The 57,671-nt window shown below is 41.4% G+C and carries 48 protein-coding genes and 3 pseudogenes (1 of these 51 running past the window's edge); 20 read left to right on the forward strand and 31 right to left on the reverse strand.

Features of this window, described 5'->3' with window-relative positions:
* Positions 1-97: 97 nt before the first annotated feature.
* A complete protein-coding gene (locus ACM0OR_RS11995) occupies positions 98-952 on the reverse strand; it encodes a M48 family metallopeptidase (protein ID WP_414576378.1) in 855 nt (284 codons plus the stop codon).
* Positions 953-1,198: 246 nt separating this feature from the next.
* On the opposite strand from ACM0OR_RS11995, the gene ACM0OR_RS12000 reads away from it, so the two are divergent.
* Positions 1,199-1,729, forward strand: a complete 531-nt coding sequence (locus ACM0OR_RS12000) for a DUF4330 domain-containing protein (RefSeq protein WP_323266486.1) — start codon at positions 1,199-1,201, stop codon at positions 1,727-1,729.
* A 158-nt stretch (positions 1,730-1,887) separates the two neighbouring features.
* On the opposite strand, the gene ACM0OR_RS12005 is transcribed toward ACM0OR_RS12000, so the two are convergent.
* Positions 1,888-2,214 carry a hypothetical protein gene (locus ACM0OR_RS12005; RefSeq protein WP_190703334.1) on the reverse strand — a complete coding sequence of 109 codons (327 nt, stop codon included), beginning with the start codon at positions 2,212-2,214 and terminating at the stop codon, positions 1,888-1,890.
* 31 nt (positions 2,215-2,245) lie between these two features.
* Entirely contained in the window at positions 2,246-3,964 is a 1,719-nt protein-coding gene (locus ACM0OR_RS12010) for an NFACT family protein (protein WP_414576379.1), read from the reverse strand.
* 237 nt (positions 3,965-4,201) lie between these two features.
* Here ACM0OR_RS12010 and ACM0OR_RS12015 point away from each other — a divergent pair.
* Positions 4,202-4,618: pseudogene (locus ACM0OR_RS12015) on the forward strand (XisH family protein).
* Positions 4,606-4,941 carry a XisI protein gene (locus ACM0OR_RS12020; RefSeq protein WP_414576380.1) on the forward strand — a complete coding sequence of 112 codons (336 nt, stop codon included), beginning with the start codon at positions 4,606-4,608 and terminating at the stop codon, positions 4,939-4,941. Before ACM0OR_RS12015 ends, ACM0OR_RS12020 begins: the two are co-directional and overlap by 13 nt.
* 99 nt (positions 4,942-5,040) lie before the next feature.
* On the opposite strand, the pseudogene ACM0OR_RS12025 reads toward ACM0OR_RS12020, so the two are convergent.
* A pseudogene (locus tag ACM0OR_RS12025) lies at positions 5,041-5,313 on the reverse strand (DUF4351 domain-containing protein); the annotation flags it as partial.
* A 95-nt stretch (positions 5,314-5,408) separates the two neighbouring features.
* Here ACM0OR_RS12025 and ACM0OR_RS12030 point away from each other — a divergent pair.
* Positions 5,409-6,230 (forward strand): transposase, encoded by an 822-nt coding sequence (locus ACM0OR_RS12030; RefSeq protein ID WP_414576381.1) that lies wholly within the window; start codon positions 5,409-5,411, stop codon positions 6,228-6,230.
* 67 nt (positions 6,231-6,297) lie between these two features.
* Here the strand turns inward: ACM0OR_RS12030 and ACM0OR_RS12035 are convergent, their stop codons facing one another.
* Both ACM0OR_RS12035 and ACM0OR_RS12040 read right to left on the reverse strand, forming a co-directional pair.
* On the reverse strand, positions 6,298-7,767 hold the full coding sequence (locus tag ACM0OR_RS12035; RefSeq protein ID WP_414576382.1) for a GUN4 domain-containing protein: 1,470 nt from the start codon (positions 7,765-7,767) through the stop codon (positions 6,298-6,300).
* Between the two features lie 293 nt (positions 7,768-8,060).
* Positions 8,061-9,584, reverse strand: coding sequence for a phytoene desaturase family protein (locus tag ACM0OR_RS12040; protein WP_414576383.1), 1,524 nt, complete (start codon positions 9,582-9,584; stop codon positions 8,061-8,063).
* A gap of 138 nt (positions 9,585-9,722) precedes the next feature.
* Here ACM0OR_RS12040 and ACM0OR_RS12045 point away from each other — a divergent pair, with 138 nt between their 5' ends.
* From ACM0OR_RS12045 to ACM0OR_RS12055, 3 genes are read left to right on the forward strand one after another with little or no spacing between them, the layout of a single operon-like run.
* Positions 9,723-10,505, forward strand: coding sequence for an ABC transporter ATP-binding protein (locus ACM0OR_RS12045; RefSeq protein WP_190703427.1), 783 nt, complete (start codon positions 9,723-9,725; stop codon positions 10,503-10,505).
* 16 nt (positions 10,506-10,521) lie between these two features.
* The gene (locus ACM0OR_RS12050) at positions 10,522-11,925 is read left to right on the forward strand and encodes an MlaD family protein (RefSeq protein ID WP_414576384.1); all 1,404 of its coding nucleotides are present in this window, start codon (positions 10,522-10,524) and stop codon (positions 11,923-11,925) included.
* The gene (locus ACM0OR_RS12055; protein WP_414576385.1) at positions 11,900-12,043 is read left to right on the forward strand and encodes a hypothetical protein; all 144 of its coding nucleotides are present in this window, start codon (positions 11,900-11,902) and stop codon (positions 12,041-12,043) included. The genes ACM0OR_RS12050 and ACM0OR_RS12055 overlap by 26 nt, the downstream gene beginning before the upstream one ends.
* Positions 12,044-12,117: 74 nt before the next feature.
* Here ACM0OR_RS12055 and ACM0OR_RS12060 read toward each other — a convergent pair whose 3' ends face one another.
* Positions 12,118-12,414 (reverse strand): DUF3288 family protein, encoded by a 297-nt coding sequence (locus tag ACM0OR_RS12060; RefSeq protein ID WP_190703421.1) that lies wholly within the window; start codon positions 12,412-12,414, stop codon positions 12,118-12,120.
* A gap of 233 nt (positions 12,415-12,647) precedes the next feature.
* Here ACM0OR_RS12060 and ACM0OR_RS12065 point away from each other — a divergent pair, with 233 nt between their 5' ends.
* The gene (locus ACM0OR_RS12065) at positions 12,648-15,095 is read left to right on the forward strand and encodes an ATP-dependent Clp protease ATP-binding subunit (RefSeq protein ID WP_414576386.1); all 2,448 of its coding nucleotides are present in this window, start codon (positions 12,648-12,650) and stop codon (positions 15,093-15,095) included.
* A gap of 60 nt (positions 15,096-15,155) precedes the next feature.
* On the opposite strand, the gene ACM0OR_RS12070 is transcribed toward ACM0OR_RS12065, so the two are convergent.
* Positions 15,156-15,686: a hypothetical protein gene (locus tag ACM0OR_RS12070; protein ID WP_323269176.1), complete on the reverse strand. Its 531-nt coding sequence runs from the start codon at positions 15,684-15,686 to the stop codon at positions 15,156-15,158.
* Between the two features lie 92 nt (positions 15,687-15,778).
* On the opposite strand from ACM0OR_RS12070, the gene ACM0OR_RS12075 reads away from it, so the two are divergent.
* Together ACM0OR_RS12075 and ACM0OR_RS12080 are read left to right on the forward strand one after the other, a co-directional pair.
* Positions 15,779-16,126 carry a hypothetical protein gene (locus ACM0OR_RS12075; RefSeq protein ID WP_414576387.1) on the forward strand — a complete coding sequence of 116 codons (348 nt, stop codon included), beginning with the start codon at positions 15,779-15,781 and terminating at the stop codon, positions 16,124-16,126.
* Between the two features lie 242 nt (positions 16,127-16,368).
* The gene (locus ACM0OR_RS12080) at positions 16,369-20,310 is read left to right on the forward strand and encodes a HEAT repeat domain-containing protein (protein ID WP_414576388.1); all 3,942 of its coding nucleotides are present in this window, start codon (positions 16,369-16,371) and stop codon (positions 20,308-20,310) included.
* 97 nt (positions 20,311-20,407) lie between these two features.
* Here ACM0OR_RS12080 and ACM0OR_RS12085 read toward each other — a convergent pair whose 3' ends face one another.
* Entirely contained in the window at positions 20,408-21,592 is a 1,185-nt protein-coding gene (locus ACM0OR_RS12085; protein WP_414576389.1) for an aminotransferase class V-fold PLP-dependent enzyme, read from the reverse strand.
* Between the two features lie 230 nt (positions 21,593-21,822).
* Here ACM0OR_RS12085 and ACM0OR_RS12090 point away from each other — a divergent pair, with 230 nt between their 5' ends.
* Together ACM0OR_RS12090 and ACM0OR_RS12095 are read left to right on the forward strand one after the other, a co-directional pair.
* Positions 21,823-23,310 carry a TM0106 family RecB-like putative nuclease gene (locus ACM0OR_RS12090; protein WP_414576390.1) on the forward strand — a complete coding sequence of 496 codons (1,488 nt, stop codon included), beginning with the start codon at positions 21,823-21,825 and terminating at the stop codon, positions 23,308-23,310.
* Between the two features lie 993 nt (positions 23,311-24,303).
* A complete protein-coding gene (locus tag ACM0OR_RS12095; RefSeq protein ID WP_414576391.1) occupies positions 24,304-25,662 on the forward strand; it encodes a hypothetical protein in 1,359 nt (452 codons plus the stop codon).
* Between the two features lie 47 nt (positions 25,663-25,709).
* On the opposite strand, the gene ACM0OR_RS12100 is transcribed toward ACM0OR_RS12095, so the two are convergent.
* Positions 25,710-25,994 (reverse strand): hypothetical protein, encoded by a 285-nt coding sequence (locus ACM0OR_RS12100; protein WP_323266506.1) that lies wholly within the window; start codon positions 25,992-25,994, stop codon positions 25,710-25,712.
* Between the two features lie 597 nt (positions 25,995-26,591).
* Entirely contained in the window at positions 26,592-27,173 is a 582-nt protein-coding gene (locus tag ACM0OR_RS12105) for a DUF1802 family protein (RefSeq protein WP_414576392.1), read from the reverse strand.
* 85 nt (positions 27,174-27,258) lie between these two features.
* On the opposite strand from ACM0OR_RS12105, the gene ACM0OR_RS12110 reads away from it, so the two are divergent.
* Positions 27,259-28,218, forward strand: coding sequence for an aldo/keto reductase (locus tag ACM0OR_RS12110; RefSeq protein ID WP_414576393.1), 960 nt, complete (start codon positions 27,259-27,261; stop codon positions 28,216-28,218).
* 833 nt (positions 28,219-29,051) lie between these two features.
* Positions 29,052-29,771 (forward strand): hypothetical protein, encoded by a 720-nt coding sequence (locus ACM0OR_RS12115; RefSeq protein WP_414576394.1) that lies wholly within the window; start codon positions 29,052-29,054, stop codon positions 29,769-29,771.
* Positions 29,772-30,127: 356 nt separating this feature from the next.
* Here the strand turns inward: ACM0OR_RS12115 and ACM0OR_RS12120 are convergent, their stop codons facing one another.
* From ACM0OR_RS12120 to ACM0OR_RS12130, 3 genes are all read right to left on the reverse strand, one after another.
* Positions 30,128-30,364 (reverse strand): DUF4327 family protein, encoded by a 237-nt coding sequence (locus ACM0OR_RS12120; RefSeq protein WP_011319422.1) that lies wholly within the window; start codon positions 30,362-30,364, stop codon positions 30,128-30,130.
* A gap of 954 nt (positions 30,365-31,318) precedes the next feature.
* Complete coding sequence (rbfA, locus tag ACM0OR_RS12125; RefSeq protein WP_190703386.1) at positions 31,319-31,717, reverse strand: 30S ribosome-binding factor RbfA; 399 nt, start codon at positions 31,715-31,717, stop codon at positions 31,319-31,321.
* 206 nt (positions 31,718-31,923) lie between these two features.
* The gene (locus ACM0OR_RS12130) at positions 31,924-32,130 is read right to left on the reverse strand and encodes a DUF751 family protein (protein ID WP_190703384.1); all 207 of its coding nucleotides are present in this window, start codon (positions 32,128-32,130) and stop codon (positions 31,924-31,926) included.
* Positions 32,131-32,421: 291 nt separating this feature from the next.
* Here ACM0OR_RS12130 and ACM0OR_RS12135 point away from each other — a divergent pair, with 291 nt between their 5' ends.
* Positions 32,422-33,255 carry a DNA adenine methylase gene (locus ACM0OR_RS12135; RefSeq protein WP_414576395.1) on the forward strand — a complete coding sequence of 278 codons (834 nt, stop codon included), beginning with the start codon at positions 32,422-32,424 and terminating at the stop codon, positions 33,253-33,255.
* On the opposite strand, the gene ACM0OR_RS12140 is transcribed toward ACM0OR_RS12135, so the two are convergent.
* The 3 genes from ACM0OR_RS12140 to ACM0OR_RS12150 form a co-directional block, all read right to left on the reverse strand.
* Positions 33,252-33,722, reverse strand: a complete 471-nt coding sequence (locus ACM0OR_RS12140) for a PD-(D/E)XK nuclease superfamily protein (RefSeq protein WP_414576422.1) — start codon at positions 33,720-33,722, stop codon at positions 33,252-33,254. The two genes, ACM0OR_RS12135 and ACM0OR_RS12140, sit on opposite strands and share 4 nt — an antisense overlap.
* A 366-nt stretch (positions 33,723-34,088) precedes the next feature.
* Positions 34,089-35,303 carry a HetZ-related protein gene (locus ACM0OR_RS12145; RefSeq protein ID WP_323266501.1) on the reverse strand — a complete coding sequence of 405 codons (1,215 nt, stop codon included), beginning with the start codon at positions 35,301-35,303 and terminating at the stop codon, positions 34,089-34,091.
* 356 nt (positions 35,304-35,659) lie between these two features.
* On the reverse strand, positions 35,660-36,319 hold the full coding sequence (locus tag ACM0OR_RS12150; RefSeq protein WP_323266500.1) for an L-threonylcarbamoyladenylate synthase: 660 nt from the start codon (positions 36,317-36,319) through the stop codon (positions 35,660-35,662).
* A gap of 362 nt (positions 36,320-36,681) precedes the next feature.
* Here ACM0OR_RS12150 and larC point away from each other — a divergent pair, with 362 nt between their 5' ends.
* Positions 36,682-37,989, forward strand: a complete 1,308-nt coding sequence (larC, locus tag ACM0OR_RS12155) for a nickel pincer cofactor biosynthesis protein LarC (protein ID WP_414576396.1) — start codon at positions 36,682-36,684, stop codon at positions 37,987-37,989.
* A 113-nt stretch (positions 37,990-38,102) separates the two neighbouring features.
* Here the strand turns inward: larC and ACM0OR_RS12160 are convergent, their stop codons facing one another.
* The 4 genes from ACM0OR_RS12160 to ACM0OR_RS12175 all read right to left on the reverse strand — a co-directional run bounded on the left by ACM0OR_RS12160 (position 38,103) and on the right by ACM0OR_RS12175 (position 41,635).
* Positions 38,103-38,696 (reverse strand): hypothetical protein, encoded by a 594-nt coding sequence (locus ACM0OR_RS12160; RefSeq protein ID WP_414576397.1) that lies wholly within the window; start codon positions 38,694-38,696, stop codon positions 38,103-38,105.
* 80 nt (positions 38,697-38,776) lie between these two features.
* Positions 38,777-39,343 (reverse strand): DUF6658 family protein, encoded by a 567-nt coding sequence (locus tag ACM0OR_RS12165; protein ID WP_414576398.1) that lies wholly within the window; start codon positions 39,341-39,343, stop codon positions 38,777-38,779.
* 416 nt (positions 39,344-39,759) lie between these two features.
* Complete coding sequence (locus ACM0OR_RS12170; RefSeq protein WP_414576399.1) at positions 39,760-40,386, reverse strand: hypothetical protein; 627 nt, start codon at positions 40,384-40,386, stop codon at positions 39,760-39,762.
* A complete protein-coding gene (locus tag ACM0OR_RS12175) occupies positions 40,361-41,635 on the reverse strand; it encodes a sulfite exporter TauE/SafE family protein (RefSeq protein ID WP_414576400.1) in 1,275 nt (424 codons plus the stop codon). Before ACM0OR_RS12175 ends, ACM0OR_RS12170 begins: the two co-directional genes overlap by 26 nt.
* Before the next feature lie 286 nt (positions 41,636-41,921).
* Here ACM0OR_RS12175 and ACM0OR_RS12180 point away from each other — a divergent pair, with 286 nt between their 5' ends.
* Together ACM0OR_RS12180 and ACM0OR_RS12185 are read left to right on the forward strand one after the other, a co-directional pair.
* Entirely contained in the window at positions 41,922-42,902 is a 981-nt protein-coding gene (locus ACM0OR_RS12180; RefSeq protein ID WP_414576401.1) for a WD40 repeat domain-containing protein, read from the forward strand.
* A 199-nt stretch (positions 42,903-43,101) separates the two neighbouring features.
* On the forward strand, positions 43,102-43,971 hold the full coding sequence (locus ACM0OR_RS12185; protein WP_414576402.1) for a DUF5895 domain-containing protein: 870 nt from the start codon (positions 43,102-43,104) through the stop codon (positions 43,969-43,971).
* Between the two features lie 91 nt (positions 43,972-44,062).
* On the opposite strand, the gene ACM0OR_RS12190 is transcribed toward ACM0OR_RS12185, so the two are convergent.
* Together ACM0OR_RS12190 and ACM0OR_RS12195 are read right to left on the reverse strand one after the other, a co-directional pair.
* Positions 44,063-45,313: a murein transglycosylase A gene (locus ACM0OR_RS12190; protein WP_323266493.1), complete on the reverse strand. Its 1,251-nt coding sequence runs from the start codon at positions 45,311-45,313 to the stop codon at positions 44,063-44,065.
* Positions 45,313-45,567 carry a hypothetical protein gene (locus tag ACM0OR_RS12195; protein ID WP_190703351.1) on the reverse strand — a complete coding sequence of 85 codons (255 nt, stop codon included), beginning with the start codon at positions 45,565-45,567 and terminating at the stop codon, positions 45,313-45,315. Before ACM0OR_RS12195 ends, ACM0OR_RS12190 begins: the two co-directional genes overlap by 1 nt.
* 258 nt (positions 45,568-45,825) lie before the next feature.
* On the opposite strand from ACM0OR_RS12195, the gene ACM0OR_RS12200 reads away from it, so the two are divergent.
* Complete coding sequence (locus ACM0OR_RS12200; RefSeq protein ID WP_414576403.1) at positions 45,826-47,217, forward strand: protein kinase domain-containing protein; 1,392 nt, start codon at positions 45,826-45,828, stop codon at positions 47,215-47,217.
* A 15-nt stretch (positions 47,218-47,232) separates the two neighbouring features.
* On the opposite strand, the gene ACM0OR_RS12205 is transcribed toward ACM0OR_RS12200, so the two are convergent.
* Positions 47,233-48,129: a c-type heme family protein gene (locus tag ACM0OR_RS12205; protein WP_414576404.1), complete on the reverse strand. Its 897-nt coding sequence runs from the start codon at positions 48,127-48,129 to the stop codon at positions 47,233-47,235.
* Between the two features lie 287 nt (positions 48,130-48,416).
* Here ACM0OR_RS12205 and ACM0OR_RS12210 point away from each other — a divergent pair, with 287 nt between their 5' ends.
* The gene (locus tag ACM0OR_RS12210) at positions 48,417-49,283 is read left to right on the forward strand and encodes a phosphate/phosphite/phosphonate ABC transporter substrate-binding protein (protein ID WP_414576405.1); all 867 of its coding nucleotides are present in this window, start codon (positions 48,417-48,419) and stop codon (positions 49,281-49,283) included.
* Here ACM0OR_RS12210 and ACM0OR_RS12215 read toward each other — a convergent pair.
* The 7 genes and pseudogenes from ACM0OR_RS12215 to ACM0OR_RS12245 form a co-directional block, all read right to left on the reverse strand.
* The gene (locus tag ACM0OR_RS12215; RefSeq protein ID WP_414576406.1) at positions 49,267-50,037 is read right to left on the reverse strand and encodes a hypothetical protein; all 771 of its coding nucleotides are present in this window, start codon (positions 50,035-50,037) and stop codon (positions 49,267-49,269) included. The two genes, ACM0OR_RS12210 and ACM0OR_RS12215, sit on opposite strands and share 17 nt — an antisense overlap.
* A gap of 758 nt (positions 50,038-50,795) precedes the next feature.
* Positions 50,796-51,223: pseudogene (locus tag ACM0OR_RS12220) on the reverse strand (hypothetical protein).
* Positions 51,224-51,369: 146 nt separating this feature from the next.
* Positions 51,370-51,786: a hypothetical protein gene (locus tag ACM0OR_RS12225; protein WP_414576407.1), complete on the reverse strand. Its 417-nt coding sequence runs from the start codon at positions 51,784-51,786 to the stop codon at positions 51,370-51,372.
* A 98-nt stretch (positions 51,787-51,884) separates the two neighbouring features.
* Positions 51,885-52,760 carry a sulfate ABC transporter permease subunit CysW gene (gene cysW, locus ACM0OR_RS12230; RefSeq protein WP_414576408.1) on the reverse strand — a complete coding sequence of 292 codons (876 nt, stop codon included), beginning with the start codon at positions 52,758-52,760 and terminating at the stop codon, positions 51,885-51,887.
* Positions 52,750-53,601 (reverse strand): sulfate ABC transporter permease subunit CysT, encoded by an 852-nt coding sequence (cysT, locus tag ACM0OR_RS12235; RefSeq protein WP_414576409.1) that lies wholly within the window; start codon positions 53,599-53,601, stop codon positions 52,750-52,752. Before cysT ends, cysW begins: the two co-directional genes overlap by 11 nt.
* A gap of 23 nt (positions 53,602-53,624) precedes the next feature.
* The gene (locus ACM0OR_RS12240) at positions 53,625-54,695 is read right to left on the reverse strand and encodes a sulfate ABC transporter substrate-binding protein (RefSeq protein WP_414576410.1); all 1,071 of its coding nucleotides are present in this window, start codon (positions 54,693-54,695) and stop codon (positions 53,625-53,627) included.
* A gap of 552 nt (positions 54,696-55,247) precedes the next feature.
* Positions 55,248-57,671: the 3' portion of an amino acid adenylation domain-containing protein gene (locus tag ACM0OR_RS12245; protein ID WP_414576411.1), read on the reverse strand. It continues 1,776 nt past the right edge of the window; only the last 2,424 of its 4,200 coding nucleotides appear in the window; its start codon lies beyond the right edge, outside the window; its stop codon occupies positions 55,248-55,250.

Below are 57,671 nucleotides of genomic sequence, written 5' to 3' on the forward strand. Positions count from 1 at the left end.
ACCTGTCACCTGTCACCTGTCACCTATCACCTATCACCTATCACCTATCACCTATCACCTGTCACCTATCACCTGTCACCTGTCACCTTTCTAACAGCTACAAAACTGAACGGATATTAGCTCGATAAGCAGCAGTGTCTAATCCGTCACGTCCATTACTAGGTTGACGATTGATGGCATTTTGCAAAGTATTAATGCGATCGCTAGTTGCTGGGTGAGTGCTTAAAACTGTTGGTACAGAACCGCTATTTTTCAGCAATTTTCTCATAAAGCTCACCATACCTGATTGAGCATAGCCAGCCCGTGTTAAGGCTCTTAAGCCACGCCTGTCAGCATCAAATTCATCTTGACGACTGCGGGGACGGTTGAGTGCTAGTTCTACACCAATTCCCACGGCGTTATTGCGATCTAACCCCGCAGCTGTAGCCACACCACTAGCTAGTGCTTTTTGCTGCATTTGTTTGACTAAATGTTTACCACCAATATGACCCCATTCATGGGCCATAACACTAGCTAGTTCCGCTTCATTGTCTGCGGCTTTCAACAAACCTGTGTTGACATAAATAAAACCCCCCGCAGTTGCAAAGGCATTGATAGAATTATCTTCAACGACCTGGAATGTTGCGGGAAGATTAGGGCGATCGCTATTTGCTACTATGCGCCTACCAATTTGTTCTACGTAGCGATTAATTTCAGAATTACGATTCAGTTTAATTCCGCTACGTAATTCCTGATTCATTTGTGCGCCTAGTTCTACTTCCTGGCGATCGGATATATTTGAGAGCTGAAGCACTTGCGCTCCCCGGAATAACAGTGGCAATAAATCTATAGCCCTTCCAGGTAAAGGTGTACTTAGACACAGACTCACAGCGACCACCACCGAAATTAACGGATAAAACCAGCGTCGCCGCCGTATATGATAATTTGCTACCAAGCCTTTCCTGTTAGTCATAATTCAGTTAGAAGATATTTTCGGGACACATCTAGTAGGACGTACAGACGCCTTTCTAAGTTGCATTCTTGACTCAGGGAATAGGGGCAAATCAAGTCCAAAATCAAAAGTCAAAATTAAATAACTCTTGAGGACTGGGGAGAAGGGACAATGTATTCTTAATTCCCAATCCCTAATCCCCAATCCCCTTGTAATCAAACTTGTTGCTAAAATCAATTACTTGAATCTGTTCTGGAAAAATTTCTTATGGCTATTTTAGATTCCAAAGGTCGCTTGTTCGGCAAAATCAATATACTTGACTTAGTTGCTGGTTTAGTTATTCTGTTAGTGATATTCGGGATTTTCGTATTTCCGGGTACTAGTGGTTCTGTAGCTCAAATTGGGGCTAAAAAAACGCCTATAGAGGTAGATTTAGTAGTGCGTGGCTTGAATGTGCGCGATCCTCAGCAGTTATCTGAGCAAGGTTTTAAAACAGGCGGCAAAACTAAAGTCATTATTCGCAATCAGCCTTACGGTGAGATTGGGATTAAATCTGTGCAAGTGCTGCCTAGAACTTTAACAGTTGGGCAACCAGATGGTTCGGTCAAAGAATTACCAGACCCCAGAACCAATAATTTTAGTACAGATATGCTCTTGACTTTACAAGATCAAGCAGAAGTTACCAAAGATGGCCCCGTTTTAGGTAACAGCAAGGTGAAAATTGGTATGCCTTTTGAGTTAGAAGGCTTTAATTACAACTTTAATGCCTCTGTGATCGATGTCAGATTACAGAAGTGATTGACTAGGGACTGAGAACTGGTTACAGAGTTGAAATTTGTTGAGTGTGGCTGCTACGATCGCTGATAACTCAATCCGGTTCAGATAAGTCTAAAACCCTGACGTAGAGACGCGATCAATCGCGTCTGACCAGACTAATTTGACGGTTGAGGGATAAATCAAGTAATCGAAATTCCAGCAACTTTGTCTTCATTAACAGCCATCCGTATGACAAACTCATCTCCCGCATCAGCAAAACTTAGTTTCCACAAATAGGTTTGATATTCCCGTTGTTTGAGTTGCCCAAAGTAAGTAATTGTATAACCCTCAGACATCCGTGGAGAAAGTTGGGAACTAACCGAGTCAAACATTTCCTTGGTAATACCCGCTTTGTAGTCTGCATTACCAACTCTTAGAAAAAGCTCATAATTTCCCGTAGCGATCGCATCTAAAATAATCTGCAAACAATCAATTACATTTTGCGGAGGATTGGTTTGAGTTACCATGACAATCTCCAATCAGTGGATGATACCGATATTATTCCACCATCTGGGGTTTCCCCCAAATAATGCGTTCTTGTTTGTAAATAGCAATTCCTGGTTTAGCACCTTTGGGTTTATATACGTGTTTTGGTTCAGTGTAAACGACTGGTACTTGGTCACTCTGACGGGCGCGGCTGTAATAAGCTGCGAGGTTGGCGACAAATTGTAAGTCTGTGGTTTCTGCTACAGTACCGGGTTCTAAACGCAATAAGACATGGCTACCAGGAATTTCTTGAGCATGAAACCACAAGTCATAATCTCCAGCTACCCGAAAGGTTAATTGGTCATTTTGGCGATTATTACGACCAATTAAAACTTGAAAGCCGTTAGGTGTAGAGTAGTTACGAAAGTTGGTGCTAGGAGTTTCATTACTACTGCGACGGTAATCTAATTCTTCTAAATATTTTTGTCCAATTAATTCGTCGCGGATTTCTTCTAAGGCTTGTAAATCTTCTGTTGTTTGGTAGGTATCTATCTGAGTAATTGCTGCTTCTACTTGTTCTAAATAATCAATTTCTGCTTGTACCTCTTTGAGTAATGGTTCTACAGCTATGCGGGCGCGTTTGAGTTTTTGGTGCTGTTTATAGAGGTTTTGGGCGTTCTGCACCGCGTTTTTATCTGGCTGGAGGGCGATCGCCACAGGTTCACCAGTTTCAAAGTCATTCAGGGTAATATTTTTCATTCCCGGTTGCCATTCGTACAAGTGCGCCATCAATAAATCGGCTTTTTGGCGATAGTCATCGGCGTTGTCTGATTGTCGCAGGCGATCGCTAAATGTCTGGGCTTTATTCCTTAATTTGGTCAGAATGTTCATCAATTTCTGACTTAGTTGATGGCGTAACTGAGCAAATAGCTGTTGATTGAGTTGTCCTGTGTAATATTCACTAATTAATGTCTGAATATCTTTAGCTGGTGCAATTCCACCCCAACCCATGACTGTGTAGCCGTTGGCAGTCCAAGCTGGCTGAAAGTTGTCATTTTCTAAAGTTTGCAGCCATACTTGCCAGTTGTGCCATAATCTTTGCCAATCGTCTGGTGTTAGGTCATCAGTGCTAGTTTCCGGTGTTATATTCGTCGCCAGCAACATAGACTCAACCAATGCTGCACTCAAACCGCGATAACTTTTGAGTAATTGCTTTTTAATCGCGCCTGGGACTAAGCTAATCCTTTCTTGCCAACGGACTGGAGATTCACTCAAACTAGGTGCTGGGCCAGTCAGTTGTGGTGGTGTTTCATAAGGTTGTCCCGTTTGGATGGGACGGACACTAGACTGCTGCTGACTGACTTGATGGGCGGCGGTGATAATGAGATTATTGGCTTCGGTAAGGATGGCATTGCTATATTTGCCCATAATCTCTGCATAGAGATGATATAGTGCCTCTTCTCCCGGACGACGGGCAAATTGTAAATCAATCACCCGTTCCCAAGGTGCGATCGCCTCAATTCCTACCAAGGCTAATCCACCCAACTGATGTATCAATTGTTGGCTAAAAGTAAAGGTATCCGGTGTGCGTGGTGGCGGGTTGCCAATGCAAATGTGTGTAGCTTGAGGATGCCAACAAACTTCTAGCCATCCTTTAGTTTTCAGGGTACGTAAAGCTATGGCAATAGTATAGCGATCGCGCTGATACACTTGCTCTAAACGTGATGGTAGCCAGTGCGTGCGGAGTTCGCTACAAGCGGCTTTCAGGGTCGTAAAGTCAACTGGTTGCACAACAATTAATCGTCCGCCTAGGGACTGCTAAGGTCGATGCTCAGTATATGCTATATCTTTTTCAGGGACACCCATCCCACAAGAATATTAAAAGGTTGAGTTGTGCTGATTTGGTATTAATGACAAAGTTCGTAGTTAGGACTAAAGTCCTGATTCTCTCTGATTCTGAGCTAGCGATCGCTTACGAAGATAGATAATATGTAGATAGAAAGCTCCGATAGAGCGAACAAATATCTTATGTCAGCAAAAGACAAATTTCATGAGACTGTCAAATTAGGATTACAAAAAGATGGCTGGATTATTACAGATGATCCTTTACGTATAGAGTGGGGTTTAGTTGAATTATATATTGATTTAGGTGCAGAAAAAATTATTGCAGCTGAAAAAGAAGGGTAAAAAATTGCTGTAGAGGTTAAGAGTTTTCTTAGTCAATCAACTATTTCAGAATTTCATACTGCACTGGGACAGTTTATTAACTATCGATTTGCACTTTCTCAAGAACAACCAGAACGCATTTTATATTTAGCCGTTCCTTCTGATACCTATGAAACTTTTTTTAAGCTGCCATTTCCTCAGATGATAACTCAACACTATCAATTACTCCTGCTAATTTATGACATTGAGAATGAGGTAATTGTCAGATGGATAAATTAGAAAAGTATAGAGAGTATATTAAACAGATATTAACAAATTATAGTCAGTATGAAAAATCTGATAGTCCAGTAGAAGCGCAAACTATATTTGATACTGAACACGACCATTATCAGTTAGTATATGTGGGTTGGGAAAACAAGCGGCGTGTATATGGTTGTGTACTACATTTAGATATTAAGAATGGGAAGATTTGGCTTCAGCATAATGGAACAGAAGCTAATATTGCTGATGAATTAGTAGCTTTAGGTGTTGCCAAACAAGATATCGTGTTAGGATTTCACTCACCTTATAAGAGACAGTTTACAGATTTTGCTGTGGGATAGCGACGCTCTACAGCCGAGCGTAGGTCATCGTACACAAAAACACTTATTTATTTTAGACTGGTACGAACCAAAGCTTAGTTACAGAAATATTCAAGTAATTTACAGGTTTTGAGTTTCCTGTTGTTGCTGTAACCAAGTAGCTAAATCTGCAACCTCACTAAAATCTAATAATTGTTCTGCCAAAGCTTCTAATTGCTCAGTAGATAATCCTTTAACCTGCTCAATTAAAGACAAGTCAATTTCTCCAAATCTACGATTTAACAAGCGCAGAATTACCTTTTGTTCTCCTTCCTGGATAGCTCGCGCTCTGTCTTGTTGATACAGTGGTGCTAATCTCATCACTAACTCCCGATCTTGATTGATTCTAATGTTTTTATAGGACTCATATTTGGTTTTTGAAAATATACGTACTGGCGTGGCAAGCCTAAAATAGTGCATTAATATTACTCTTGTTTCTAATCTTAATTATGTCTCGCCAACCACGAAATTATCAACCAGGATTTTGCTATCACGTTACCACCCGTTGTAATAATCGAGAGTTCCGCCTGACTCGTTTAGAATGTCGGGAAGTATTGCTTTACGCTATCAAAAAAGCTCAGGATAAATATCACTTTAAGCTTTATGCGTTGTGCATTATGAGCAATCATGTTCATTATTTGTTAGAACCTGCACAGCCAGAAGATGTACCCAAAATTATGCACTTGTTAAACTGGTACACTGCTATGTGCTTTAATAGAATGCTCAACCGCACCGGACATTTTTGGGAAAAGCGATATCACAGTAGCGGTTTTGAGAACACAGACAACAAAAGAGCATTAAACACTCTACGATATATCCACGCCAACCCCAAAGCCGCAGGAATGCAGTCAGGTTTTTTCTACGATTTCAGTAATTATGGCATTCATGACAGATTGGGTGATGATGGTATCACTCAATGGCATCCAGCATTTTTGAAGTTGGGTAAAACTCTGGATGAATGTGCAGCTAAGTATAGAGGATTTTGTAAAAAATATCGCCCTCAATCTAAACCAGAAAAGCGCAACCACTGGGGAAGCAAATTATTAGCAGGGTTGAAGAAAAAAGGGAAGGGGAAGAAAACTTCACCAGGACAAATGAGGCTACCTTGGGATGACTGGGAAGTAACTAATGCAGAAGTGGAGCAAGTTGCATCAAAGTTTATCTTGGCTAATTGTTATAACCCACAGGTTGTTGGCAGCATATTACAAGAAAAAGAAAAAGGAAGGGAAAAGGGGCAGAGAGAGGGAAAGTGCCAGGTAACGGAAACCTAGAACCCGCAAGACTTCGTAGGAAATGACCTATTTATAAATCGTTACAATTTTGTGTAATCCTTATATGTTACAGTTTACAAGTCTGGACGCGAGAGAAGAGATACCAGCCAGCTTTTTCATATGCTTCCAGCCAATTATCCCTCACACAAGACACACAACACACCACACCTGGGAGATGTCCTACTGGGGCATTTAAGTCGTGTTTTATACTCCCCTCCTTCACCCATCCCCCAAAAAACCAGCCTGCGGATACCTGCCATCCCACACGGGTGTAGAAAGCATTCCACTTTTCTCCTACTTCCAGCCAGATTTTTTTCTGCACACTAAATCCAAAGCGTCCATTGCTGTATTTTACCCACAGTTGGTCAATAGTGCGTAAGTCAGTGCAGGGGAATTTTTTAATTGAATCGATATCAAGCCAGCCTTCTTTTTCTTTATCAGCAACTTTTAGCATCACTTGCAGAGTTTCTTGATCTGCTTCTTTCCACTTTCCAGCTTTGAGTAAATCACGCAACTGCCTATAGTCTACACCTTTATCAGAACTCAGATCGTCAGTTTCCTGTAATCGCCTTTTTGCTTCTTCTTGTTCTCGTTTTAGTCGTAGTTTTTCGGTTTCTTGTTGTTGTTGCCGTTTTAATCTCTCAGCTTCTTGTTGTTGGCGTTGCAAACTCTCAGCTTCCTGTTGTTTCCTTATTCTCTCTGCTTCTTGTAGTGGAGCTAAAATTGTTTTTTCAACTCGTGTTACATCTTCATCTCTGAGTTTTAAAGACTGCTGAAATTGTTTTAGCCCATTGCGAACATACTCACTGATTGGGTATTCTGCCTTAACTGCTCTAGAAAACTCCTGCTCGTAAAGACTTAAATTATTTGCGTAAGCCTCTTGTTGTTCTGCTTCCTTTTGCTGTCGTAGTCTTTCGGCTTCTTGTTCTCGTTGCAGTCTGTCAGCTTCTTCTTGTTCTCGTTGTAGCCTTTGTGACCTCACAGCTTCCTGTTGTCGCCGCAGTTTCTCAGCTTCTTCTTGTTCTCGTTGTAGCCTTTGTGCTTCCTGCTGTTGTTGGCGTTCTTCTCGTTCCCGGTTGAGTTTTTCAACAGCAGCCCAAATTCCCTCGACTACATTTGTAAACGCCTCATCTCGATTATGCCAATCTCTCGACTCGACAGGTGTAGCATTTTTAGGCAAAGCTTGGATTTGAGCCAGATTTAATGGTGGGTATTTCCAATAAACACTCCGCAGAATAATGGGAATCACACAAGCTTTTTTAGCCTTATGACGTTCTATGGCTGTGTTAACTTCCACCTCCCAGCAGTATTTAGAAGCGAGAAAGTCAGCACTGATAAGCAAGAGAATAATATCGGCTGTCTTTAGATTGTTCTTAATTTCATCATCCCAAACCTCTCCGGGTAGTATTTTACGATCGCTCCAAGTAGAAATCAGACCACTATGTATAAAGGGGCTTAAGTGTTTATCTAGTTCTTCACGTAGAGATTCGTCTTTGTGGGAGTAGGAACAGAATACCTTGAGCGATAACTCTGTCATTTTTGCTTTTAGAGGTAGGATAAATTATACGTTTAAGCAAATTATAGTATTTTTGCCTGATTTCCCTGAGAAGTATCTATCCCGCCTCGGAATCAATTCTGACGCTCATATGTTATTTTGGCGTGAGTTCGACGGTTAAAGAAAACCCCTCCCCAAACTTCTCCCCTACAAGGAGAGATGCTTCAAAACCTTAACTTTTCGCGGATAATTCGGGATATATTAGCCCCTCTCCGCGTCGGAGAGGGGTTGGGGTGAGGTTCGTTGAATTTACATTATTTTAGCGATCGCACTTGCTATTTCAGCATTTGCCCCACATTCACCAAACTATTCGCACATAAAATCCCAGAAGCAGCCACAGCCGGCACACCAATTCCTGGTAGAGTGCTATCACCCACACGATACAAACCCTGTATTGGTGTGTGTGTACTAGGAAACATACCCTTACCTGCTGCGATCGCTGGGCCATAAGTTCCCTGATATCTTCGTAAATAATGAGCGTGAGTTAACGGCGTACCGATGAGTTCTAATACTACGCGCTCTCGAACATCAGGGATAATACGCTCTAAGGCACGGTATAAAGATTGCGCTTTCTCTTGTTTTTTCACCTCATACCCATCATTGTGTTCCCATCCGGCGTAAGGTTCGAGAGTGTAAGCATGAACTCCATGATGTCCCTCTGGGGCTAAATTTTTATCCCACACACTAGGAATAGAAATCATGCAAGTATTACCCGGTGTACTGATATCTTGGATGGAATCATGGACTACTACATGATGTCCTGTCAAATTATCTAACCCATCGGCACGGATACCTAAATGCAAGTGCATGAAACTCTCAACTGCTGGAGTCTCTAAAGCAGTTTGACGATAAGCCGCAGGCAAATCTTCAGGACGTAATAATTGATTGTAAGTATCCCAAAGGGTAGCATTAGAAATGACAATTGATGCTGACAACACTTCACCATTTCGCAACCGCACACCTGCGACTTTGCCAGACTCTACCAGAATTTGCTCAACGTGACATCCCAAACGCAACTCACCACCCCAACGTTCCAACCCCCGCACCAAAGCATTAACAATTGCTGCACTCCCCCCCACAGGGTACTCAACCCCAGCACGGGAACGTTCACCCAACATAAATGCTACTTCGGGGGCAATTGTGCCGTGTGCTTTTAACCCAGAAAGTAAGAAACACTCCAAATCAATCAGTCGCCGTACCCAAGGGTCTTTAACTGTAGCATTCATGACATCGCCTACAGACGATTGCACCAGAGACAAGTAAGGTAGCATTTTCACCAAAGACGGCAAATAACGTTGCAATAAGACCAAAATCACCTGCCAATCTGACCTCAGTGCTATGGTGGGAATACCTTTCATTGCCTCGTATAGTCCCAACAAGCGTTGTTCAAATTGTTCGAGTTCTTTTGCACCTTGGGGTGTAATTTTGTGTATTTCCTGACGATATTGTGCAGCATTGCTATACACTGCAAAACTGACTTCAGGGAAATGATAGTGTCCTAAAGGATCATAGGGTATAACTTGGATGGATTCACCTAAAGTATCAAGCACCTGTTTAATAGGATTTAAACTTTGATTACCAGTTAAACCGCAATAAAAGGAGGGGCCAGAATCAAATTCAAACCCACGTCGTCTAAAACTATGGGCTGCACCGCCAGCAATTGTATGACTTTCACAGACAATTACTCGCTTACCATAACGCGCCAACAAACCCGCAGCGCATAAACCACCGATACCGCTACCGATGATGATGATATCAATAGGGGACAGGGGAGAGGTGACAGGTGACAGGGGAGTCATGAGTGGGTAGTGGGAGGAAGAATTGTTTCAAAATACAACACAAATAGCTTTAATGAAACCTCTGCGCCCCTCCGCGTGAACCTCCGCGACCCTCCGCGTTAAAAAATGAACTCAAATATGCTCAATGACCAATTACTAATGACTCAACCACTAATTGAACTAAAAGGCATTTCTAAATCCTTTGGGAACAATCGGGTTTTAGATAATGTAGACTTGACGATTTATCGGGGAGAAGCTTTAGGGATTATTGGCCCTTCGGGAACTGGTAAATCAACAATTTTACGCGTCATGGCTGGTTTGATTACTCCTGATGAAGGGGAAGTTTATGTGCAAGGAGTAAAAAGAGATGGGTTGATTGAGGATGCTAAAGACCCGGTTGGTATTGGTATGGTATTTCAGCAGGCGGCATTATTTGACTCGTTGACTGTGGAAGAGAATGTGGGTTTTTTACTTTATCAAAATTCTGACTTGCCGCGATCGCGTATTCGAGATTTAGTTAAAGAAAAACTAGAAATGGTAGGTTTACCGGGAATTAGTCACCTCTACCCCTCGGAACTGTCTGGTGGGATGCGAAAACGGGTAAGTTTTGCCCGTGCAATTATGTCTAACCCCGACAACCCGGAAGAAGGTGCAGAAGTTTTACTGTACGATGAACCGACAGCCGGACTTGACCCCATTGCTTCTACAGTGATAGAAGATTTAATTCGTGACTTGCAAATTACCCAAGGTGTTTGTAGTACCTATGCGATCGTTACCCACCAAGATAGTACAATCCGACGCACTGCTGATAGACTAGTGTTCCTGTATCAAGGTAAAGTGCAGTGGCAAGGTCAAGTTAGTGAGCTAAACGGCACAGACCATCCATTAATTACACAATTTATGAGTGGTAGTGTACGGGGGCCAATTCAGGTTGTTGGTTAGTTGGATAAAGGATAATATGCGCGATTTTATCACCACTCGTTTTGCATCTCGACGAACATTCAGGGAAGGTTCAGTAGGTTTATTACTCTTGCTGGGATTAGGAGCATTTTTAGTTATTATTTTATGGCTGAATAGAGTTACCGCATCTCGTAGTTCTTACAAAGCTGTTGTCGAATTTGCCAATGCTGGTGGTATGCAAAAAGGCGCATCTGTACGCTATCGAGGCGTGAAAGTTGGTAATATTTCTCGCATTGAACCCAAGCCAAATGCTGTAGAGGTAGAAATTGAAATCTCCCAACCAGACCTAATTATTCCTCGTAATGTATTAGTTGAAGCTAATCAAAGTGGCTTAATTAGTGAAAGTATTATCGACATCACCCCCAAAGCATCATTACCCACGGGCGAAAAAATCGCTAGACCTCTAGACAAAAATTGTGACAACAGCCTGATTGTTTGTAATGGTTCTCGGCTGACTGGGAAAATTGGTATTAGTTTAGATGAATTAATCCGTAGTAGCACGGAGCTAGCAACTATTTATAATAATCCCGAATTTTATCAACGGGTGAATAAACTTTTAGAAACATCAGCAGAAGCCGCCACAGGAGTAGCCGCACTCAGTCGAGATGCGAGGAGTTTGAGCAAAAGCTTTCAAGGACAGATAGGTACATTTGCTTCTACTGCCAATTCTGTACAACGAGCCACAAATGAACTTACTGCTTCCACAAAGAAAACTGTAGATCAATTAGGTATCACCGCCGGTCAATTTGGCACAACTGCAACTCAAGCCAATAAATTACTCAATGACTTAGATAGCCTTGTCAACACAAATCGTTCTACATTAGTTGGAACTTTAAACAATCTTTCTGAAACTAGTAACCAACTACGCGCAACAGTCACTAGTCTCTCTCCCGCCATTAGTCGGTTATCCGATGGAGAGGTACTAAAAAATTTAGAAACTCTTTCAGCCAATGCGGCGCAAGCTTCAGCTAATTTAAAGGATGCAACTCAAGCTTTAAATGATCCTAAAAATGCTGTGCTATTGCAACAAACCCTAGATTCTGCCAGGGTGACTTTTGAAAATACCCAAAAAATTACCTCTGATTTAGACGAATTGACTGGCGACCCTGCTTTTCGGAATAATTTACGGCAGTTAGTCAATGGTCTGAGTACCCTAGTTTCCTCCACAGACCAAATCCAAGAGCAAGTCAAAGTGGCTACAACTCTAGAGTCAATGAAAGCAGTAGCCAGTAAATCAGAGTTGGCACTTACGATCCCCAAAAAACAGGAAAAACCAATTACTCCTAATTCCTCATCTGTGCCAGTTGAAAGTACAGTTAACCCCCCTACACCCGATAAATCATCTCAACAGAAACTATTGCAGCAACTGAGAGAGTATGGAAGGGGGACAGGTGACAGGTGACAGAGGAGCAGGGGAAGCAGGGGGAGCAGGGGAAGCAGGGGGAGCAGGGGGAGCAGGGGAAGCAGGGGGAGCAGGGGGAGCAGGGGAAGCAGAGGGGCAGAAGTTATTCACTGCGTGACGCTAGCGCGTAGCTTGCTTCTCCAGAGGAGTACAATTTTGAATTTTGAATTTTGAATTCCCCGCAGGGGTTGACTAATTCCAATCTTGCTCTTCTCTTTTGCCGCGACTTTTATAAATGCCGCCCATATCATGCAACTGACGGGTTTTCTCGAATAATTCGGCTTCTGTTAAACCCCACTGTTGTAAAACTTTATCTAGGTCGCTTTGTATGTCTCTCGCGCCTGGGAAGCCTTGATAGCGAATTTTGAGTCTGGCTAATTCTGCTAAATTGTAGTCTGTGGCTGTTTGAGTGAGTAGAATATTAATAAGAGAGCGATCGCGGTTGTAAAGTGGGTGTTGTTGGTCTTTACTTCCGTGCTGTTCTGTCATACTTTATACTTTGGTTAGATTGTTAATTCATTCCGAGTCTAAAGCTAAAATCTACCAAGAGCAACGATAATTAAAGATGACGGCTACCACACCTGAGTCCATACGGCTCTCACCACTGCCACCGGATCATAGATAAAGATACATTATCTTTAAGAAAATACAAAAAAGTTTAGATAAGGGTGAATTTTTTTAGATCACCCAAAGTCCAAGCAGCAAGGGAGCAATAACCCGCTATGTTTGAACACTTCACTTCCGAAGCCATCAAAGTAATCATGCTCGCTCAGGAGGAAGCTCGTCGCCTGGGACACAACTTCGTAGGAACTGAACAAATTCTCCTGGGTTTGATGGGAGAAGGAACTGGGGTTGCTGCCAAAGTGCTGACTGAGTTGGGTGTAACTCTCAAAGACGCACGTCGCGAAGTCGAAAAAATTATTGGTAGGGGTTCTGGGTTCGTACCACCAGAAATTCCCTTTACTCCTAAAGTCAAAAGTCTATTTGAGCAATCATTTAGAGAAGCTCACGGTCTCGGACATAATTACATCAACACAGAACACTTACTTTTGGGATTAACCGAAGCGGGTGAAGGTGTAGCCGCCAAAGTATTGCAAAATTTGGGTGTTGACCTGAGAAATGTCCGCTCTGCTGTGATTCGGCGTTTAGGTGAAGATCCTACCGTGGTTGTCGGCGGTGCTAGTAACAGACGCAACCAAACCCTCACCACAGAAGAATTTGGCAGAAACCTCACCAAATTAGCCCAAGAAGGCAAGCTTGACCCTGTAGTTGGTCGCGAGAAAGAAATTGAGCGGGCGATTCAAATTCTTGGTCGTCGCACGAAGAACAACCCCGTGTTAATTGGTGAACCAGGGGTGGGTAAAACAGCGATCGCAGAAGGATTGGCACAGCGTATTATTAACCAAGATGTCCCCGAAGTTTTGGAAGGTAAGCAAGTTATCAGCCTGGATATGGGTTTATTAGTGGCTGGAACGCGCTTTCGGGGAGACTTTGAAGAACGCATCAAGAAAGTAATTGATGAAGTCCGCACGGCGGGAAATGTCATCTTAGTAATTGATGAAATTCATACCTTAGTCGGTGCTGGCGGGACAGAAGGCGGCTTAGATGCGGCTAACATTCTCAAACCAGCCTTGGCGCGGGGTGAACTCCAGTGTATTGGCGCAACCACCTTAGATGAATATCGCCAACACATCGAACGGGATGCAGCCTTAGAGCGGCGTTTCCAACCGATTTTAGTTGGTGAACCCTCCATCGAAGAAACCATTGAAATTCTCTATGGTTTGCGCTCAGTCTACGAGCAGCATCATAGAGTTCAGATTTCCGATGCAGCAGTCGTAGCCGCCGCCGAGTTATCAGACCGCTATATTAGCGATCGCTTTTTGCCAGATAAAGCCATAGACTTAATTGATGAAGCTGGCTCTCGTGTGCGTTTACGGAACTCGAAGATTTCCAATGATAAAGAACTGAAGCGCAAACTCCTTGAAGTTTCTAAATCTAAAAACGTAGCCGTTAGACTGCAAAACTTTAATCAAGCCGGAGAACTGCGCGACCAGGAAATTGCCTTGGAAGCAGAACTACAAGCCGCTTCCACGGAAAAAAATGCTAATCCCATCGTTGTAGACGAAGAAGACATCGCGCAAATCGTGGCTTCTTGGACTGGCGTACCAGTTAACAAGCTGACAGAATCTGAGTCAGAGTTACTGCTGCACCTAGAAGACACCCTCCATAAGCGGCTCATCGGTCAAGAGCAAGCGGTAACGGCTGTTTCTCGCGCCATCCGTCGCGCTAGAGTTGGCTTAAAGAACCCCAACCGCCCCATTGCTAGCTTTATCTTCTCCGGCCCCACCGGTGTTGGTAAGACCGAATTAGCCAAGTCCTTAGCGGCTTACTTCTTCGGTGCTGAAGATGCCATGATTCGGCTAGATATGTCCGAATACATGGAAGGTCATACCGTCTCCAAACTTATCGGCTCGCCTCCTGGTTACGTCGGTTATGACGAAGGGGGACAACTCACCGAAGCTGTGCGCCGCAGACCTTACACCGTGTTGCTGTTCGACGAAATCGAAAAAGCACACCCCGATGTATTCAATATGCTGCTGCAAATTTTGGATGACGGACACCTCACCGATGCCAAAGGTCGCAAGGTAGACTTCAAGAACACCTTAATTATCTTGACTTCTAACATTGGTTCTAAGGTAATCGAAAAAGGTGGTGGTGGTTTAGGCTTTGAATTTGATAACCAACCAGACGCTAGTTACCAGCGCATTCGTAACTTAGTTAACGAAGAACTGAAAAATTACTTCCGTCCTGAATTCCTCAACCGTTTGGATGATATTATCGTCTTCACTCAACTGGCTAAGGATGAAGTCAAGCAAATTGCTGATATCATGCTGCGTGATGTGGCTAGCCGCCTGACTGAAAAAGGCATCATCTTAGAAGTGACCGAACAGTTTAAAGACCTAGTAGTCACCCAAGGTTATGACCCCAGCTACGGTGCTAGACCATTACGTCGGGCAATTATGCGCCTCCTAGAAGACTCTCTAGCGGAAGCAATTCTCTCTGGTGAAGTCGCTGACGGTTGCACAGTTATTGTTGATGTCAATGATGATGGTCAAGTACAAGTACGCCCATCAGAAAAGCGAGAGTTATTGTTAGCAAACGCTAGCTAACTAAATATTCAGTGAAACTGAACTATTAATTTACCCTTGGTATTTATACCGGGGTATTTTTTATTTCCAAATTATAGGGGCTAAAACAGCCATCAGTAACAGAAAAGCAATTTCTAAAACGTAGCTAACAAACACAGTGCGATTAAGCAAACCATCCCACAGATAACCCTGACGTTTAGGCTGGGGAATGCGTTTCAAAGAATGACTCCAACTGTTGTAGATACCGGGAGAGTTGAAACCATATTTTTGAGTCAGGATAAATTCAATTTCAGCTACACGGGGATAGAAACCGCGCTGAAAGTGTTTCCATTGACTTTCCAATATCCAGAAGAATAGGGGAATAGTACAACCAATAATAGCGATAAGCCTGAAGGCATCGCTAACGCTCACCATGTTGGTATTCGGTTTTTGCTGTAACATCAATGCTAAAACACCCCCAGTCCCAGTAATCCCCAATGCTTTGATTACCCAAATCTGCTTGTTATAGTCTTCGATGGTGTTTTGCAGAAAAAAGTATTCTTCTTTGAGCAAGTCTAATTCAAAATTACTGAGAGGTTGGGGTTGGGGTTCAGTTTGTAATGGGTTAGACATTGGTGTTGGTAGAGTTCACTGAGATGAAATTAATATAATTCGTAATTTGTAATTCGTAATTCGTAATTTGTAATTCGTAATTAAGGCTTAGGTTGGGAAGTCACCGGAGTTCTGATACTCGTTCACGAGGTAAAAATACTCGGCGACGGAGTTCTGATACTCGTTCACGAGGCAAAAATACTCGGCGACGGAGTTCTAATACTCATTCACGAGGCAAAAATACTCGGCGACGGAGTTCTAATACTCATTCACGAGGTAAAAATACTCGGCGACGGAGTTCTGATACTCGTTCACGAGGTAAAAATACTCGGCGACGGAGTTCTGATACTCATCCACGAGGTAAAAATACTCGCCGACGGAGTTCTGATACTCATCCACGAGGTAAAAATACTCGACGACGGAGTTCTGATACTCATCCACGAGAATCTAGAACCCGATAAAGTAGTTATAATTTGACTCAGTAAATTAAACCATATCCCTCACATATTATTACTAGTGGTCTATCAAGTTAGTTTTGACGGTTCGTAGTAAGGACTTTAGTCCTGATTTTTCTAAGGACTAAAGTCCTTACTACAAACTTGCTTATCCCTCAACTCAAATTTGATGGACTACTAGAGGTGAAGTCAAAAATATTTCACCCTTGCCCTTTGCCCAAAATCAGCATCCCACAATTCCGCACACCATGATCAACTGGAATGACTACCTACAATCACTCTGCAATGATTATGCCCAATGGTGGAATGCTTACACATTGACGGATGTAGTGGGACAGCAGCGAGTTGAGCAGAAGCAATCACCGCTACTGTTAGATTTTATGGTGCAGACGGTGCAATCTGGCAAGGAAGAAAGGAACGCAGAGCAGGAGAAAGTTGAGCGTTTAGACGTGCTGGCAGGGTTGCGGAAGTATGCTCAAGAACACGTTTTGCTAGTAGGGCGGCCTGGTTCGGGGAAATCGACAGCGTTGGCGCGGTTGTTGCTGGAGGAAGCGGAGAAACCCCTCCCCCAACCCCTCCCCGACGCGGAGAGGGGAGCTAATTCTCCCCCTTCCCTGCCTTCGGCACGCTGCGCGAATGTAGGAGAGGGGGTTGGGGGGTTAGGTCAAATCCCCATCCTAGTAGAGTTGCGCTATTACCAAACCTCAGTCCTGGACTTGATTCGGGGTTTCTTGATGCGCCATCGCCTACTGTTGGAGACTGCAACTATAGAACAACTGCTGTTTGACGGGGAATTTTTGCTGCTGGTGGATGGTATTAACGAATTGCCCTCAGAGAAAGCGCGGCAAGATTTATCTAAATTCCGGCAAGACTACCAAAAAACCACGCCGATGATATTTACCACGCGGGATTTAGGCGTGGGGGGTGATTTAGGTATTACTAAAAAGCTGGAAATGCAACCCCTGACAACAGAACAGATGCAGGGATTTGTCCGCGCCTATTTGCCAGAACAGGGTGAGCAGATGTTACAGCACTTAGGCGACAGGTTGCGGGAGTTTGGAGAAACACCGTTGCTGCTGTGGATGCTGTGTTCATTGTTTCAAGCCACAGGAGACATCCCGCCGAACTTGGGTTTGGTGTTTCGCCAGTTTACCCAAAGCTATGAACGTAAATTTCGCCAAGGTATTCCAGTTGCAGATGACTCCTGGCGTAACTGGTTCGCGTTATTAAAACATCTGGCATTCTCCATGACTAAAGGGGATAAGCTGACAGAATTAAATGTTGCCATACCCAGGTTAGAAGCAGAGGAAGTTTTAACCCAGTTTTTGCGAGATGAGCAATTTGATAAACCACGCGACAGAGCTTTAAACTGGCTGCAAGATTTACTCAACCATCACCTAATTCAACTTGGGGCAAATAATCAAATTGAATTTCGCCACCAACTAATTCAGGAATATTACACCGCCGAATGTTTGCTCAAGCAGTTACCAAGCCTCAGTGATGACTGTCTCCAGCGAGAGTATTTAAATTATTTGAAATGGACTGAACCCCTGAAATTGATGCTGGAATTGGTAGATGATGGGGCGCAGGCGGTGCGAGTGGTGAACTTAGCTTTAGAGGTAGATTGGCAGTTAGGTGCAAAATTAGCAGGTGCTGTAAAGCCAGAGTTGCAGCCGCAGACGGTTGATTTGGTTGCTAGGTTAGAAGTCTCTAAACAACTTATTAATTATCTTCTCAGTAATACACGTTCTATTAGTGCAGTTTCATACCTCCTTAAAACTCTATATGATCAAGATCCTGATGTTTGTAAGAGTGCGGCTGAAAGCTTAGGAGAGATTGCTAGTGACACAGCTATTCCCAAACTAATAGAAGCTCTAGAAAATGAAGTTTCTGATGTTCGAGCAAGCATTATTACAAGTTTAGGTAGAATCAGAAGTAATGTTGTAGTTTCTGAATTATTAAAAATATTAATTAATAAAAATGAAAATTACAATGTTCGGTTGAGTGCTGGTCTTGCTCTAGGGCAAGTTGGCAGTGTAGATATTATGCCTGATTTACTTCAAGCTCTATTCTATGAGAATGAATTAGAGGGCTATATTAGTATTGCAGTTGCCATAGGCAAAATAGGTGGTGAGCTTGCACTTGTTACTCTAATTCAAACTCTAGAAGATGGAGATACGGATAGTCGGGTGAAAGCTGTCTATACATTAGGAGAAATAGGTAACAAAATTGCAATTCCTAGCCTAATTCAGACTTTAGAGAACGAACAAAATTTTGTATTTATCCGTTCAGATGCAGCGAAGGCATTAGGACAAATTAAGAGTTATAATGCAATTCCTGCTCTTATAAAGGCTTTGGATGATAGCAATGCTACTATACGTTCTAGTGCTGCTGCTGCGCTGGGTAAAATTGCTAGTAGTACCTCAATCTATGCTCTAATTCAAACTATTAAAGACTCAAATTATAATGTTCGTAGGGAAGCAGCTTATGCTTTAGGAGAAATAGGAGATAAATCCGTAATTCCAATTTTAATTGAAGTTCTAGGAAATGAAGTTTCAGCGATTATTTATAATAAAAGTGAATTAAATAATAAAGAGCAGTTAACAGAATTAGAGTCTCAGTTAGAGGCTATTAGTAAATCTCAACATAAGTTAAAACAAGAAATGCTCAATAACGAGGGTAGAATAGTTCAGTTATCAGTTATCAGGGCACTTGGAAAACTTGGTAGTGAAACTGCTATTCCAGCTTTAATAAAACTTTTAGAAGAAAATAAATTCAATAACTTTATCATACATTCTCTTGGGCAGATCGGTAGCAAAAAGGTACTCCCTATTTTACTGCGTAATCTCAAGCATGAAGATGCAAATATACGTGCTTCTGCTGCTTTTGCAATAGGACAAATCGGTGGAGAAGATTCACAATTAGAACTACTTGAAGCATTACATGATGAAAATATAGATGTAATTAAAAATGCGGTTTATGCTTTAGGAAAAATTGAAAATTGCGAACTCCTAATTTCACTAGTTAGGCTTTTGTCAAAGATAACTATAGGTGATGTTATTAATAAAACTCTGTCAGAAATATATAGACTACAAAAGCGATGTAAATATTATAATTACTCTTTAGCTCATTCTGATTCAAAAGAAATATTTATTACTAGTAATAATGAGCTAACAGTATATATAAGACTCATGCACATCCTCCACCTCTCAGACCTGCACTTTGGCACACTAGACCAAGCCAAACTTTGGTCTAACCAACTAGCAACTGACTTGCGAAATGAACTCGAAATTCCTCAACTTGATGCCCTCATTCTCTCCGGCGACATCGCCAACAAATCAACCAGCGACGAATACGCAGCAGCCAAACAATTCCTTGACGAACTCCGCCAAGATTTCGCCCTCAAGCCTGAGCAAATTATCATCGTTCCCGGCAATCATGACCTCAACTGGCAAATAGCACAAGATGCTCACACTGCATATCGTCGTGAAAGGTATCAGGGTAAACTTGATCAAGAAATTTACATAGATGATGGCGGTAATTATATTGAAGTTGCAGACAAAGAAAAATACAAACAACGCTTTGAACACTTCAGCAACTTCTACCAAACTATCAAAAACCAACCCTATCCCCTAGACTATGACCAGCAATACACCCTAGACCATTTCCCCAACCAAAACCTGCTGATTCTAGGGTTAAACTCCGCTTGGCAATTGGATCATCATTACAAATCCCGTGCCAGCATTAAAATTAATGCGCTCACCAAAGCCCTAACAGAAATTCGCCGCAATCAAGATTATCAAAACTGCATCAAAATTGCAGTCTGGCATCATCCCCTAGATAGCGCATCGGAAGACCGCATCAAAGACGAAAGCTTCATGGAACAGTTAGCTGTTGCAGGTTTCCGCTTCTTCCTACACGGACACGTCCACCAAGCCCAAAAAAGCTTTTATGAATACGACGCAGAACGGGGACTGTTTCGCATCTGTGCGGGAACATTCGGCGCACCCACCCACGAACTCACCACCGCCGAACCTTGGCAATACCACTTACTGAAGTTAGAAAATAACACCCTCACCGTCCGCAGCCGTAAACGCAAGACAGAAAACGGCGCATGGGAAGCAGATAATTGTTGGCGACAAGGTAAGGGTAAAGGTTCTCTGGATTCTTACACAATCACTTGGCAGTAGATGAGTTTATTACACATTGTCATTGTGGCTCATCTATATTAATTGCGATTAATTGCGATCGCCTATCACTGCTTCTAAGATTTAAACTCAGCACTCGTCAACCAATGCGGCAAAATTGGGCTACCGCTTCAACCAATTGGTCGATTTCCGATTCCAGGGTCAAATAGTGGACGGTGGCGCGGGTACAACTTGGGTCGGCAATTGTCCGGGTTAAAATCTTTTGAGTATCAAGAAATTGCACCAACTTGAGAGAATGGTGGTTAGTGAGTTGGAAAGAAACAATACCGCATTCCGGGGGTGCAGTACAAAGACATTTCACATCGGGTAATGCAGCTAAACGTTGCCAGAGATATTCACTATTGCGGCAAATTTGGGCGTAACGTTCCTGGGGTGTTCCCCATTGTTGATGAATTGCGATCGCCTCTCGTAAACCAAAATACAATGGATAAGCTGGGGTAGATACTTCATATCGCCTTGCATCCGGTTTCCAGTCCACTGGCTGGGAATGGCTATCAACAATGATTCCATACAAGCCAATAAAGGTAGGATGCAGACTGTTTAGCACTTCTGGACGCACATACAAACCCCCCACACCTTCAGGGCCGCATAACCATTTGTGACCTGTGAAAGCATAGAAATCTACCCCCAACTCTGTTAAGTTCAAAGGTAAAGCACCCACAGATTGGGCTGCATCTATTAATAAAAAAGAATTATTGTTTCTGCATACCTCCACGATTTTCTCTACAGGTAGCACTTGTCCAGTGTTCCAAAAAACGTGACTTAATACCACTAAGCGAGTCTGGGGACGCAAATTTTGGGCAATAATTGCTACCGGGTCGCCCTCATTCAACGTGGCTTTTAGGGGACAAATACTCACTTCTACCCCAAACCGGCGGCTAAGTTCTTGGGTAGTAGCAATTACTCCTGGATGTTCGCAGTCTGAGAGTAAAATATGGTCGCCAGCTTGCCAGGATATCCCCCACATGGCGATATTACAACCCACAGTTACATTATCCGTAAAAGCGATTGTATCAGTTGTGACGTTTAACTCAGATGCGATCGCTTCTCTGACGGTTTGCATTTGTGCTGTTAACCAATTACCAGCCTCATTCCCAAAGGGGCCAATATCCTGGATGTGCGCTATAGTTTGGTTAATCGTGTCCATTGTGGCTTTAGGCATCGTCCCTTGCCCACCATAGTTAAAATAAAGCTTATTAGCTAAAGCCGGAAATTGTTCCCGATGGTGATGCAATCTGGCTTGTGCTGTGGAAATAGTAGTCATAAACAACTTAAAATTCAAAATAGCTTGTTTTCTTAGTTTCCCATTCTCAATGCTTAATGAGTAGGAAATGGAGGTGATAGGTGACAGGTGATAGGTGACAGGTGACAGGTTACAGGTTACAGGGTAGACAGGGTAATTAATTCTGAGTAGCCTACGGTAAGTAAGCTATAAGCCCTCACTGATTGTCTTTAATTTTGAATTTTAATTCCGCAAACGGTTGACTATACTGAATGTTAATTAATGCTGATCACCTTCTGCAATACCAACGCTGTAAGCGTCGCCCTGTTTTAGATATTCACGGTGACAGAAGCCGACGAGATGCGCCTAATGAATTGTTACTCAAACTACAACAGGACAAAAACGCTCATCGCTTGAGTATTTTGGCTCAATTCCCCTATCAAAAACCAGATTACCCCAGAGGAAACTGGGAAGCAGCACAAGCAGCCACTATAGAATTGATGCAGCAGGGGGTTGATTACATTTATCAAGGGGTGCTGTTAGCTAATTACAGTCAGTTAGTAGACGCAGAAACGGAATACGTTAACCATACCCTCCTCAGTCGTCCTGATTTACTTGTCAAACAGCCAGGAAAATCGCTGCTTGGTGACTGGGTTTATGAAGCTGTGAATATTGAACTGGGTAAGCGTCCCAAACAAGAATACCAAGTTGTTTCCGCGTTTCATACCCAAGTTTTAGCCACAGTCCAAGGCGTGACACCGCGAACAGCTTGGTTAATGCTACGTAGTAAACAGGCACAATACACTGTAGATTTATCGAAATGGACACCGCAAATGCAGGGAATTTTGCAGGAGTTCATGGAGGCTTTGGAGGCGGAAACTAGTCCAGAAATATTTATTTCCCGTCAGAAGTGTAATCTTTGTTCATGGCATAGTCAATGTTATGCGATCGCTCATTCTCAGCAACACCTCTCACTCTTACCGGGAGTAACACCCCTCCGTTACGCCCAATTGCAAACCCTCTCTATTAACACCCTAGAATCTCTCGCTGATACTAGTCCCACTATTTTAGAAAATCTCACGGGTTTTGATTCTCAAGTCGCAGTCAAATTAGTTATCCAAGCCCAATCTGTCTTAGAAAACCGACCATTAATTTTACCATTCCCCCATCCCTATCAGGATATCACCGCCAAATCTCCCATCGAATTGTATTTTGATATTGAAGCGCAGCCAGATTTAAATTTAGATTATCTTTTAGGGGTGTTGGTAGTTAATACGCAAACCAACACTGAAGAGTTTTATGGTTTTTTAGCAGAGAATCCAGAACAAGAAGAATTAATTTGGCAACAATTTCTAGACTTAGTCTGGCAATATCCCCAAGCCCCAATTTATCATTTTTGCGTCTACGAACTAGATACAGTCAAACGCCTAGGCAGGTTGTACCATACTCCTCACAGATTAGTCCAGCCAGTCTTGAATCGGTTTGTCGATATTTATGAACACCTCACCGAAACTGTAGCTTTACCCATAGAAAGTTATGCTTTAAAAGCGATCGCTAAATGGTTAGGATTTGCATGGCGTGATCAAGAAGCTAGTGGTGCTAAATGTATTTACTGGTATGATCAATGGTTAGAAACAGGCGATCGCACTTTACTAGAAATCATCAGCCGCTACAACGAAGACGACTGTCGCGCTACCCGTCGTGTTAAAGACTGGCTAGTTGATTTCCTAGAACACAACTATCATCTGAGACGTGCTTAATTAATGTCTAGTTCGCAATTTATCAAACTGCTTTTTTTGCGCTATGTTCAAGCTATCGCAAACCAAAATGCAAATAAAGATTTTGGCATTTTGGCAACTTCTCGAAAATTCTATCTGATATTTTGGTACTCATTGCAAGGATGAGTGTAGTTACAACATCAATTACGGCATCAATCGCTGTTCTTGCTGTTAACTTTATCTATAATTCCTTACAACCTATTAAATTTACTATTTATCCGAGTCCAAGGTGTATTTGCCACTTTCAAGCTATTTAGACGGGTCGCACCCGTCTTTTTTTGTGTATTAGTTACATTAATATTCATTAATTTTTTGTGGAAAAATAACATGAAACAAAAAGTTGAGGAAATAAATTATCTTAGGTGTATTAGTTAATACTTAAATAATGTAATATCAGTTTTTGCAGTATTTGCATACATCCCATAGGAAGATGCGAAAGGATGAAAATAATAGGTAAATTAATCCGGGATGTTGTTATGCACTGGATTTAAAGAGAGGTTTGGTGATGAGCCAAACCTTTTTTTTTAATAACGGATGAAAAACTACCTTAGATTAGTACCGCAAATCAAAAGAATTGTATTTCAAGCTTTTGCGTCATTTGAAACGGTATATTCATTTCCGCCGATAGTACGTTTTTCTTCCCCAGTCCCCAGTTCCCAATCCCCAATTCCCAGCCTTTCAATTTTGAATTTTTAATTATTCAATCCAAAATCCACAATCTAAAATCTAAAATCTAAAATTCTTAGTCCCCAATCCCCATTTCCCAGTCCCCATTGTAAAATTTAACTAACCTTACTGCTAGGCAATAAGTCAAAGCGCGAGTATAAAAGAGAAACAATAAACAAAACTCGCACTGTAGATTGACAGAGAACGAACATGGCACATCGCTATCCTTCTGGGGACAATCAGCCCACTGTTGATGTAATTGAGGGTGTTTCCTCCAAACCTCAATCCTGCAAAAGAAAGAGGATAAAGTTGTCTTCAATTATAGCGATCGCAATTTTACTTACTGGTGCTGGGTTAGTTATCTCTTTTACTTGGATTGGTGTTCTCTTGATTTTCGATCCCCAACAGGTGGGTTGGCTCAATAGTGTTTTACCAGAGTGGGCGCAAATTCCCATGAGTCAGAGCGAATACCCCCAAACCGTCCAACAAATTCGGGATAGTTTGAGTCACAAACACAAAATTGTCGGCGACACGATAGCTTTAGATAATGAAGATAACTCTTTTCTCCTCCCAGTGTTGCGCCAGCGTCCCAACTGTCAGTCTGATTGTCAAGAAGTTGTCGAACTCAGGGTATATCACTTAGAAAACCTACAATACCAAGCACAGCCCGAAAAATTTTATCGTTTAACTAACCAACTAGCGATCGCAGGACTGGAAGAATCTGTGGCTCTTGCGCCCCTAATTGATCCCACATCAGAAAATCCAGAAGTTAGTGATAGCTTACCTTTGACTGAGGTGCAACGCTTTGAAGGGAAAACACCAGGAAGGGGAGTCTGGTTTTATTTGCGGGGTCAGCGTCAACAAGGAACTCATGCGATCGCCTACGGTGAGATTGTCTACTACAATCCAGAACGGGCTAACCTACAACAAATGGTGTCTTGGACAAGTCCCAATGGTCAACTACCCAAATGGGAGCAGGTAACGGGTGATAGTGCCAAAGAACTGGTAATTGATCAAACTGTCGGTTTAGAACCACAGTTACAGGTTTACCAAGTCAAAGCTGTCAAGTTATACCTCAAACCTCTGCAACTAGAAGCAATTACTCTCACACCATCAGCTATTAAGGATGATTCTTACCAAAATGCTCTCTTCATTGCACGGAGTGGCTTGTGGACACCTGCGTTTCAATGGTTGCAATCCATCAAGAAACAACGCCGAGGCGTTTTACCAGCCACAGCGCAAGCACAAATGGATCTAATTCGGTTACACTCCCAGCTAACTAAAACCCAAGCTGATAAAACTTGGGCAAGTCCCAGTCAACAAGTGCTAGCAGATTTAGTTGATGGTCGCTGGGAAAAGGCTTTACAGGTGTTTGAGAACTCACCACAGAATGCTCAAGAAATTGTCACCCTCTTAAAAGCTGACAAAGACAAAGGTCGATTATGGAAACGAGTATTAGCAGCACTGAAAGTCAACCCCAATAAAGCAGAAATTCAAACTTGGGGTGCGTTGATCTTAGCAGTCCAACAAGGGGAAGAACAGGCGAATTCATGGTTACAGCAGCAACCAACCATCAAAACAGCAACTCTGACTAATATTCAAAATCTGGTCAAAAAACTCAATACCAGAGTCACAACAACTCAAACCACTTCTAGGAATGAGGAGTAGGGAAGGGTTGACGGTTAGGATTGAGAGTCAATTTAAAATCGCTGGCTCTAAAGTCCAAAATTGTTTGACTGTTGATTATTTGCTGTTGACTCTGCATAATCGCTGCTGCCAAATTCATTAGCTCGTGCGCTGGATACTAGTGTCCAACCAGCTTTAAGTAATTTTTGATAAGTTGCCCAACCCTTAGAGCCGCCTGGAACTTGATAATCCGGTACTGAAAATTGTGGGAAAGTTGTGTAGGGTCGCCAGGGTTGATGAGGCGCAGCTTGCAGATATAAGATTTTTTCCCCGTCATCGCTAGTTTTAGATATCCAACACATTTGTCGATACATAGCAAACTCCTTTGCTTTTTGCTTACTTCGCATATTGGCAGGTTTTTGTCAATACTTCTTCACCCTTGTGAGATAGTTTTGAATCTTCCCAAGGTAGTCAACTTATCTACAATCTAAAATCGTACAATCACTTAAATAAATGTCCGGCATTTAGATTGCTTCTCGAAAGCTATATAGATAGACAGGTTGTGCAAATGTCTGTGCTTCAATCTAAGGCACGAATAAGATTTTTTTAATGTTATCTGCTGGTACTAAAAGTGTATGTATCAAGAATTACTATTTTGGAAATTATTGAATTTTTATTACGAAAAGTAGATGATTCAAGATGCTGACAAGCAGACCTGACTTTTCACGTTATATGGAAAAGCTAACGCGAAACCTAACCCCCTAACCCCCTTCCCTACTAGGGAAGGGGGAATATGTAGAGACGTTGCATGCAACGTCTCTACAGTTTTAGGGGAGAGGTACTAAGCGCGAGTTCGCTCTTAGCGTTCTCGTAGAGTAGCCGCTCCGCATCTTTGGAGAAACTCAGCATCGGCTAAACGCCGCGCTACCGCTAACAACACTCATTACTCATTACTCATTACTCAGCACTCATTACTCACCACTCACCATCCCATGAATTTCAGCTACTAATTCTTGGTAATACGAATCAGACAAAACTGGGGTTGAACCTTGTAGTTGCAGAGGTGATTCTATATCAATCCATGATTTGCAACCACCATACACCCCACGATAGGGAATTTCTTGGGCTTGGGGTAGTTGATAAGTCCTTAGTAGGAGAACAAATATTGGCTGTTTGGGTTTCCACTTCAGGCGATCGCTGATAAAATTTTCATTCCAGATATGAAAGGGTAATAAGCTCTTGACAATTGACTCGTCACTAACTGGCAAAATGTCGGTAATCTCTGCCCAACTACCAATCCGTACTATTTCTGGATGCCATCCTGGTGTGACTGGATGGACAAGATTGGCATATTCAGCTTTAAGTAAGCAAGATTGCTGATGTTCATAGGTGGGGTAGAGCAAAACCTGCTGATGCGCCACTTGAAAACGGCCTTGCTGTTCATGAATACCGCCTTTACGCAGTAACATAATTGTTTTGCCAGTTTCTAAAGCATTAACTGCAACTGTCCATTCTTTGAGCGTATGCGCTGTTTGATTTAATTCCATCAGCATGAGCATCTACTGTAACTCTGATTTAATTTTGAGCGAAGACCGCTAAAGTATAAAACTATCCAGGGATATGAATTAAGGAAAGGTTATGGAGCAGCGACGACTGGGGACATCTGATGTATACATCACACCCATCCTGATGGGAACTTGGCAAGCTGGTAAAAAAATGTGGGTGGGAATTGAAGATGCAGACTCAATTAAAACTATCCGATCTGCCTTTGAAGCTGGGATCACCACTATAGACACGGCCGAGGTTTATGGTGAAGGACATTCTGAGCAGATTGTTGCTGAGGCTTTATCTGATGTGCGTGATCAAGTAGAGTATGCGACGAAAGTTTTTGCTAACCATCTCCAGTATGACCAAGTAATTGAGGCTTGCGATCGCTCCCTCAAAAATCTCAAAACTGATTATATCGACCTTTACCAGATTCATTGGCCGTCTGGCTCTTTCAATAGTCAGATTGTACCCATTGAGAAAACCATGAACGCCCTTAATGATCTCAAAGCACAAGGTAAAATTCGCGCCATTGGTGTTTCCAACTTTTCCCGTAGCCAATTAGCAGAAGCGGCGCAGTATGGGCGTATTGATAGCTTACAACCTCCCTACTCTTTATTTTGGCGGCAGGTAGAACAGGATGCTATGCCTTATTGTGTGGAACATAATATTTCTATCTTGGCTTATTCACCCTTAGCCCAAGGATTGTTGACAGGGAAATTTGCCCCTGGACAGCAGTTTGATCCAGCAGATAACCGCGCTAAAAATAAGCTATTTCAGGGCGAAAACTTTGAACGCGCTCAACAAGCTTTAGAGAAATTGCGTCCGATAGCTGAACGCCATAATTGTACTTTGGCTCAGTTGGCTCTAGCTTGGTTAATTGCCCAACCTCAAACGAATGCGATCGCAGGTGCGCGTTATCCTGAACAAGCCAAAGACAACGCCCTAGCTGCTGATGTTAAACTTTCTGCTGATGAAATTGCCCAAATTGATGCGATCGGCCACATTGTCACCGATCATCTTGATGATAGTTCCGTCATGTGGAATTGGTAAGCATCTCATGAATTCAGAACCCCGGTTTCTTGGAGAAATCTGGGTTCTCACAATTAAAGATAAGTAGAACGACTTGAAACAAACAAACTATGTTAAGTAATGTAAAAAACTAGGATTAAGTTCGTAGTAAGGACTTTAGTCCTTTTTATTCGCGGAGCGTCCCGCAGGGAACGGAGAGAACGCAGAGAGAACTAAAGTTTTTACTACAAACCTTTATTATTTACCCTGTTCTACTTAGTTGAGGATCAAAGTTTTATATTGTTATTGCAAAAATATACGAAATATCAACTTTAGTAAACCAAGCGTTGATCATCACCAACCTCGGTGCTAACTTAAATATCAAGACACCAAATAAGGTAAACCAAACCAAGCGGGCAAATGGCTCGGTGTCTCCCGTCATCAGCCCCAGCAGATTTCGGCATATTTATGTCATGTGGTAAAAAGCCCAAAAAGGCCAAGCCAAATCCCAAAGCGGAAAAACAAAGATTGCTGAATTTGCTAGTTGTAGAGTCCACCCTAGTCAGAAACTTTCTCAATTACTTGTTGGTTAAATTTAAAGATTTGAAATCACCTACAACATGAAAAAACCTGGTCAATCTCTACCAGGTTTTTTCATGTTGTAGGTGATTTGAATCACAAAGAATGTTAAGATATGATCAATAATGCAAGGAGTGTCATCTCAACAATTAAGGAAATGACATTTTGATTTAGGGTTCTTCAAATACCTTAAATATTCTTAAAAAGCCCATTTGTTTGGGCTATTTTTTTACTTGCTGATTTTCTAGGGGACAATAAAATGGGACATCCCCAAATAAATCCTCCTAGAGAAGTGCATGAAAAATAATTATAGTTTTTTGAGAGACATGGCATTAACCCTGTTTTTAGCTAGTTTCTGCTTGTCTTGCAGTGCTAGTCTTGATAGAAGAACAGAGCAAGCCAAAGCGATCGCACAAGAACAGAAAGAGACAGAAATTAGCTATGGTAACTTCACTATTAAAGAACAGTCAGATTATTTGATGATTCCTGTGAATGCCACAAAGAGGTATGACAAAGGAAGTATTTTAGATAGCGACAGTTACAGTAAACGAAATAACACAACTTTTTTACATAACTTAATATTTTATCGTAAACAAGATGGTGAAACTCATCTTCTCCTCGATAAACAAGCAATTATAAATTCGTTTGATTTAATAGAAACAAAAGCAGCAACAAAGCCACCTACAAGAGTTTGGCTTTATCAAATTATTGACCAAGATACTAACAAAGATAAACAACTCAATCAACAAGATGCTGTAATTGGCTATATTTCAGATTTATCGGGAAAAAATCTACAGCAAGTCACACCAAACAATACCAAAATCATCAACTGGGTTGTTCTCCCCAGTCAAAATGCAGTTTTTATCAAAATTATCAAAGATTCTAATAATGACAATAAATTTACAGCCGCAGATAAGACTAATTTTGTTCGGGTTAATCTTGAGCAACCCAGTATAGGTAAAGAAATTATTAGCGACCAAATAGAACAGAAAATAAAATCTTACATTACTAAATGAATCAGGACTTAGGGAAGTTTTAGAGTTTTCTAGTTGAGGCTGTAAATAGTCAATATTTAACTGTAGAAAAAATACAGGAGCAGTTTTACACGTAAAGCTGCTCCTGTATTAATTTACACAAAAATTCTTAATGTATGAAACTGGATTTACACAAAAGCTTGTTTCTATGGGTGACTGACCTGAAAAATTTTACGCATCAGAGTCAAAGACTTTAGAGATATTGGAAATACTCAGATTTTGGATCAGGAAAGAGTTATCAAAAGCAGAGATTGCCCCTTAGTTTGGACAATCAATCATTTGTAGCCAAATCCAGTCACATCCTAATCCAAAATCTAAATTCATATAATAATCCTGGATTAGTCATTGTCCCATTGTTCACGACCAATCAGATCGCCGATGCGATCGCGTAATAAGAAATCACACTTCTCTAACTCGCACTCTACACAAACCCATTCTCTGGCGGGAATGTATTGACAGAGAGTATATATAGGCTGCTGTCGGCTAACCATTCCTTTTTCTACTAGTCGGCGTGCTTCGTCCTGAATTACATCTAGAGAGTAGTAATTTATAGAGGGCACCGTATTCACACTCATGGTTTTTACTCACAAATTTACACGTAAATAGTGTTCCCACTAATAATGGGGAACAAACATGACAAGGATTTAGACTTGCGCTGAAGATTTTGTAGTTTACTATACGGAACTGATTCCATTTTGACGCTAGACACTCCTAAATTATGTAAATAAATGTTAAGAATGTCAACTTTCCCTGACATTATCCCCATGACGCCGCATTTGGAAAAGAACTGGCTGATAAATTCAACCAGTGAGAAAGCTGATTAGAACATTAGAACCATATTTTAGAGATACCCAGATTGCGCCATAACTACAAAATTAGAAGTTTCTAGGTCAAGTTAGTGTATAAACTATTGCCAATATTATTGATATAACGGCTACCGTACACTAGGAAAGCTGATTAAGAGCCATAAGTTAATAATTTCTTAAAGCAAACAGTAATTTCTAGATTAAGGTCAGTGTTCTTTACTAACTGATTGGTGGAGATCAACATCTGTCGCCGGGTGAAATGAGATGTTTCTAGAGTAGCAGTAGCTATTAAAAGTCATATCCGACTTGCGGCGTAGCTAGGATGCCGCAAATGTTGTAGTTATCACTTAAGTCATCATTTAATAACATATAGTTACGTAAGTACATAGCAACAGAATTATGAATTTTTATTTAGTTAGTGGTTTTTGCTGTCAGTAAAGTTATCAGAACATAAAATATAGTAATTTTGTTACCAAATTGTAACATTTTTGCCTATAAAAGCTTTAGGGGCTATCACCCCTAATATTGGGTATTGGGCATATAAATTCCAAATTGAGTCACCTCTGCTCCCCTGTCACCTGTCCCCTGTCCCCTGTCACCTGTCCCCTGTCCCCTGTCACCTGTCCCCATATAAAAACAGACGTGCTTTAACCACGTCTGTAAATCGTTTGGCGGATTCTTCGGAGATCCATTGTTCTCTGGTGACAAAGTCGTAGAGACTACTTATTCTAAAAGTTGCTCATCACTTTCATCGCTCGTGTCTTGCGATCGCTCATACTCCAGTTTATTTAATAGTGATAGCACCTTATTTCCCCGTTCAATAGAACGGTCTTCGATAAACATCACTTCCGGCGTGCGACGCAGCCTTACCCGCGCCCCCAGTTCACTCCGTACAAAACCAGTGGCTGACTTCAAACCCGCCATTGTTTCTTCCTTGGCTTCATCTGTACCATATATGCTGACGTAAATTTTGGCGTGTTGGAGATCACCAGAAACATCAACATCAGTTACACTAACCATTCCTGTGCCTACACGGTCATCTTTAATGCCATTGAGCAGCATTTGGCTAACTTCCCGTTTAATCAATTCAGCAACACGGGAAACGCGGCGATTTGTAGCCATATAAATCATGCCTCTCCACAGAGGTTGGACAACAACAAGTATAAGTAATATAGGACAACAGTAACTGCCCTGGGGATAAAAAGTGCTGAGTTAAAAGTGCTGCGTTCCTTTAGCGTAGCAGGGTGTAAGCCCGTGCTGAGTGAGAATCACCGCTCATGACTCAGGACTGAGTTTCGTCAATCCATAATCCATAATATAGTTTTAGTCTAGATCGTACTCAGTCCCAGCATTGCCCGTAATGTGAAAGTGAGGAATGCCAGTCCACCTATAAATAAACCCAAAATAGCTACTAAGGTTACTGGACGTTTTAATAGTGGGAACAACGGCTCAAGGGTGTTTAGCAGAAGACCTAATACGATAGTAATCAAGTAGCGGGGGTAGCGAAAAACGTTATCCCAAAATCCGTCAAACATTTTAATTGAAACTGCCTTGTTATAGACTCGAAGTTTGTTTTGATGTACTTTATTCTTACTTATTGTAATCTATATGTGCTAGAAAACTACTCAGTTAATATAAAATATCCTTCATTAGTAATATCGTGAGAGTTCAGAACACAGCACTCAGATTTCAGGCTGGCTCAGGTTTTGGTATCACGAGTATATTCCTTAGTCAAATTATTTCCTGACTCTCTTTCTGCTCTGACTCCTGTATATTTTCTGAACTCTGATGCTATATTTATTAGCTTATAGCTGAGTTGCAGTGCAATGGTTAGTGAAATTTCTAAGGAAACTTGCCCGCGTCCTTTTTTAAAGTGGGCTGGGGGCAAAGGTAGATTAATACAACAATATATTCCCTATTTACCCAAGAATTATCAAAATTATTACGAGCCATTCTTAGGTGGAGGTGCGCTATTTTTTTATCTGCGACCACAGAGGGCTATTCTAACTGATATTAATGCAGAATTAATTACTGTTTATCGCTGTGTTCGTGATCATGTTGAAGAATTAATTCTGCTTTTAAAAGAGCATAAACTTAGACATGGCAAAGATTACTATTATAGTATTAGGGCTAACTCTAGCGGCAATGATTTAGAGAAAGCGGCTAGATTCATTTATCTAAATAAAACTTGTTATAACGGACTATATCGCGTTAATTCCCAAGGTAAGTTTAATGTGCCTTTAGGGAAATACACAAATCCAAATATTTGTCCAGAAGATTTGCTGCGAGCAGCTTCAGCCACACTTACCACATCTAAAATTAAACAAGCAGATTTTACAGATATCCTCAATTATGCCACTGGCAGTGAAGATTTTGTATTTTGCGACCCCCCTTACCATCCTGTCAGTAGCACTAGTTATTTTACGAGTTATCACCAAAGTTCATTTAGTGAAAAAGAGCAAGAAAAATTAAGAAATATCTGTGCAGAGCTAGCAAGTCGTGGTGTGAAAGTAGTCATCTGCAATTCCGATGCTGATTTTATTAGAAACTTGTATAAAGAAATTGAATTTAAAATTTATATAATAGAAGCTGCACGCTCTATTAATTCTAATATCCAAAAAAGAGGGATGGTTAAAGAATTATTAATTACATCATATTAGAAATTTTTATTAGACCATGCTATAAATCGATCTAGAGTATGTACTGCTAGTAAATTATGATTATAGTCAACTTGTTTTTTTAACCATTTAATCGCCCCTTCTCGCATACCTTCACCGCCAATTACTATTATGGTTGGTGCTGGATAATAGTCTTGAATATTCAGGTTTAAATAAGGAAATTTTTCATCGACAGATCCGCCACTCTCTTGCCATTTACATTCAATAATTAATCCAGAAGGGATGGCGGGCAATCCCATAACATAGAAATCAACTTTGAGAGATGATTGATAAATACCATTACCAATATAAACCTGCTTGGCATAACGTTTGTTTAATAAACTCGCATTGAGCAAATATTCTTTTGTGACATGATTGCCAATTTGAAAATATCCATGACCAGTTAATATTGCATCTACATTACTTTCTAAAATCTTCCCCGCCTGATTTGCCCGTGCGCCTGGAGTCATCATTATCCCCAATCCCTTTGCACAAATCCCACGTATTCCAGGATTTCACGGAAGTGGGCGCAAATGAGTAATTACTTAATATGAATTTTTAATTGAGATTATATAAGGGTAAATCTAGAGATTTTTGTAGTATTAATGTACTAAAAATATAGCAATCCTCAATTATTTGTGAGATTCAAAAACCCCGGTTTCTCAGCACCGGGGTTCTAAAGTATTACCCAATAATAGAATTGAATATTCTTGCAGTTGTTATTTTAACTTCCTTAATAATTTTGCTAAGAACAGAAAATAAATAGGAGGGATGTCGCGTAGGTAATAAGAAACACTGATTTAACTTAGCAGAAAGTATCCTTCTGATTAAATTTTTTAGCTTGTTTGCATTTCAGTATGACCGTTGCGGATAGCCCACGCCATATCTAGTAATTGTGTCCAACGCTTTTGTAGTTGCTTAGGGGTGCATTTCAGGGTTTTAGCGATCGCCTGATCACTATGTTTAGCAATTTTTAGTTGTAAGAGTTCCTGTTGTTGGGGAGATATGGTAATCATTAAAGTTTCCCACTGTTGACCAGATAATCCCAATTTTTGCTCCAAACCCGCGCCTAACCATTGATGTACTAATTGCCAATGATGTTGCTTGGCAAACTTCTGCACATGATATTTAAAGCGTTGTTGCAGATAATCACGCTGACGGCTAGTAAGACCGAGAATTTGGTCAATTTCGGGTGCCGGTAGGTCTTGCAGCTTCAACGTCAGGTAATCTACACAGTCAGATTGTCCTTGAGAATCTAAATATTGAACTAATTCTGAGATAATGCGATCGCGTTCTGATTCTTCTGAGGGATCAAAATTAGCTTGAGCGACCATTTGCGCTCTAATTTGTTGTACCGCCGAGTTCCGTTGGTAAGATTCGGCTTCCTCACCTTTGGCAGATTCTACTGCCATTTCAATGTCTACAGCTGTCTCTTGGGGCTGACGACGAGCGAAACCTTGAGCGCGTAAAATAACTAACTGTTGATTGTTTCCACCGGGTAAATTAATCCGTCGCTTGGCATACTGTTCAGTAAACGCCATATACTCAGCTAATTGCAACTGAGTGCGCGGAGTGTAATCTTCTGGTAGTTCGTTTTCCCGCCGAAAAGCTTTAATGGCTTCAATATAAAATGCTTGGAGAAAATCTTCAATCAGACTGTAGCGACCATCAAAACCCAACTCCGAACCTGCAATAGTTACATGACGGTAAACCATCGCACCCAAATTACTGTGTAATTCCACCCGTCCCCGTCTAGAACCTAGTTGATAATAATGTAGGCACTTTTGCAGGCGATGACGAGATAAAGTAATTTGCCAAGACTGAACTTGACCAGAGGTTTGAATTCGGGAACTCTTATCACAAATTCGTTTAACTTCCTTAGCAATGCGTTCAGCTATAGCTTCTACACACCTTGGTGTTGCTTTGACTTGAGCTTGCATTTCCTGACATAGCAGTTGCATCAAAGCACTTGTAGCGGAGAACTCCTCAGTAACAACTTCGTTGACAAAAGCAGATGTGGAGGTTGGTAGATTTGCAAGATTTAGTTTCATGACTTTTCCTGGGTGTGGTGTTGCACCTTAAAGGCAATGCACAAACAGTACCTGAAGTCAGGTTTGAGTGGAAAACCCATCAATACCTATTGCAAGCACTGCTAATATACATGACTGTAAGCGATCAAAAAAAGTTACAGAGAAGGTAGTGTGTCGCTTTTTTCACAAGCAACCGAATCGAGGTTAACACAAGCATATTTGCTTTGCCCTCAAAATAGCTAAAAAGCTTAATATGTCTCCATCACTGCCATCCTGTTCTATCCGCTCCCAATCCTTGTACCTATGACGATAGGGAAACTGGAGTATTTTTCTGACATAATTCCGAAATTGGCGAGGAAGCCTGTGAAGTTCAATTGTCAAACCCATGCAGCTACTGCTTCCCAACCTAATCCCCGCCTCGTAATCATGGGTTCATCTCCCGTTAAATCTACGATGGTAGATACTTCATATGTTGGTTCTTGATCGGTATCTACAATCACATCTACTAATTTATCCAAACGATCAAATAGCTCCACGCGTGACAATCTTAATTCTGAATCTAGTGTAAATTTGCCATCATCTATCTCATCAGGTGGTAAATGTGCCGAAGTCGAAATAATCGGGTTTCCTAGAGCTTCTAATAATGCTAAACATACGCTATGATCGGGTACACGAATACCTGTGGTCTTACGTTTAGGACTTTGTACCAGTTTTGGTACTAGTTTGGTTGCAGGTAGCAAAAATGTATAAGTTCCTGGTATTAGTCGTTTCATAATCCGATAGGCTGTGTCACTGACAAAGGAGTAAGTAGTTACATTTGACAGTGAAGGACATAAAAACGTCAGTGGTTTATCATTTGCTAGCTGCTTAATTTTTCGGACTTTTTCCACCGCAGATTTGACATTTAAATCACAACCGATCGCATAAACTGTATCAGTTGGATATAGCATAACTGCGCCACTAGAAAGCGCAGACCTTATTTCCTCTATTCTCCGAGTTTGTGGATTCTCCGGATGGACAGCGATAATTTTTGCCATAAAATGTTGGGTTGCGGTTAAGTATTAGGTATGGGGCATTGGGCTTTGGGCATAGATAATAAAATGGATGCCCTATATAGTGATGTCCCTAGTAGGAAGGGATCAATTCTTCGAGAGAGGTTCTGTAAACTTAAGCGTTGCACATATTTACATACACAAGCAATTGCTTCATATATTAGGTGATAGGGGACAGGGGACTAGTACCGCCGTGAAGTCATAGACGCTAAAGCGGCTAACCCGGAGGGTAAGTCAAAAGCCAAAAGTCAAAATGAAGACAAGGGAGTTAAATCAGTAAACTGTGAACAGTTATCAAGTGACTGGTAACTGGTAACTGATAACTGATAACTGATAACTATTGGCTTATGAACAAAATTGCTTATCTTCAATGTCCGGCTGGGATTTCCGGTGATATGTGCTTGGGAGCTTTGGTGAGTCTGGGAGTCCCCCTAGAGTATTTAACGGAAAAACTCAATAACTTGGGTATTTATCAGGAATATAAGTTAAGGGCGGAACTGGTACAAAAAAATGGTCAGCAGGCGACAAAAGTCCATGTGGATTTAGTTGAGCATCATCATGACCACCATCACCATTACCATGAACACCATCATGGTCGTCATCTGCCAGAAATCGAGCAAATGATTCTCCACGCTGGGTTGCCATCACGGTCCCAGGCTTGGAGTTTGGCTGTATTTCGACAATTAGCGATCGCGGAAGGGGCGGTACATGGGATTGCTCCTGAGAAAGTGCATTTTCATGAAGTGGGTGCTGTGGATGCAATTGTAGACATTGTTGGCACTTGTTTGGGATTGGATTGGTTAGATATTGCTAGCGATGCAGCCGGATTCCCTTTACTCTATTGTTCAGCATTTCCTACGGGTGGGGGTACTGTGCGGGCAGCGCATGGGCAAATGGCAGTACCAGTACCAGCAGTTTTGAAGTTATGGGAAATGCGGAGTTGTCCTGTTTATAGTAATGGGATTGATCGGGAACTAGTGACACCAACAGGAGCTGCGATCGCTACTACCTTAGTTAAAGAGTTTGGCGCACCGCCACCAATCACCATCAAACAGATCGGATTAGGATCTGGTACAATCAATCTCCCTATTCCCAATATACTACGCCTGTGGCTGGGTGAAAGTGCCAGTTTACAGCCAAATTTCATAGATTCTGGGGAAACCAGCCCAACGTTAGAAACCATTTCGGTACTAGAAACTCAAATTGATGACTTAAACCCCCAGGCTATAGGTTATGTATTTGAGGCTTTGTTTGAGGCTGGTGCAGTGGATGTCTTTACCCAACCTATAGGCATGAAAAAATCTCGTCCAGGGATTTTACTAACTGTTATTTGTCATCCAGAAAAACTACTTGCTTGTGAAGCAGTTATATTCCGCGAAACCACCACTTTAGGCATCCGTCGCACTACCCAACAACGCGCCATATTACAACGGGAAATCCAACAAGTAGAAACGAAATATGGCACAGTAAGAATTAAAGTTGCATGGCAAGGACAATCAACAGATCAACGTATTGCCAATATCCAGCCAGAATATGAAGATTGTGCGGAATTAGCTCGTAAATACAATCTTCCCTGGCGAGAAGTTCACCAACTAGTTCTACATAATTGGAAAGACGGTTCATTCTTGAGAAAAGGTGAAAATCAAGAGAGTTGATGATCACAGAACCCCGGTTTTTTGAAAAAACCGGGGTTCTAAATTTTTGAACTTTGGACAATTTTTCATGCCCAATGCCCTATTACCAATCTCCAAAACTAGATAAATCTAGCTTATCTAATTGTTCTATTCACTGCATCAGCTGTATCTTCAGCTTGTCGCTGAATGCTTTTCCCTGTATCTGTTGCTCCACGCTGAACATTTTTTACTAAGTCTTCAGTAGCATTTTGGGTGTTTTCTCTGATATTTTCCAATCCACGCTGAGTTCCTTTAGCAACGCCTTCACGCACTTCTTCAGCAGAACTACCCACATCTTCACCTAGGTTCTTTACTCTTTCACCTAAAGATGTGCCTTGGCGATAATTGCGGACATATTGTTCTGTGCTATCAACGCCTTTTTGTTCGACATTTCTTTTAGCCATGTCTCGCAAAGCTTTAGCTTTGGCTTCTGCTGCTTTCTCCTCGGCTCTGGCTCTGGGATCTATATCACTAAAGTTGTTCATCCCACCTTGAGGTGGATTGAGAGGATAACTTTTTGTGGGGTCGTATCTCTCTACATTAGGAGCTTGACCGGCGGGCTGTGATGGTTGTGCTGCTATTCCTGGACGGTTACAAGCCTGTGCTGTTAAGAGAAAAACTCCTGCTAAGAAGGCTGTGAAGACTTTTAAGGGACGAAGATTTTTTAGCCAATGAATGACTCTTTTCATAGGGGTACTCCTGGAATTTTGTAAGTCGATATAAACGTTCACCAAAATGAAATTTTGATGATGGGAAAAGGCAAATAATGTTATCTACCAACTGCGGAATTTTTTTGTAACTCAGGTCTTGCACTGGCTTCATCTGCTTTTTCTTTGAAAAAACCAGAAGCTTCTTTCACATTTTCTTGGACAGTTCCAATCCGTTTTTGAATGCGAGTTCCTACATCTGGCTCACGCTGAATTAAACCACCTGGTTTTGGCTGTTGGTAGTCTTTTTCAGTAATGATTGGCAATTCCCCTTCTTTTAAAACTCTTCCAGTTGGTGTTTCTGCACCAGGATAGAGTAATTCGGATTCTCTATTAGTAGCAATCAATATCTGTGCGTTGCTTTGTAGGCTAGCTTGGTCATTTTCTTTACGGGTCTTTGTGTTAGTGATTTTCGGATCTGTAGACATTCTATATTTGGTATATTTGTCTCCACCATTTTTATAAGGATTATTAGCACCGCCAGCTTGTACAGCAGGATTTTGAGGATTCGCACCTTGGGGATTGGCTTGACTACAAGCAGTGCTAAAGATTAACAATAGTCCAGCCAAAAATACAGAAAAAACTTGGCGCAGTCGCAGTTTTTTCCCTAAAGATATTAGACTGTTCACCAATTCCTCCTTTTAACTAATAACAAGCTTACTCACTTATTTACTACATCTAAATAAGCAGTGATTTGTGTGCTATTTTCGTGGTTTTAGTTCAATTACTAAATTTGACCAACAGTTACTCATGTTAGTTGCTAAAAACTAACTTTTCCTCTAGCGTAAGTCACATTTATTTCCCAACCAATGTGCTAGATTTATCTAACTCCAGAGAGACAAGATTAAATTTAAAGAAGGCAGAAGTACGAGGGCAGAGGGCAGAAGGTTTTATTTAATCTGTGAAGATTGAAAGCTACAAAATATCAACTCTTCAAGGAAGTCAAGAATATTTTTTTCACGAATTATGAAGTATGAATTTTTTTCGCTAGTGGGAGGTTCAGCACTCAGCACGCTGCTCAACGCCGCATTGTTGCTAACAGCACTCACCATTTACCACTTCCTTTGTTCTTTTGCAAAAACATAAATAATACACCGCCAACTGCTAAAGCTGGGATAGCGATCGCCCATACTGGAAATGATGATAATTTATTCTCGGCGACAACATCATTGATGGATTGTTGGCTTTGTACCTGTTTTGATGCACTACTAGAACCAATCGCCACAGTCACATTAAAGCTAAACTTAAACGATTGGAAAGTTTCCCCAGATTTGGGTTTTCCTGTTAGCTGTAACTGATAAATTCCTGGTTTGGGGAAGGTAATATCTGCGCCTGGGATGCCTTGAAAGCGTTCGGCGTTGACTGGTTGTAAGGATGGCTCTAGCAGTGCCGGTTCTCCGGGAATGTGGGGTTCAGCATATACTGCTAATTGACAATTACATTGTGCCAGGGGAATAGCTTTACCACCTTTGCGCGTCAAGGCAAACCAAGCTTGTGTAGTTTCTCCAGCACGGGGTGTATCATTCGGTTCAATGTGGAGTGTCGCACCAACATCTGCTGCTACTTGTACCTTGTGAGCTAAAGCTGGATGAAAGTTAGTTAACCCCAGCATTAAGCAACTCAAAACAGAAACAGAGGTGATAGCTTTACCGTGATTTACTTGGTGGGACATAAAACTTTTCTACAGTTAACTTTGACCAAAAAAAGTGCGATCGCACTAGCAATACACCCAGACTGATCAGTCCCAATAGCAGTGTTGCTAGTTTATTCCCCCAAGTTAATTGTGAAGAACCCAAGTAATGAGAACCAATCAACACCGCATGAATCACACTCAGGAGCAAAGCAGGTACACTCAATAAATGAATTTTTCGCCAGCTTTTACCCCAAGATTTCTGCAATGATTCCCAACTGGTGAGTGCGACGGGGGTCATTAATACCAATCCTACAGCACCAGCACCCATCCCTAGTTGAAACTCTGGCGGTAAAAACCAAAAGGCAGCCAAATTCCATTGCAAGGAATGTTCAATCATATGGGTGGTATGCACTACAGCTAAAATAAAAGCCCCCACTCCCAAAGCGCGACGATAGCGTAAAGGAGATGCCCACAATTTACTAATGGGGCGAGCAATTAACGCCAGTATCAGACAGAATAACGCCGCGTGTCCGGTATAATCTACCATCGTGTCACCAGTCCGCAGCAAGGTAATTGCGCCAATAGTCAGTGTTACCCAACCACCTAAACGAAATAACTGACTACGCCTATCTTGACTCACCAAGGCAGTAGATACACCGACACCCAGCATGGTAGGCATTGTTCCTAAGCCAAAGGCCAACATAGTGGCCATACCCAGCCATAAACTACCAGTCTCCGCCGCTTTAATTTGGGCTGCATACAAAAAACCACAAGGCATTAAACCCCAAGTCATGCCCAAAGTTATCGGTGTCCACCATCGCCGTTGTAAAGATAGCTGCATCATTGCGGAACTCAGCCGATTATGTAAGCCACCTTTTAAGAAAGGATGCAGGAGGGGAATGTGGGGAAGTAAGTTGGGTGTAATTTGCCCTAAACCAAACCAAATCAGCATCACACCAGTAATGATTGCCATTACACGGCGGAAGTCACTACCCACACCCGCCAACTGTCCACCTTGTAAAAGTACCGAACCCAAAGCCCCAATACCAGCACCAACTAAGCCGTAACTTAACATTCGTCCTAGATTTAGCAACACATGGAATGTTAATTGTTGCTGCCAAGTATTAGAGGATTTTTCTAAAGTTAATACCCCTGCTGAAGAGGTTTTCTGTGCATTTGACTGGTGACTAGACAGGGAAAACGCCACCGTTAGCGGCCCGCACATCCCGAAGCAATGCCCAAAGCTACCCAGAAAACCCAGAATAGTGATGAGTGATAAATCTAGCATATGTGGTAATGGGTACTGAAGGAGATCATTAGTGAATGGGCATTGGGCATGAGTAACTCTCTTGCTTATCTTTCCTATACTCCTTTCCCTACTTATTGGGAAGGCTACTTAATTTTATGGGGCAATTTAAGTGAGATTTGCCAATTTGTCAAAAGACAACCCGTCAAACTTTGTCAGATAGTGATTCATCCCATTAAATTTTGATGAGTTTGTAGTGAGGACTTTAGTCCTCCAAGATTATTTAAAAAATTAAATCAGATTCTTATATAATACTTTTCTAAGTAATATGGTTGTAATTTTTATACGGCACTTACATTATCGGATGGAAAATTTTTCTCCTAAAAATATACAAAATCTAGTACCTGTGCAAATTCTCAAAGGTCATTCCAATAAGATTCTTTCAGTTAGCTTTAGTGCTGATGGAAAGTTGTTAGCAAGTGCTAGTGAGGATAAAACAGTCAAAATTTGGCAATTATTAACTAATCAAGAATCTTACACCCTGAAGGGACATGGCGAATCTTCATGGTTTGGAAGTGTCAATACAGTAGCTTTCAGTCCAGATGGGAAAACAGTAGCCAGTGGTAGCGATGATAAAACTATTAAGTTATGGGATGTAGAAACAGGTCAGGAAATTTTAACCTTTACAGGACATGAAGAGAAAGTTTATTCTGTTGCTTTCAGTCCTGACGGAAAAGTTTTAGCTAGTGGTAGCCAAGATAAGAATGTAAAAATTTGGTCATTAGAGAAAAGAAAAGAATTATATTCATTCCAGGGATTTTCTGATGATGTATTATGTGTTGTATTTAGTCCAAATGGGAAAATTCTAGCTAGTGGTAGTAAAGATAAAAATATTAAACTTTGGTATTTAAATCAAAAAAAAGTCCAAACTATTAATACAGATGATGATTGGTTTGCCAATATTAATTCTCTAACTTTCAGCCCCGATGGGAAAATTCTAGCTAGTGGTAGCCAAAATAAAAAAATTAAGTTATGGGATATGAATACTGGTGAAGCAATTCGTACATTAACAGGCCATAACAATGATGTTTGTTCTGTAGCTTTTCATCCAAATGGCAAAATATTAGCTAGTGGTAGTAAAGATAAGACGGTAAAGTTATGGCAGGTAGCCACAGGTACAGAAATTTGTACCTATCAAGGTGCTGACGATGCAGTTTATACCGTAGCTTTTAGTCCCGATGGTCAGAAATTAGCTGCTGGTAGTGGAGATAAGAAAATTACACTTTACCCTAAATTGAACTTCAGCTAGCCGTTTTGCGATCGCTTCCCGTAAAATCATGAAAAATCACAATTCCCTCAACCTCACACTGGTGAGGAGTTGTTAAAAAAGAAAACAGGGATTGCAACAAAGATTGATTCTGCTTTAATCTGGAAAAACAGTACGCCTGTTTGCTCATCAGCAACTTATTGATAAACTTGTATAGTAAAGTACCACCGTGCCTAAAACGATGAAAGCATCTGCTAAGTTCGACTTTGAGGATGAAAAATTCAACGCACCGCCTTCTCAAGTCATCCCCTGGTGTCAGATGATAAATCCTCGGTATGGTGCTGATGGAGTACAATCCCACGGTTTAGCTATTAAACTGGATAACGCCCAGGCTGTGGGTTTTCAGCCTGATGATAATTGGCAGCAAGTAGAACACGAATTTAGTTCTGGGGTAGAAACAGTTTTTATGACGGCGACTCCCCGCATAGTCATAGTGCGTCGGGGGCCTTTGTCGGTTAAAGATAGAGAAACTGGCATAAAACTGGGGACACTCAAAGATAATTATGACGCGTTTTTAGCAGATAAATTAAAATTTAAAACCTTCACTCGTTACCTGATTTTCTTAGTAGGTGAAAATAAAAACTTCTTACATGAATCACCACTACAATTAACTCTTAACGGGGTAGCAGGAGCAAGTTTTAGTAAAACTTATTGCGATTTTCAACAGGGTAAAGTAGTTAGTGGTTTTGTGGCGGAATTAGAAAGAGCTTATGCTTTATTCCGTAAGCAGCCAATTACACCAAAAGGTTCTCTATTCCATGCTCACGGCATCTTTTGTCCCATTATCGAGTGTGAAGAAAGAGGAATTGAACCAAATACTGTTTTGGTAGCTTCCACTGTCGATTATGAACATCCTACAGTGGGAACTTTAACTAATTACTTGATTGCTTCAGATTCACCAGAATCAGCAATTATTTGTAAAGCCTTTGAAGATCACAAAGATTTTGCAAAAGAACCCGTGAGAACAGAAACACCAAAAATGGCAGTGGCTGCGGTTTCTAGTTCTTATGTTTATCCTGATGAAGATGATTTTGGTTATCCGCCATATTAGGGATTGGGGACTGGGGACTGGGAGTTTTAGATTTTGGATTTTAGATGGAAACCCAATCCAAAATCTAAAATCCACTCATTGAATTGCTCAATTATTTCAGGAGTAAATAATATAGTGATCCATTGCCGCCTGTAACACCGGCGCGATCGCCTGCTAGTTTACCAGTTCCCATAAAATAATCTACTCTGCCTGGGCCTTTGATGGCACTACCTGTATCTTGATCCAGTACAAAACGACTAACTCGACGATACTCTAGCTTGCCACCAGTAGCCGGATAAGGTAGCGAAGTCTGAACTAGTGCTAGTGCGCCTGGAGGCATTAAAGACTTGTCTGTAGCAATAGAACGTTCGGCAGTCACTGGGACATTTATACTGCCTGTAGCTGGTCTACCCTTCGCTTCCTGGAAGAAAACAAACCGTTCCCAACGCGGTAGATAGTTATTTAATTCCTGGGGTTGTGCTTTGAAAAAGCTGATCATTTTGGGCATTGTCAAGCCTGATAATGGCAATTTACCATCTTTGGCTAATTCTCCCCCGATACTCGTCCAAGGATAATCGGTTGCGCCTGCATAGCCGATAGAAGTTCTTGTGCCATCAGCTAACTGAATTTGAGCAGAACCTTGAATATGTATCATGTAGGCATCGAGGCGATCGCGAAACCAGAGCAATTCTAAACCGCGCAACTTGCTTTTATTTCCCAGTAACCCATTTTTACCTTCCAATTGCAGGCGTGTGGGGTGGGGTGTCGGCCATTTGTCAAAATTAGGCGGTAGTCGATAAAGGGGATATTTATATGCTGAAGTTCTAACTCTGCTGGCATTATAAACAGGCTGGTAGTAGGAGGTAAACTTGACACTACCTTGGCCATCGTTGCCTACAGACTGGTAAAAAGCAAACTCTCGCTGGACTGCGGCTTGTAGTTGGGCTGTAGATTTGGAATTAACGACTAATTGACGAAACCGCAGCAAACTTCGACGCACCCGATCTAGGGTAATCCCCTGGACGGGATAATTTTGATATATACGTTGTGCCGTATTCGTGTTTAGATAACGTAGGCTGTGATCAATTGATGCTAAAAGTGCTTGGCGATCGCCTGGTTTACCCCTGCTACCCAAAATTTGCTCATCCCAACCCAAGCAAGTATTTTGGGCAGTACAATTACCGACCTGTACTAATTTGAGGGGTTGTTCAATCTCAGGAGTGCTTGGCTTGACTGGTGGTTGTAACTCAGAAGTAGAGGAATTGGGTGGCGGTACATTAATAATTACCTGAGCAACAGCAATTGGGTTTATAAAGGCAATTCCCAGACTCAAGGAAAGCAAAGCAAGGGTTTTTCTCATCATTAGTTAAATCTTTCAACACTAGAACTAAACACAGGTTCTACCCGAATTGCCACAATCCGGGATGGACGCAAGACCATATACTCCCCTTGAATATTTTTGATTGGTACGCTAATGAAATCACTAGAAGCAGATTTGGGTACAAGTTCGCCACTATACCACTTTTGAAATTCTTGGATAGTAGGAAACCTGACTTCTTCTCGATGACCACTTTCTAGTAAGAGGTAGACGGCGTATTCATTTGGGGTTCTAGGCATAAGATTGAATCTTTATGAAAAATGTTCAACCTATTGTTAACCAAGATACGCCAGAATGAAAAGGGTAAGCATACGGGAGCAAGAGCAGCTTAATCACTCACTCTTCACTTTTACTTTCCCTCTAGACGCTCAATGCTTTCATCAGTTCCCAAGCATTTTTGACCGTAAAGTATTGCAGCAGTATAGGTTTTCTGAATAATTTCTCCGTACATTGGTGATTATGTCAATATGAGAGTGAGGACTTAGACAAGTCATAAAATGTTAGGAAACTTACTAGCTAGTCGTTATCAAGTCCTCCAAATCTTAGGGGGAGGAGGATTCGGTCAAACTTATATTGCGCTAGACACCCAGCGTCCAGGCTATCCTAGATGTGTTGTCAAGCACTTTCGTCCTGTCACTCATAACCCCGAATTTCTGGAAACTGCCAGAAGGTTATTCACCAGTGAAGCAGAAACTCTGGAAAAACTCGGTCATCATGAGCAAATTCCTCGGCTTTTAGCATATTTTGAAGAAAAGCAAGAGTTCTTTTTGGTGCAAGAGTATATTGAGGGAAATTCTCTCAAAGCTGAAATCACATCTGGTCAAAGATGGACGGAGGACAAAGTTATCTTCCTGTTGCAGCAGATATTAAATATCCTCACATTTATTCATAGTTACAACGTCATCCATCGAGATATTAAGCCGGAAAATATTATCAGACGTTTTCATGATAGTAAATTGGTGCTGATTGATTTTGGCGCGGTTAAACAAGTCCACACGCAAATGATTACCACCCCTGGACAAACAGAGATGACTGTGGCTATTGGTACACCAGGATATATGTCTATAGAACAGGGGCGAGGAAAACCGCACTCCAACAGTGATATTTATTCTTTGGGTGTAATTTGTATCCAAGCACTCACAGGACTACATCCCAGGGAATTTGAAGAAGACCCCCACACAGGAGAAATTCTCTGGCAATATCGGGCAATGGTGAGTCCTACTTTAGCATCTGTGATATCAAAGATGGTGCTAAACAACTTCAAACAACGTTATCAGTCCGCAATAGAGGTTTTAGAAGCTCTTCAACAGAATTTTCATCCGGAAGCGGAAACTCAATTAACTCAGACACCATCAATTTTGACATTACAGATCCCAAATACATCATCTCAACAACAGGCAGTTAGTAATCAAACTGGTTCTATGTTGTCGGCAGAAAAGAGCGATCGCCTGGAAAAGATGCTGCTAGAATTAGTTGGCCCTGTAGCTAAGACATTATTAAGACTGGCAGCATCAGCACCCAGTTACCAAGAACTCATAGATAATTTGTCTCTACATCTCACAGAAAATCAACGCGCTAAGTTTCAGCAAAAGGTAATGTCGCTGTTACTAGAAGAATCTACTAGTCCTCAGCCAGAAAATTCCTCTCAGACATCGCCAAGCATTACGCCTCCCACCATCAACTCAACAATCAGTGAAAGTTTTGTACGTGAATGTGAGCGCGAATTGGTAGATTTAATTGGCCCAATGGGTGTTTTTCTAGTGCAGAAAGCTCTTAAATTAGCTGCTGTGTCCATTTCTCGGACAGAGTTCGTGAAAATTTTAGCGGCTAGCATTCCAGACTCTCAAAAAGCTTTACAATTCCAACAACGGTTACTGTCTGGAAAGTAGAGCTACGTCTCTCTACTATTGACTATTAAGCATATCCATCGCTATTTTTAAACTAGATTTCATACGATTAAATGCTGCTGCTAAACCACCAATTTCATCTTTTGAGCCTTCATCAAAATCAGCACTCATATCGCCAGTGCTAACTTTTTGAGCAATTCTTTCTATATTTTTAATTCTCTGAATAACAGTTTTTTTGATTAGAAAATTAATTAAAAGCAGCACCACAGTAAAAATAGCAATTAACAATCCCATAATCAACGACCAACTACTTTGGGCATAATTAAAGATTTCTTTGGAGGGGACAGAAATTATTTGAGCCGCAACAATTTCATTCAGTTTCCATCCAAAACCATTTTTTGTCCCATAGGTTGTCAACTGGCTTTTAGGAGCTAGTTCTGGTGTGGAATGACATCGCAAACAAGTCTGTTGTGTAATTGCTAGGGGACGCGCAATATAAAATACATCGCCTTCAGGTAATGAGCGAAAGCCGACAATTTCTTTAATCTTGGATTCTCTACGAAAACGCTCTACAAGTTGAGTTTCAAAACTATCGGCTTTATCTCTCAAGTTGGTAGGATTAAGTGTGGCTTCTTTATAGAGAAAATTTTCATTTCCTTCAGTTTGGCGAAAATTTTCAAAGACTTCTGTGGCAGAAAAAGCTGGTACTGTTTCTGGGATAAATGCTGTTGCTGTTTCTAGCTGAGGAGCTAATAAAGGATTTATTCTATTTTGTGTATAAGTTCTTACGGAATTCATGGTTTTCATTAAAATCAGTGCTTGGGAACTGACTTCATTTTGCGCTCTTCGTTGTAACACGCTAGATAAGATAGCACCACTGAGGCAAATGCTGGCTATGAAAACTAATATTAAAAGTAAGTTGAATTTAGTACCTATTTTTAAGTTATTTAACATGATTTATATTTAATTACGCTTAAATATTGATATTTTAAATCAATCAGGAGCTATGCAGACAGAGGTTTTTATCTTATTTTGTCTTTTTTATAGCGGTTGTTTTTCTTATGTCAATTTAAATATAAAATCTTTAGAAGAATAACATATTTTATCAGATTGTCGGTCATAATATAACTAACTCAAGTAAACAAATGTTAAATTTTTTCTGGTTCATAACTTAGGTATGATTTTAACCAGGCTTAATCTCTAAGCGGTTCTAACAACAAATTATTTAAACATAAATAGTGATGGTGTGGAGATTTTCACGGCGTTTATTTCTTTTAAATTTACTAGGGTTTACAGTTGCTAGATGCTCGTCAGCACCAACTTCTCAAGGTAAGTTAACCATTGGTGTGATTGATTATGATGGAGGAGCAGAAATAATTAACCAATATGCAAAATTCAATCGTTACTTAGCAGAGAAAACCAAAGCGAGTATTCAATTAGAGCCTACTTTTAATGAAAATAAAGCGATTGAGCGTTTAGAGGCTCAGGCTTGGTCTTTGGTGTTTGCACCTCCAGGTTTAGCCGCAGTGGCGATCGCACGCTCTCAATATGTACCGATTTTTCCTTTGGTGGGTGTGACTAATTTACGCTCAATATTCGTGGTTCGTAAAGATAACCCCATCAACGATTTAAAGCAGTTACAGGGTAAAACCGTAGCTTTAGGTCAACCAGGTTCAGCTACAGGATATTATTTACCGCTTTATAATCTTTACGGCTTAACACTAGCAGAAATCATGTTTGCACCCACTCCTAAAACGCTTCTAGAGTGGGTAGTGGAAGGGAAAGCGGTGGCTGGTGCGATTTCAATGGCAGAATTGAATCTCTACAGTTCCCCAATCAGCCAAACCGATTTGCGTGTCCTCTACACAGATCCTCACTACGTCCCTCCAGGGGTAGTTTTAATTAGCCCCACTGTAGAACGTAATCGCCAGGAATATATCCGCAAAGTCATGAGTGAGTTTCCTGGTGTTTTAGCGCAAGAAGTTGGCTATGTCCCTAATGGACAAATACCCGATTATAAATACATGATTGATGTAGTGGAACGGGTAAAACTAATTGCGACTGAACTGCAAAATAAACCTGTGCAATTATTCAAAAAAACAACTTAAATCTTGCCAGTTGAGTTTCCATTGACTTGGTAAGGATTTTATTTAGTTCGTCAATATCTTGAAATTGTACAATTTGCTGGGTAGGTAAATCAAAAGGAAATTGTCCTTCCATATCTGATCGTTGCATCTGTGCTAGCAAGATTTGTTCAGAACGCTTGCTTTGAATCGCATAGCCAACTTCTACGCACACATTAGAACTAGGAATTAATTGCTGAGTTTCTTCACCATCCATGCTAGCAATTGGTGTAGTGTCAGCAATAAACAACAAACTTCTCCGGATTTTTCGCATCACTGTGCGGTTGAGTCGGATTGGTGCATTCCTAGGACGATATGATTCTACCAGTGTCAGGGGGAGGCGCGATCGCAAGTTTAAAGTTTCTAAACTTTTCCGCAATCCCTCTTTCAGCGCATCACTGGCTGCGGCATACTCAATTTGATAGGAGAAAAAAATTGTTGGTTCTAACTGCGCTAATAGCGTCTGCTTGGTAAAATAAATTTCATGGCTAATCAAGTCAATGTTAGCGACACAATAGCCACCACTACCTTCAACATAAAATTCTATGTTTTCTCCCTCTAGATAGCGGTTAAACCAAGTAGATTTTTTAACTTCGTCACTATCTTCTAAAAAATCTGCACGCAACGCCGATCTCAGCAGGCTTTTTTTACTGAGGCGAATGTCTGGCAGACGCTTTTCCAGTTCTGAAATCGGCTCATAATCCTGGAGATACCATGCTCTGAGCGCAATAATGGACATAAGAAACTATCTTAGCTGTCTGTGTTTATTTCATTGCGTATAATTTTACACGGAGTCGAGCATCTGTCAAAAAAATCTCTCTACCCTTCTCACTTCATTGCTAACGTAGGGAAGCGATCGCTTCCCTACGAAAAAGCTGACGCTAAAGATATTCTAAATCTCTTAATTAATTACTTAGGCGCAAGCCTTACCTACACAAAGCCATAGACTATTAGGAATAACAAATTATAACAACAACACCCAAACATCTACTAGTTATAACTATTTCCTCTCCTTGTTCATTTTAACTAGGGATGTAATCAGTTTCACAACTTCAGAGCAAGCAATGAAAAGCCGTTACATAGCCCCCATTTTCGGCTATTTGAGGAAATATTAACTTTCGCGTTGGGTGTTGTTGGTTTTGATCGAGACAGATATGATATTAAACAGCGTTTTTACCTCTTATACTAACTACACTCTAGCTGTTACATCTGCCAGGGAAGCTTTGTAGCTTCAATTAATAGATTAGCATTTATATATTAGTCTGGTAGTTGATGTAAATAAACTTTACTTATTTTGCTCTTGACAATTTAGTCTCAAGCTTTAGACTATCTGCATTCAAGAGCTAAATTAACATATCCGAAAAATATGATGTCTTTTGAGTAAATGCTCATTTATTTTTAAGTTTTAAGAAGTAAAGCAAATTTACAAGCGATATTCTAAGATTAAAATATTTTGCCTATGATATCGTAACCCAGTGGGAAAAACTGGGGGTTTCACTAACTAACAGGAAAGAAACTCGGAATATCCAGGAATTTAAACTGGATTAATGCCAAAATCAAAAATGTATAGGCAGTGGAAGAAACTAAGCCTGTCAATAGTTCTTTTTAAAGTTGCGTTCTTGATTTTGTTTTTGCAACATATCGATTGCACCAGCTTGCATTAACAGAATACCAATAATGTTAGATAGCCAGTAACCAATGATAACGCAAGGCATAAGTAATTGAGGTGCAAACAGGCTACAAATATAGCCGAAAAAATAAGCAATTGGTAAATTGAATACCAAATCATTCCACCAGCATAGTGGTGATAATAAGTATCCAATCACTAAGAAAAATCCGCCTCTGAGTTTCTGTAATAATGTTTTAGGCAAATTTTCTGGGGTTTGTGATAACAACTCTTGACCACCGTTTTTAATCTCACTCATATTTATACAGTAATTTAATCAATTAACCGTACTTTAGAATAAAAAGTCCAAAAAATCTAGAACTAAACAGAATTTGAAATTCTAGTTTTCAGTTTATAATACGTAACCTTATTATATCAATAAGCTCTATATTGCAATTGAAAATTTTATTCATTATTGATAATTACCCGTTCTTTAGGAAGTAAATTCGTTTCATTTACTGGTTTTTCTATAGTAATATTTACTGACTGTGATAATAGTCGAATAATTAAACTCACGCCAATTGCCCAAGCGAACAAAAGGGGGATGAAGGGGCTGCCGACGGCAGCCCCTTCATCCCCCTTTAAAATAATTATCATTATTGTTTTAAGCCACCAACAAGGTGTGGAATTTTTACATACCTTGAGAGATATAAGGACTTTTTCTCTGACGTTCGCGGAGCGTGTTGTCAACAGAGGTTTTGAACCTTTATAAAAGCTTTTTGACTTTTGACTTTTGAACGTCAGTTGCTTCTCTCCCTTCTCTTCTCTTCGAGAGGCTACGCCAACGCGGAGCGTGTCGTTCGCAGTAGCGTTGCGTAGCAAAGATGCTGCGCGAACAAGTCCGTAGAGCCGACGACACTTGCTACAACGCGGGAAACCCGCGCAAAGCACTGACTACTTTTGACTTCCGCGTAGCGGTATTAGCTGTCCCCTTCATTTTTGCTCCTAATGCGGCGTTCAAACAACTCTTTAAGCACCAGAGTGAAAGCAGCCAATCCGGCAAGTACCACCGAAGCAGCAAAGGCACTTTGGGAATCGTAATTACGATAAGCCCCTTCTACATATAAAGTTAAAGTCTGTGTACGGCCAATTAAATTACTCGATACCACAGCAATAGCACCATACTCTCCCATCGCTCGAGCAGTGGTGAGAATTACGCCATACAATAATGCCCAGCGAATAGAAGGTAGTGTCACTCGCCAGAATGTTTGCCATTCACTAGCACCCAAAGTTTTAGCAGCTTCTTCTTCTTGAGTCCCGACTTCTTCTAGTACCGGAATCACTTCCCGCGCCACAAAGGGCATTCCCCCCAACATAGTCGCCAGAGCAATACCAGGAAAGGCAAAGATAACCCTGATATCTAAGGATTGTAGTAGGGGGCCAAGTAACCCATTACGTCCATAGAGGGAGACTAGCATTAAACCTGTAACAATGGGTGAAATAGAAAAAGGCAAGTCAATAATACTTAGTAGCAACGTGCGTCCTGGAAATCGACGGCGGGCAATGACCCAGGCGGCACATAGACCAAAGACGACGTTAAACGGCACTGCTATTGCTACCGCTAGTGCTGTCAACCGCACAGCTTGAGTGAAATCACGGCTAGTAAGAGTGGCAAAAAATGGAGCAATACCCCGGCTAAAAGCTCCAATGAAGACATAAAGAGTGGGGAGCAGCAATACCAGCACAAAATAAGCCACCACTGCCCCAATCAAAATAGTTCTGCCCCAATCTCCAGCTTGCTTGGGTTTTACTCCACCAGATGGAAGAGACTGGTTCGATCTGACATCAAGCACCATAGCGTTGCCTCCAAGTTTGCAAGAAATTCACTGCCAGCAGCAGCAATAGGGAAATCAGCAAAAGAACTGTGCCAATAGCTGTCGCCCCAGGGATGTCGTTTTGTTCGAGGCGTTGGAATACTAAAATGGGAGCAATTAAATCTTTATAGGGAACATTAGCAGCAATCAAGACCACCGAGCCATACTCTCCCACAGCCCTAGCAAAAGCCTGGGTTGTACCTGTCAGGATAGCTGGTATCAGAGGGGGTAATATCACCCGCCAAAAAGTTACCCATCGGGAAGCCCCTAAAGACCAGGCAGCTTCTTCTATTGTTAAATCAAGTTCTTGCAGCACTGGCTGTACAGTACGAACAACAAAGGGGACGGAAATAAACACCATCGCCACCGCCACCCCCAACCGAGTGAAGGAAACTCTAATACCAAAAGGCGTAAGAAGCGAGCCAATCCAGCCTTGCTCACTGTAAACTGTGGCAAGAGTGATACCTGCAACCGCCGTAGGTAGGGCAAAGGGTAGGTCAATCACCGCATCCAAAACTCGCTTAAAAGGAAAGTCGTAGCGTACCAGAACCCAAGCTGTAGCAGTACCTGCCACACAGTTAATAGCGGCTGCAAATAAGGCAGTACCGAAGGTGATGCTGTAGGCTGATAGGGCAATGGGGGCAGTGGCCAGTCGCCAAAACTCTGCGGGTGAGAGTGTTGTAGCCCGAAGAATCAAGGCAGCAACAGGCAGCAATAGGACGATGGAGATATAGGTAAGGGTAACCCCCCACGGCAAAGAAAAGTGCTTAAGCCAATTTTTGGGTGCGAGGGAAAAATTAGACTGTGTATTTGAAACTGTCATGGCTAACGAATATAAGTTAGATGCTAACGTCGGGCAATGTTCGCCTGGATGTCGTCAAAAATTGCGCCGTCAGCAAAGAACTTGGGACTGACTTGATTCCATCCGCCAAAATCTTCGATGGTGAACAGGGTAGTGATTTTGGGATAGTTAGCGGCAAATTCTGCGACTACTTCTGGTACTACTGGACGGAAGCCCACTTTGGCGAATTCGCGCTGGGCTTCAGGGGTAAAGAGAAACTGGACAAAGGCTTCTGCTACTTCGCGAGTACCCCGCTTATCAACATACTTATCGACTACGGCAATGGGACTATCGATGGAAATATTGATATCAGGAACTACGTAGGGTAAATTTTGTCCCTGCTGTTTCGCTAAGATTACTTCGTTTTCATAGTTAATGAGGGCATCTCCCTGTTTTTGGGCAAAGAATGCGTCAGTAGCTTCACGGGCATCTCTCGGCAATACTGGCACATTGGCATAGACTTTAGTGACAAATTCTTTGGCTTGTGCTTCAGTCCCGCCTGTTTTAGTTATCTTTCCCCACAAGGCCATGTAGTTCCAACGAGCGCCACCAGAGGTTTTGGGGTTAGCAGTGATTACACTAACATCATCGCGGGCTAAATCATCCCAATTTTTAATATTTTTGGGGTTGCCTTCACGGGTAACGATCGCGCCCACAGAGCGGTGGACAATACCGTTGCCATTGGGTGTCTTTTTCTCCCAGCCTGGCTGAATCAGTCCGGCATCCTGGATTTGTAAAGTATCTGCTGATAGTGCTAGAGCTACGACATCTGCTTCTAAGCCGTCAATTACCGCACGGGTTTGAGAGCCTGATCCGCCGTAGCTTTGGTCAAATCTCACGGTCTGCCCGGTTTTTTCTTGCCACTGTTTAGCGAATAAGGGAATAATTTTTTCATAGGCAGTGCGGGTAACGGCGTAGCTTACCAGAGTAATTTCTTTTGTTTGTGAAGCTCCACCGTTAGTGTTGCTAGGAGAGCAGGATGCAGTCGTTACAGTCAAGCTGACTGCTACCAAAAACAGCGAAATAAAACTTTTTAAAGACACTCTTTTCCATCGATTCCAATTATCCAACCACATCCTGACTTTAGTCTCCTTGCTTTAAACTACATCTAGTCAATCAAGTTATAGTATTTTTTAGCTTAGTCATATATATTACAGATAACTAAATCAAATAGCAAGGCAATCACCATAATCTCAGTCAAGATTATGGTGATTGCATGACTTTTAAATATGGCAGCTTGATGGAGGTGATTAACTCTACGAAAATGGCTTTACAGTGCTGGGTAGTGAGTCTTGATGAAGAAAAAGAGTAATCAACTTGAGTTCGGGTTAAGCCAAAAGCTAAAAAGCTGATTCTGTAAGAGTTAAGCAAAACTCTAAGTGATAAAAGAAGCGATTAAAATAGAATCATTTTGTCAATAAGGGTTACAAATGAGACTAATCTTAATAATATGCGTTATTGAGAATAAATTAAAACAGAGTTTCAACCCGAACAATGAGAAATTAAGGGTTTTAAGGATTTCTTATCCCGCACTCAGGTTAAATATAGGACAGGTTGCTTGATTTAACGCTATTTTCACCTTACTACCTGCCCCTTTTTTGATCCCGAACTCAGGTTTATTAGTACAGTTAATACTGATGTTCAAGCACTCGATAATCTTGGTTTTGAAGTATCCACCGATTATTCTCCGCCTGTGGTGATACTACCTGATTATCACCTTGTGCTGCCTCTAAGCAAACCCTCAATTCTTCAGCTAGTATCTGCACACCTGGTTCTCCCAACATACCTAGATGTGTACCAGGAACTTCGTGAATTTCTACCCCTTGTTTAGCCATTCCACTCCAGCCTCTACAGGGTTTGAACTGACACCATCTCAAAACTTCTTTCGTAGTAAATAAAGTTACCTTGCCAGCATAGGGTTTGGCTACATAATCCGCCATTGTCGCCTGCTTGAGAACTTCTATTAATGCCATGTTGTAAGGGTTGGCATCTTCAGCAAAAGAATGTTCATTCCACAAGTCGAATTTGCTACTATGTTTCCCAGTTAACATGGATTTGAACCAATCCACTTTGGCGAAAACATAGTTCCTTCTATCTACAGATGGTAGTCGCAATAGGGTGAGCCAGTAGACGTACAGTGTACGCAATAGTGAGGGATGATTGATATACAGACTGGGGTTATATGTATCAAACAGTGCTAGTAAACCCACGCGATCGCCTTGAGCAACTAACTGACGCGCCATTTCAAAAGCAACTGTTCCACCACTAGAGAAACCACCTAACAGATAAGGCCCTTGGGGTTGAACAGTGCGAATTTCTTTGATGTAGTGAGAGGCCATGTCCTCAACTCTAGTGTGGGGTGCTTGTTTACCATCAAGTCCTTGTGCTTGCAGTCCATACACAGGTTGCTCTGCATCTAGGTGACGTACTAAAGTTTGGTAGCCAATAACATTTCCTCCCAAGGCATGGATCAAGAATAAGGGACGTTTTGCACTGCTACCAGGCTGAATTGTCACCAGAGAAGACCAAGAAGTTTTTGTGTTTGATTGGCGGAGAATGCTAGCTAATTGTTCTATGGTTGGTGATTGCAACAAGGTAGCTAGGGGAAGCTTTTGAGCAAATTTCTTTTCAACTTGCGTAAATAATCTTACCGCAAGTAGGGAATTTCCCCCCAACTCAAAGAAATTATCTCTAATGCCAATTGACTGAATACCTAAAACCTCTGACCAAATTTGCGCTAACTCGATTTCTACGGCATTCCTAGGCGCAACAAAGGCTTTTTCTAAGTCCGGTCTTTGGTCAGGGATGGGCAGAGCGCGGCGGTCTACTTTACCATTAGGAGTTAGTGGGATGTAGGCGATCGCAACAAAGGCAGATGGAATCATATACTCTGGCAATTTCTCTTGCAGAAACCGCCGTAATTCATTCATTACAGGTGCAGATTCACCATTTACTACCACATACGCCACCAAACGCTTATTTCCTGGCTCATCTTCCCTAGCTATAACTACAGTTTCCTGTACAAAGTCGTGTTGTGTGAGTACACTCTCAATTTCTCCCAACTCAATGCGGAAACCGCGAATCTTTACCTGATGGTCAATTCGACCGAGGAATTCAATATTACCATCACTGAGATAGCGAGCTAAGTCTCCTGTTTTATAGAGCCGTGCTTCTGGATTCTCGTTAAAGGGATTGGGGATAAACTTTTGGGCTGTTAGTTCGGGTTGATTTAAATAGCCAGAGGCTAAACATTCCCCACCAATATGCAACTCTCCAGAAACACCAATGGGGCAAGGATTCAGGTAAGCATCAAGAATGTAATATTGAGCGTTTTGGATGGGTTTACCATAGGGAATACTCTTCCAATGCGGCTCGACTTTGCTGATGGGATAATAATTAGACCAAACAGTGGCTTCCGTTGCTCCACCCAAACTAATGACCGCAACCCCTGGGAAGGTGGTTTTAAGTAAATCTGGTAGTGTGACTGGTATCCAATCACCACTCATAAATACTAGGCGCAGTTGGGGATGACAATTACTTGCTTGAACCTTGGGAAAAAAGCCAGCCAGTTGTTGCAGTGCAGGCGGCGCAGAATCCCAAAATGTAATTGGCTCATGACAGAGAATGTGCAGTAAAGCTTCTGGATCTCGAACATCATGGCTAGATACAACCCGAATCGAACCACCTGCGGCTAACAATCCGAAAATGTCATACACTGACAGGTCAAAACACAAGGATGTAATAAATAAAACTCGGTCGTCAGAATTAACATTAAATGTTTTGTTCACCCACTCAATCAGGTTGATTACTGGTTGATGACGAACTACAACCCCTTTTGGTGTACCTGTAGAGCCAGAGGTAAAAATCACATAGGCAATATCATTGGAATTAGTAGATGTTGGTAAATTTTCTGTAGGTAGTAAATCTAGATAGGAACGATGCCAAACAGAGGGTGTAGGGGTATGAGGTTGTAGGGGTGTAGGGGAAAAAACTTCTTGGTGATTCTCTGGTTTTTTGCCTGCTTCACTATGTGGAGATTTATCTAAACAGAT

It is taken from the genome of Anabaena sp. CCY 9402-a (genome assembly GCF_963920945.1).
Lineage (GTDB): Bacteria > Cyanobacteriota > Cyanobacteriia > Cyanobacteriales > Nostocaceae > Trichormus > Trichormus minutissimus.

Bases quoted from the DNA above. Each gene is read 5' to 3' on its own strand.
- ACM0OR_RS11995 (WP_414576378.1), bottom strand. From the start codon at position 952: ATGACTAACAGGAAAGGCTTGGTAGCAAATTATCATATACGGCGGCGA.
- ACM0OR_RS12000 (WP_323266486.1), top strand. From the start codon at position 1,199: ATGGCTATTTTAGATTCCAAAGGTCGCTTGTTCGGCAAAATCAATATA.
- ACM0OR_RS12005 (WP_190703334.1), bottom strand. From the start codon at position 2,214: ATGGTAACTCAAACCAATCCTCCGCAAAATGTAATTGATTGTTTGCAG.
- ACM0OR_RS12020 (WP_414576380.1), top strand. From the start codon at position 4,606: ATGGATAAATTAGAAAAGTATAGAGAGTATATTAAACAGATATTAACA.
- ACM0OR_RS12030 (WP_414576381.1), top strand. From the start codon at position 5,409: ATGTCTCGCCAACCACGAAATTATCAACCAGGATTTTGCTATCACGTT.
- ACM0OR_RS12035 (WP_414576382.1), bottom strand. From the start codon at position 7,767: ATGACAGAGTTATCGCTCAAGGTATTCTGTTCCTACTCCCACAAAGAC.
- ACM0OR_RS12040 (WP_414576383.1), bottom strand. From the start codon at position 9,584: ATGACTCCCCTGTCACCTGTCACCTCTCCCCTGTCCCCTATTGATATC.
- ACM0OR_RS12045 (WP_190703427.1), top strand. From the start codon at position 9,723: ATGACTCAACCACTAATTGAACTAAAAGGCATTTCTAAATCCTTTGGG.
- ACM0OR_RS12050 (WP_414576384.1), top strand. From the start codon at position 10,522: ATGCGCGATTTTATCACCACTCGTTTTGCATCTCGACGAACATTCAGG.
- ACM0OR_RS12055 (WP_414576385.1), top strand. From the start codon at position 11,900: ATGGAAGGGGGACAGGTGACAGGTGACAGAGGAGCAGGGGAAGCAGGG.
- ACM0OR_RS12060 (WP_190703421.1), bottom strand. From the start codon at position 12,414: ATGACAGAACAGCACGGAAGTAAAGACCAACAACACCCACTTTACAAC.
- ACM0OR_RS12065 (WP_414576386.1), top strand. From the start codon at position 12,648: ATGTTTGAACACTTCACTTCCGAAGCCATCAAAGTAATCATGCTCGCT.
- ACM0OR_RS12070 (WP_323269176.1), bottom strand. From the start codon at position 15,686: ATGTCTAACCCATTACAAACTGAACCCCAACCCCAACCTCTCAGTAAT.
- ACM0OR_RS12080 (WP_414576388.1), top strand. From the start codon at position 16,369: ATGATCAACTGGAATGACTACCTACAATCACTCTGCAATGATTATGCC.
- ACM0OR_RS12085 (WP_414576389.1), bottom strand. From the start codon at position 21,592: ATGACTACTATTTCCACAGCACAAGCCAGATTGCATCACCATCGGGAA.
- ACM0OR_RS12090 (WP_414576390.1), top strand. From the start codon at position 21,823: ATGTTAATTAATGCTGATCACCTTCTGCAATACCAACGCTGTAAGCGT.
- ACM0OR_RS12100 (WP_323266506.1), bottom strand. From the start codon at position 25,994: ATGTATCGACAAATGTGTTGGATATCTAAAACTAGCGATGACGGGGAA.
- ACM0OR_RS12105 (WP_414576392.1), bottom strand. From the start codon at position 27,173: ATGCTGATGGAATTAAATCAAACAGCGCATACGCTCAAAGAATGGACA.
- ACM0OR_RS12110 (WP_414576393.1), top strand. From the start codon at position 27,259: ATGGAGCAGCGACGACTGGGGACATCTGATGTATACATCACACCCATC.
- ACM0OR_RS12115 (WP_414576394.1), top strand. From the start codon at position 29,052: ATGAAAAATAATTATAGTTTTTTGAGAGACATGGCATTAACCCTGTTT.
- ACM0OR_RS12120 (WP_011319422.1), bottom strand. From the start codon at position 30,364: ATGAGTGTGAATACGGTGCCCTCTATAAATTACTACTCTCTAGATGTA.
- rbfA (WP_190703386.1), bottom strand. From the start codon at position 31,717: ATGGCTACAAATCGCCGCGTTTCCCGTGTTGCTGAATTGATTAAACGG.
- ACM0OR_RS12130 (WP_190703384.1), bottom strand. From the start codon at position 32,130: ATGTTTGACGGATTTTGGGATAACGTTTTTCGCTACCCCCGCTACTTG.
- ACM0OR_RS12135 (WP_414576395.1), top strand. From the start codon at position 32,422: ATGGTTAGTGAAATTTCTAAGGAAACTTGCCCGCGTCCTTTTTTAAAG.
- ACM0OR_RS12140 (WP_414576422.1), bottom strand. From the start codon at position 33,722: ATGACTCCAGGCGCACGGGCAAATCAGGCGGGGAAGATTTTAGAAAGT.
- ACM0OR_RS12145 (WP_323266501.1), bottom strand. From the start codon at position 35,303: ATGAAACTAAATCTTGCAAATCTACCAACCTCCACATCTGCTTTTGTC.
- ACM0OR_RS12150 (WP_323266500.1), bottom strand. From the start codon at position 36,319: ATGGCAAAAATTATCGCTGTCCATCCGGAGAATCCACAAACTCGGAGA.
- larC (WP_414576396.1), top strand. From the start codon at position 36,682: ATGAACAAAATTGCTTATCTTCAATGTCCGGCTGGGATTTCCGGTGAT.
- ACM0OR_RS12160 (WP_414576397.1), bottom strand. From the start codon at position 38,696: ATGAAAAGAGTCATTCATTGGCTAAAAAATCTTCGTCCCTTAAAAGTC.
- ACM0OR_RS12170 (WP_414576399.1), bottom strand. From the start codon at position 40,386: ATGTCCCACCAAGTAAATCACGGTAAAGCTATCACCTCTGTTTCTGTT.
- ACM0OR_RS12175 (WP_414576400.1), bottom strand. From the start codon at position 41,635: ATGCTAGATTTATCACTCATCACTATTCTGGGTTTTCTGGGTAGCTTT.
- ACM0OR_RS12180 (WP_414576401.1), top strand. From the start codon at position 41,922: ATGGTTGTAATTTTTATACGGCACTTACATTATCGGATGGAAAATTTT.
- ACM0OR_RS12185 (WP_414576402.1), top strand. From the start codon at position 43,102: ATGAAAGCATCTGCTAAGTTCGACTTTGAGGATGAAAAATTCAACGCA.
- ACM0OR_RS12190 (WP_323266493.1), bottom strand. From the start codon at position 45,313: ATGATGAGAAAAACCCTTGCTTTGCTTTCCTTGAGTCTGGGAATTGCC.
- ACM0OR_RS12195 (WP_190703351.1), bottom strand. From the start codon at position 45,567: ATGCCTAGAACCCCAAATGAATACGCCGTCTACCTCTTACTAGAAAGT.
- ACM0OR_RS12200 (WP_414576403.1), top strand. From the start codon at position 45,826: ATGTTAGGAAACTTACTAGCTAGTCGTTATCAAGTCCTCCAAATCTTA.
- ACM0OR_RS12205 (WP_414576404.1), bottom strand. From the start codon at position 48,129: ATGTTAAATAACTTAAAAATAGGTACTAAATTCAACTTACTTTTAATA.
- ACM0OR_RS12210 (WP_414576405.1), top strand. From the start codon at position 48,417: ATGGTGTGGAGATTTTCACGGCGTTTATTTCTTTTAAATTTACTAGGG.
- ACM0OR_RS12215 (WP_414576406.1), bottom strand. From the start codon at position 50,037: ATGTCCATTATTGCGCTCAGAGCATGGTATCTCCAGGATTATGAGCCG.
- cysW (WP_414576408.1), bottom strand. From the start codon at position 52,760: ATGGTGCTTGATGTCAGATCGAACCAGTCTCTTCCATCTGGTGGAGTA.
- cysT (WP_414576409.1), bottom strand. From the start codon at position 53,601: ATGACAGTTTCAAATACACAGTCTAATTTTTCCCTCGCACCCAAAAAT.
- ACM0OR_RS12240 (WP_414576410.1), bottom strand. From the start codon at position 54,695: ATGTGGTTGGATAATTGGAATCGATGGAAAAGAGTGTCTTTAAAAAGT.